Origin of the sequence: Arenibaculum sp. (assembly GCF_035998295.1) — a bacterium.
Lineage (GTDB): Bacteria > Pseudomonadota > Alphaproteobacteria > Azospirillales > Azospirillaceae > DASYHS01.
On record NZ_DASYHS010000261.1, the window covers coordinates 1 to 49,814 of the forward strand.

Consider the following 49,814-nt stretch of genomic DNA (forward strand, 5'->3'; position numbering starts at 1 on the left):
GCTCGCCCCGCAACGCCTCCAGCGCAACTTTCGCCTTGAACTCAGCCGTGTAATGCTTCCGCTTTCCCGTCATCGGGTCCGTCCTTTCCCCAGGGCGAACCAAGCTTAGCCGACTGCTCGGGTGATGGGGACCACCTCACAGCGACATGCCGAGCCCGTCACGCCACACGCACTTGATCAAGTCGCCGCGCCTCCCACGGAACACGTAGAGGTCGCCGGCATGGGGATCGCGGCCGAGGCCCTCCTGAACCTTGACTGCCAGCGAGTTCATGCCGCAGCGCATGTCGGTCACGCCGCCGGCCAGCCAGACCCGCACGCCCGAGGGCATCGGGATCATGCCGGGCGCCGCAACGTGGCGATCACCGCGGTGATCACGGCCGGATCGACCGTACCGGTGATGCGCAGGCGCGCGGTTGCGAACTCGACCTCGATGACGCCGGCCGGCGGAACCGAAGACGCCGCCATCGGCTCCGGTGCATCCTCCGCCAGCGGCTCGCCGGGAGCGACGGTGACCGGCACGAAGGCCGGCAGTTGCGGCTGCAGGCCGAAGAACCGCCGACGCCAGCGGTATAGCAGGCTGACGTCCACGCCCCGGCGCCGGGCAACCTCCGTCGCCGTGACGCCCGGCCGGAACGCTTCCTCGACCAGCTGAAGCTTTTCCGCGTCGGTGAACCGACGCCGACGCTCCACACCCGTAATCACCTCGACGCGCTGGATAGTCATAGGGACTGCCATAGGGATAGCCACAGGGACAGGCCCGATAATTCAGCTTCCCGCTCCGCTCACAAGGCGGTGCTCGGCGGAGGGATACGGACGTCGGCGGCCCCTGGGGATATGAGAGCTACCTCGAAGCCATCGCCGACCCCGAGCATGAGCGCCATGCCGAGATGATCGAATGGCGCGGCTCCGGCTTCGATCCGACCACCGTAGACGAACCCGCCATCCGCAAGGAACTCGCCCGCCTTGCCAAGCGCTTCGCCCGCCGCAAGCCGAAAGAGCCCTGACCGCAGCCCTCAGCCGACGCTTACTCACCTCTTCGTCGGAAATGGGCCCTGGCGGTCCCGTCAGAACCGGATCCCGGCCGCAGCGCCGACGATCCGACGGACCACCTGGACCAGCACCACCCCGAGGGCGAGCCCGGCCAGGTCGGCGGCCCAGTCCAGCAGGCTACCTTGCCGACCGGGCGTGGCGCTCTGGGCGATCTCGATCGCGGCCGCGAAACCGGCGAGCGCGAGCTGGGCCGCGGCCAGGTGGCGCGTCCCCCGGCAGGCCAGGGCGGCGAGAATGGAGACCGCGACGAACGCGCCGACATGGGCGAGCTTGTCCAGATGGAAGTGGCCGGGTGGCGCCAGCCCGGGCTGCAGGGATCCCCAGGCGACGGTGCACAGCAGCGCCAGCAGCGCCGCGCTGGCGAGGTGCCGCTGACCGGGGCGACGTGCGAGGCTCATCGTCCGGCCGCCGGCACTGCGGCCAGTTTCCGCTCCCAAGCCAGGGCAGTGCCGACGATCCGGCCCAGGTCGTCGTGGCGCGGCGTCCACCCGAGGACACGCCGAATGCGCCCGTTGGCGGCGACCAGAGCCGGAGGGTCGCCGGGACGGCGGTCGGCACGGCGAATGGCGAGCGGACGGCCCGCGGCGCGCTCGACGGCCGCAACCACCTGCCGGACCGAGAAGCCGCACCCGTAGCCGCAGTTGAGGGTAACGCTCTCCCCGCTCTGCCACAGATGCTGAAGCGCGAGGACATGCGCCTCTGCCAGGTCGCTGACATGGATGTAATCGCGGATGCAGGTCCCGTCCGGCGTCGGGTAGTCCTCGCCGAACAGGTCGAGGTGAGGACGCAGCCCCAACGCCGCCTGGCACGCCACCTTGAGGAGGTGGGTGGCACCCGGCGATGACTGGCCGGTGCGCAGGCCGGGATCGGCACCGGCGACATTGAAGTAGCGCAGGATGGCAAAGGGCAGACCATGGGCGGTGCCGGCATCGGCCAGCATGAGCTCGGTCATCAGCTTCGAGCGGCCGTAGGAGTTGATCGGCGCGACCGGCGCCGCCTCATCCACCGGCTCGCTCCCCGCGGCCCCGTACACGGCGGCGGTCGAGGAGAAGATGAACGCCCGCACGCCGGCTTCGACGCTTGCCGTGATCAGGCCGTGGCTGTTTACGGTGTTGTTGGCGTAGTAGTCCAGGGGCCGCCGCACCGACTCCGGCACGACGATGCTGCCGGCGAAATGCATCACGGCGCCGACGCCATGCTCGCGCAGGATCCTGCGGATCAGGCCGCCATCGGCGAGGCTGCCCTCGACCAGGGGAACGCCGGAGGGGAGCGCATCGACGCGCCCGGTCGACAGGTCGTCGATGACGACGGTAGGAACGCCGGCATCGTGCAGCGCCCACACAACATGGGAGCCGATGTAGCCGGCACCGCCGGTGACGAGAACGGTGCGATAGTCCTGGAGCATGGCTTCCAAACGAGAAGATGGTTTCACCTTCACCTGCCGGGCAGTGGCGCAGTGGTTCTTCTTTAGAGGAACCAGTTGTGCAAATCCCGCCAATCCACATGAGGCACCAGTTCAATGGACACGGCCAGACACAGCCAAACATCAAACTACAATTCTTCAAACCAAAACGAATTCTGCTAACTCGATGACGATCCATACGCAATGGTGCGCGCCCTCATATCTGCAAGCCGGCCCTCCGCATCCTTGATGATCAGCCATGTCTCGTTCGTGCGGAAACGCTGAAGAAATCGGAGATCACCGTAGGCGTAGAGATCTAGCGGGAAGCCGCGAAGGAAGGCCCAGGCGCGCAAATGAAGCAGCAGCAGATTCGCGTGGAACCATCCCGCGAGACCAGGTGGGCGGATCAGCCGGAGATCCATGTCAGATCGCTCCCGCAGTCTCAATCCATGGTCAGCAAAGGAGCCAATGACCAAGGCTTCCTGAACACGGCGAGCAGCCTCGACCTTGGCGATAACCGCCCGGCCCTTCGCATTAAGCAGGTCCGGATCGGCACGGTAACCCGGACAATACCTGAAACACACCCAGACATGACCGTTGAGAGTCCAATTCACCGTGTGCGCCAGGACCAGCCCTGCGAGCCCGTCGAGTACGGGCGGCCCATCCGATGTCAGCCGGAGCACGACGGCAAAGACGAGGGCGAGCAAGACTTCCAGCAACGCCCGAAACACCAACTCACCCCGGTCCATTCCCCTCGTGCCCTGCGCTACCCAGTTGATGAGCAGGATTCCGAGGCAGGACTGTGATGCGGCCCGAAGTAGCGGGATGTTGGGCAGCCAATCGAATTGCTTCTTCTTGAGCGGCATTATCGCTCCCCCTCCGCAATGATTCGCAGAACGCGCTGGAGGCCCGTATCGACATCGCCAGCGTTGACGAAAAGCGGAAGATCAAAGGCTACTGCCGCCCGTCGATAAAGTTCACGGCGGCGCTCCTGATGCCGCTCAAGGCACGCGTCAGGCCGATCCCGGGCGATCATCTCGCCTGGGCGCTCTACGATCACGATCGCGTTCGGCTTCGGCAGCAGTGCAAGAAGGGAGCGGCCGTAGCGGCCGAAAACGATGCCGTCGAGATTCGTGTCTACCGCCAGATCGACCAACGTGTCGAGGACGGAGCGGTCGCCCATGACCAGGGCCTTGCGGCCCGACAGGCGATAACGGATCAAGATGCCGAGGAAGTTGTCGATCCACTGGAGGGCCAGGAAAGACAATCCGATCAGCCTGTTGTGCTGGAAATCGTGATAGCCGATCAATATCCCCGCGACGCGGACTTTGTAATTGTGCCCCGTGAGCCGGGTGAGGGCCAGGAGCGGCTTGGACAGGTAGTTCTGAAAGCGCAACCAGACGTGCCGGTGAGCAATCTTCCGGGCATCCAACTTGCCGCAGATCGCCCTCAGCAAAGTCGTCTTGCCGGCTCCATCCACGCCGCAGAGGCAGATCAACCGCCAGTCTCGAAGACGCTCCACGATGTCCCGGTCCAGCGTCTGCGCCAGAGGCTTCACCGCCTCCGCCCAATCGTGCCAGACCGCCCCTCCGGGCGGCGGTGAAGAACCCGCGAGGGCCACCGCACGCGTCATCGCGGAGGCCAACTCCTCCGTAGAGTTGGCGACCTGCCCACCGAAATGATGGACGAATTCGCTGACGCCCGGCGTGTCGAACGTGATCAGCGGGCAGCCACTCAAGCCAGCCTCGATCGTCACCAGCGGCGGGTCCGAAAGCACGATCTTGAACGGTAGCAGAACGGCGTCCGCGACCTCTACCTCGGCCGCGATCTCCTCTGGGGAGAGATAGGAGGTGCAGATCTTGATGCGGGAGCGGAATGGGCTTCGTTCTACGAGCGTCTCGACACGGCGGAGCGACGGCAGCGAGTAGGGTTCCTGAGCGCGCAACAGCAGGACAAGGCGCCCGTTGAAGCCGGCGCGGCACCCCTGCTCGAACGCGCGGACCGCCGTGTCAGCTCCCCGCAGTAGGAGAGGAGGGCCGAAATAGAGGAGTGTGCCGTCGCCGCGCCCCTTCCACTGCCGCCGCGAAAACACCGAACCGACCTGTGGCAGGACAACAGGCCCGTCGGGCAGGCCGGCGGCCACATGGCGGCTGCGGCTTGCCTCGCTGAAATAAGCCGCACCCGCAAGGCCGCTCTTCGCCCAAAAATGCCCGAGGAACGGGCGGCCCAGGGTGGACGCCAGCAACGGGATCTTGACCAGGGACCACTCAAGCCAGATGCCTTGGATGCTCAGCCGACCCAACTCCCTTCCGCTGAAGAGCTGGTTGCCGATCAGGGCGAAGACCCGCCCAGGCAGCCGAAACCGCGACGGGCGGAACAACTCATGCGCACCGGTAAGCACGAGAGTGACGTCCGGGCCGAATTCTTCGATTGCCCGATACAGCTCGGGAGCCGGCCGCATCCGCTCGAAGAGGGCAGGCACGTGCTGCACAGGATAGCATAGAACGGCACCGGCCGGATCGCCGTCGGTCATCAGTCGAACCTCGGCGCCACGTGCCTGCAACCCGTGAGCGATGCCGTCGACCATGTACCAAGGCTGCTTCCGCAACTGGCCCGGTGCGAAGGAGCGGCAGACCAAGGCTACTTTCATTTCAAGCCGTTCGATCATCTCAAGCCGTTCGATCATCGCGCCGCATCGCCAAAGAACGCTAGGAGTGCTTCGGAATTGGCGGGCCCGTGCAGCCGCAGCACCTTCTCGCGATGACGTGGATATCGTAGCGAGGTCAGACGCGGGACACGGCCAGCCACCTCGCGCAGAGCTCCGGCCAGCGCTTCGGCGTCCGCCGCGCGCACGATCTCGGCGTCCACCAGCTCGCAGATCGAGCCGTCATCGGTGGCGACGATCGGGAGTTCCATCGCCATCGCTTCCATGAGGACCACGGGAATGCCCTCCGCCCCCTCGTCCTCGGTGAATTTCGAAGGCAGACAAAAGATGTCCGCAAAGCGCATCAGCTCACGGATCTGTGTCGGACCGAGCTTGGGGAAAACGACGAAGCGGTCGGCCACTCCCTTGTCTCGAGCCAGGGCCGCCACGTCGAGCGTCCCGAAGCCGACAGCCATGAAGCGGAAACCAGGCAGCCGGGCTGCGGCTTCGACCAGTTCATTCCATCCCTTGCGAGGCGTAAAGCGCGCCACCGTCAGGACGGTCGGCCCGTTCTGCGGTCGCCAGAATTCGGTGTCGATCGGTAGACGAACGAGATGGACCTTCTCCTCCGCGACGGCCCAGTCACGGACCAGGAGCCTCCTGTTCTTGGCGGAAATCGTCACCACCGACCGTGCATGCGCCATGGCGATCCGGAACAGCTTGGGATTGGGTTGGGCGTAGATCTCATGGGCGTGGATCGCCACAGTCAGCGGTGTGTCGGTCAGGCGGCTGAGAAAGTAGGCAACGAATAGCTTCCGGTCACCGAAGGACGCATGCAGCAGGCGGTAGCGCCCCCTTCGAATCTCATCGAACCAGCTTAGGGCGACGAGCCATTCCAGGATCGCACCGCAAGCCAAGGCCAAGCGTAGCGATTTGAGCGTCTCGCCCAAATGGGTGGCGAGCGCAAGAAGAACGCCTTTGAGCAGCGGTACGGGCCGGGGACTGTGGACAGGAATACCGGAACGTGGTTCGAATCCATGAGAGCGGATGTTCTTAATCGAGTACAGGTCGACCTGTACTCCTCGGTCGGCTAATGTCTCCACTTCGCGCTTCACAAATGTTTCCAGTCCGTCGACCATGGTGACGACGTAAGCGATCGGCCCCGCGAATGCCTGCATTCCCCGCCCCTAGAATGTCTGAAGGTAGCTGGCGACCAGCATGGGAACGTTGGTTTCTCGAAGCCTGTAGCGGATGTCGGCAGGATCGCGGCTCAGCACCTCGCCAATGGCCGAGCCAAGATTTTGCAAGTCCCAGACGACGGTCACGCCGAATTCGCGCGCGAGCACCTGTGCGAATTCGGCTTGGTTCCCCTGGTCACGCCAGCGGACTTGGTTGCCCGTGCGCGGCACGACGAGCATCGGACGCGCCGCGCGCATGACCTCGCCGACGATTCCGGCTCCGGCATGGCAAACGACCAGCCGCGCGGTCCGGATCGACCGCACCATGTCACCGGCTGCGAGGAAGCGCCGCCAATGCAGAACCTTCGGCTCGTAGCGCCCCAATCCGATCTGGGCGAAAGTCTCGTAATGATGCTTGCCACATACTGAATCGACCGCCGCGATCAGTGCATCGAAGGCAGAATTCCCCACCGTAGCAAAAATCACAGGAGTAACCCCTCCGCACAGATGGATTTCGGGTAATACGTCTGCTGCTCCTTCCACTGCACGATGAAAAGATCGGAGAAGGGATAGGCTATGCGTCCGGTCAAGGTTGGGCGAACTTGGCCACAGCTTTCGACGAAGATCACCTTCGCTCGAAACAGCAGCTTACCCAAAATGACGGTCGAGATGGCGACGTCCGCCCCGGTCGAGACGATGACCTTGGGTCGCTTACGCACCAGAATGAGGAAAGACTGGGCCGCATTCGCCAGGGTTCGCAGCACAGACTTTCGAGGATGCGTTACAAAGTACCTCTCCACGCCATCATCGAAGCGCGGAGACCACCAGGTTACATGATAGCTGTCGACGAATTCGATCCCCTGGATGGCGCGAGTCAGCTCCGCATAATGACCGCCCACGGAGTAGGTGAAGCAGGTCCGGCGCTCTTCTCTGTATATGGTTTTCTGCATTCTAAGGGAAAAGCCTAACTCTTCTCGAATATTGCGCAAGAAACTTTATACGGCGCAAACAGCCACCGCCAGTGATGCATGACGGACAGCCACCCCCCAAAGCGCGGAAGCGGAATGGCGGACCGGATCAGGCGACGTACAAATTCGCGCGGCCGTTCACGCAGCTCTTCCCCCAGCGTCGGCCCTATCACGAGACGGCTCTCGCGCAAGCTCAACTGCGGGAACAAGGCGGCCAGTTCGTCGACGCTCGGCCGGAACAGAGTGTCTATAGGATCGGGATGGTAGGGGAAGCTGTTGGGCACCGTGACGACGAGGGTTCCGCCAGAGGGCAAGAGGGCGGTCAGCCGCTCAGCGATCGCCAATGCGGACGGAACATGTTCCAGAATGTTGCAGCACAAGATGGTCTTCACCTCCAAGCGCCGCAGCTGCTCGAAGCCGTCATCATCCATGATGTCGACAGCGATGTCGACGCCGGTATCGGCCTTGAGATCCGCGTGAATGATGCGTATGCCACGGTGCCTCATAGGTCGGAAAATCAATCGGTCCAGGAAGGGCTGAACCCGCTCCCGAAAATGGAGGGTCGAGCTGCCGAGATTGAGCACCGGCATCAAGGTACTCTGATCTTGCCCGGCCAAAAAACCCGCCACCCATTCGGCTTCTTTCAGCAGCATCGCACCCTCAATATCCTGGTAGACATGAAAATGTCCTACCTTCAGGCTGCCTTGATGGCCACATGCATCTGGCAGCTAAGCAGGAAGCGGGAGAGCGCCAGACGACGAATACACCGCTCGACGGCGGCAAGCAGACGCGGCGATTCCTGCCAGCGCCTGAGCATGCCTGGTACAATTAGCGGTATGAATATGGCCAGTTTTGTCTGCACCACTTCAAAACCCGCCCTTTGAAGCTGGCTCTTGAGCGTGTTGACGGTCAATACGTTGAAGTGCCCAATCTGTTTAGCTTGCTCGGCGGCTTCCAAATTGACGAAGGTGTGACCTGTGACATTGAGATAACGACGCAACAAACGGCTTTTGGCATTTTCACGGGTCTTCAGATCGGCGTACCGTTCTCTCCGCAACAGCATCAGCAGCCTCAGCGCACCCTCCTGGATGCGCCGGCGGTATTCGCCGCGATTAGGCGTGGTAATCAGCAGGACACCACCTGGCTTCAGTACCCGGAAAAACTCGTTCAGCATCATCTACGATTGCTCAGGAAGAAGATGCTCGATCATCTCCGAGTTAAAAATGTTATCGGCTGTTTCATCGTGCATCGGAATATTCAGTGCGTCCGCCTGCACAAAGTAGTTCCGCGCCGAAGCAAGAGATGGCGCAACCGATGCCATCTGGCCAGCCGCCCAGTCCATCAAAATTAGCTTTTCCGGCACCAGACCGGCATGCACCAACAGAGAACGAAAGATCTCACCACCGCCACCTCCAACATCGAGCGTCACGCCGAGACTCTTTGGCACCAAGTCCAACAAGGATTCCTTCCTTGAATTACGATAATATTTTTCTGCATTATCGCCCTCAAAGGTGAACGCATCCCCCTGAATCGAATTCAGCGACGGCGCCGCCTTCCTAAGATTTACCTCTTCGTAGTATGCGTTCAGTGCACGATCGGATGGCATAGGATTGAGGCGTATTACCTGGTCTCTAACAGGGTAGGTATGTGAACCAGACACCAGAACGGCATCTGCATAGACCAGAGGCGTTTTCTCGACCGGACAACGCAGCAGAGGAAGGAGTTCGAGCAACGACGCATCGAAGGCGGCGTGCTCCAGATCACGAGCCGGAGCGTCAGCGCAGTCAGCCACGGAAGTCGATTGTCTCATCACGTCCTACTCCGGTTGGTCAGCGTACCACACGTGATCGCCACGCCCTTGGGCTTTCCCCACCGCAGGATGGCATCCAACCCGTTAACGAAGGTTTCAGCAGATACTTGAATTGGAAGATGATCGCGTCAATCAGATGCCTACGCAATGCCCTACTATAAAGAAGCGCCCAGAACCCACCGACGCTAGCCCGCCTTCCGTCGGGGTATACGGCTGCATCGGCGAAATAGTAAACGCCCTGCCCCGCCAACCACGATTTGTAGCAGATGTCAACGTCTGCCATAAAAGTTATGTAAGATTCATCGAAGCCCCCGATCCTATCCCACAAGCTTCGCCGAATCAGAATGCAAGAAGATTGCAACCATTCTGCCGGCTGCGTCGCCTCGTAGTCGGCATGCGAGACGCATTGCCCTGGAAACAAACGCCGCGCGGCCTGCTTGAAAATGTTCGGTATCGTCCGTATCGTTTCCGCCACCGAACCGTCCGGATTGATCTGCCGCGGACCGCAAATACCGATTTGCGGATGGCTGTCCAGAAATGCCACGAACTCGCGTAGGCTGCCCACGTCCCGCCACTCAACGTCAGGGTTGACCATGAGCAGGTAGTCACCCCCTCCCTGGCGGGCTCCCTGGTTACAAGCCCGCGTATAGCCTATGTTGCGGTCGTTAACCATAAGGCGCAGGTTCTCGACGGTTTCCAGCTGGCGGAGAATTTGGTGATTGCCGGGATCGGCCGAGTTGTCGACCACAATGATGCTCATACGGTCGGCTGGATACTGCCGGCACAAACTCTCCAGGTTGCGCACGAGCAGTGTCGCCTTATGAAAGTCGACGATCACGACATGGACATGGGGGAGCAAGCTTTCGGGGACTGCCTCAGTCATAAATCCCTTCCGATATCTGCGCAAAGCGGGTGGTACAGCGATCGTAGTAAGCCTCGGCTCGCGCCCGGCACGCCGAAGGCGCATAGGCCGTTCTCAGGAACCGAACAAGTTCCTGCACCCGCGTCTCAGGTTGGCCTACGGGAATGATGATCCCGGAATCCGGTGTGACAATGTCCGGGACGCTCCCAACGGCGGTCGAGAAGACTGGCTTGCCGCAGGCTAGCGCCTCGTAGACGACGTAGGGCCCGCCCCCCTCCTGCTCGGATGTCAGCAACAGCCCCTGACTCGCGGCATAGATCGCGGGCATCTGGTCCGATGCCTGTTGGCCGAGCGCCAGGACGCAATCCCCAAGTCCAAGGGATTGGATCTCTCTCGCCATCGCCGCTCCCAACTCTCCATCGCCGATGAACGCGAGGCAGTGCGTATTGCGCAGCGGAGGGTCGATTGCCATCGCCGCTGCCCAGAGTCGCAAGGCTGACAGGGGACGCTTCACGGGCGCCAAGCGCCCGCTGACCACAATGAACTTCCGTCCCCGGACCTCTGGGATGAGCATCGGCGGCGCCTCGGATACTCCATGCAGGCACATCAAGACGTCAAGATTCTTGCAAATGCCTCTATGGCGAGCCGCATAGAATTGGCCGAGTGCCTCACTGGCCACGGTCACGCGGTCGACGCAGGTCCGCAGTATCAGGCGCTCCAAACAAATGAAGAAGGATACGAGCCAGGCAAGCTCCGGGTGCTTGTCCGCGAACACGCTGAACGTGTGAGTGTGGATCGTCAGAACGATGCGGCTGGCAGGCAGAAGCAATCTAATAGCGGGCGCGAAATAGGGCCGGTGGATGTGAAATATCGCGGTCTTGTATTGCGACCGGTTGCGTGCGATGTGCTTGACCAACTGCCACATGAAGCGCGGCCAAGGGCAATCCCGGGAGATTGGCGCATAGCGGACCTTGGCCTCACCTATGGCGATCTCTGCCACCGGTCCGTCGCCGAACCCGAGCACCCGGACGTCAGCCCCGAGTCGCCCTTGCTCCTGCACGAGATTGCGCAAGTATCGGATGCCGCCACCCTGACCCGGGCGTTGAACATAACCGTTGTAAACATTAACTATAAACATAGAACGATGAAGCTCCCAGTGGCCACCATTGCCAACGCAGGTGGAACGAGACCTGCATTGCCAAGCACGAGCCATCGCATTTGTTTAGGCAAGAGACAAAACGAGCCCACGAGCCCTGCGGCTTCGCCAATGGCCCTCGCGTAAGGTAGGCTGTCGATAGAATGAAAAACGGCAAGCCCCGAAGTCGTGCCAGCGAGCGATACTAAGCTCAGAGCGAACACGCGCAGTCGACCGCCACCGACAACGATCACGGCTAGCAGCACGATGCCGACGTAACGCACTCCAACGTAGGGCGCGAAGGCCTCAACGACAGCGGCCGCGGGGGCGTAGGACGCACCGAACACCACTACTGTCAGCATCGGTCCCGCCAGCGCGAGAGCGAGCATGGTCGGCACGGCATAGAAGACGGCGACCCGAATGGAGGAACCGAGCTCTATTGCAAGATCGGGCCCCTTCCGGCCGGCAATTGAGGATTGGACCGTCCAGAGCAAGGCCATGGCGGGAATGACCGAAGCTGTCGCGGCTTGTGATGCGACCGCGTAGTAGCCGGCCTGGACCGGACCGAACGCCGCCCCGGCCCACAGAAGGTCCATGTTCAGCTGAGCCTGCTGAACCAGCGCAGCGAGCATCAGCCCAGCCCCGTCGCGGAGTTCAGCCTGTGCGGCCCCCAGGGATCCGACCGACCAGAACCGCACTCTGGCGCCGTCGAGGAAGGTCCAGGCCCAAACCAGCCCAAAGGTGAGCAGGAAGCTGATCGTGAAGCTCGTCACTGCCACCTCAAGGGACAGGACGCCGAACAGAGTGGCGAAAACCAGGATCACGCAATTGATTATCGGGCGGAGCGCCATCGCCATTGCGAAATGCCTGTCGCGGCCCGTTGCCACCAAAAGCCAATCGAACTGAAATGGTGCGACGAGAACGACGAACGAAACCAAGAGGGCCACGTCCCACTCTGCCGGGACAAAAAGGCTCAGGGCCGCTACGCTCACCAGAAACATCGGAACGGCCGCGGTCATGCGCGCCCGGAAATAGGCGGCAGCGATCGCCTGAAGTGCCGAAACCGGCTGCCGTTCATGGACGCTCGCGCTCGCCCTCGTCAGAGCGATCTGAAACTGACCGAACTCCGCAAAGACCAGTGCGTAAGCGTTGGCTCCGATCAGTACAGCGTGAAGGCCGAACTCTGCAGGAGCTAAGCCGTGCGCCAGCAACACCGATGCCAAAAGCCCGGCGGCAACGCCGACGATCCGGCCAGATGCCGATGTAAGCGTCCGGCGGAAGATGCTATCGGCCATGGGTGCGCAGCCGGTACGTATTCTCAACCAAAACAGCACCGAAGAACGCCCAAAAGCCTCTCGCCAGAACCACATTCACACTCGACTCCTAACCGGCCGCAGGGGCGCAGGAGAGCGCAGCGGAGATGCTTCATCCGGCCTGGCTTCGACGTGGCCGAACGCACGGTACCGTGCCTCAGCCAAACCGACCATGAACCAGTATAGCGTCATATGTAGGAGTGCCGTGGTTGCCATTGAGTAAAAGCCCCACACGAAAACACAGACTGTCAAAGACATTACCGAAGCAGATAGCATTGCGCCATAAGTATCTCTACAAAGAACCTGAAGGCGGGAAGCATGCCAATATCTCAAAAAAATCTTAGCCAGCATGGCAATGAAAACGATAATGCCAACAAAGCCAAGCTCACCCCATCGATGAAGATAGTGAACGTCGATCGAGCTGGTGCCGAATGTCCTTATGTTGTAGAGCCTATGGATAACACTTTCGCTTTCCACCGCAACCCAACCACCGAAATTACCTGGCCCCGTTCCCAGGAAGAAATGATCACGCAAAACCGGAATACTTTGGACATAGGCGAGTTGCCGGGACCATTCCGCCGGATCATAAGCGCTCAGGTAACTGATTGGAGACAGGAGTTCGGCAAATCTATCCGACAGCACCCCCTGGTAGAACATCAGCCCCCCGGCGATGACGGCGGCATAAGCTACAACAGCCCCTTTACGATTGATTGCGGAAAGTAGAATGGCAGAAACACCACACAACGCCGTCAGCATTGGCCCACGAGAATTTGCAAGCAACAGCCCAATCACCAGAAAAGACAGAAAAATCAAGAACTTTATTTTGTCTTTACCCTTGGTGTTTAGAGCCATAAAGGTTACCGGCATAAGCGCAAAAAGAAGAAAGTAACCAAAATCCGTTGGGTCCCCAATGAACGAATGTGCACGAAAAACCACCCCCCTCACCTGCCCGTATTTGTTGTATATATTCCAAAAATTTCCGCTGATTGTATATTCAAATACCGCGACCAAGGAAATCAGCATCGATGCGACTAAAAACATCCTGGAGATCTTTTTAGAATCTCGATCAAGGACCTGCAAACCAATACACAAACCGAGCATAGGAAAAAAAATATTTCTAAACTGCTGAAGTATCTGTCCACCATGGACATAGTAGTTGCTCAACGCACCAGAAAATGCGGACGCAAGGTAACTTGCAAGCAACAGACACAAATACCCCCAGAGGTACTTCGTCATACCGCCTATAGCTGCATTGCGCGCAACAAAAACCCCGCCAATCAGCAATATAATGTCGTCGACTATCTTGAGCTCGTCAGCCCCCGTAATGTAAACCAAGAAGTTGGTGAACAATAGCCCTATCAGCGCGGCATGTACGTAGAATACAAAAATTGACATAATACACCCTATCTCCTTATTCAGAAAACTTTATCGGATTTCTCCGCGCGCCAAATCTCTTCGAACAGATAGACTATACTTGAACGATTCAGCCGCCATCACCGAGAGGCTCAGGTCAACAGCTGGCTTCCGAAACGAGAGAGCGTTGTGCATAGCCGCTCCCAACTAAAAGCCGATGCCACCTGTCATAGCCGCAGGTTCTTACCGGATGAGCCGGTATGTGCATTTGCGGACGCGAGGTCTTTCAGGTATTGTCCGTAGCCGCTTTTTTGTAATGGCATTGCAAGCGTAAGGACTTGCTCGCGGTCGATGAAGCCCATACGGAACGCCACCTCTTCAATGCAGGCGATGCGCAATCCCTGGCGCTTCTCGATCGTGCGCACGAACTCCGATGCCTCTAGTAGAGATTCGTGCGTGCCTGTGTCAAACCAACAGAAGCCGCGGCCCAACACCTCTACCTGAAGGCGGTCGAGATTGAGATAGGCTGCGTTCACCCCAGTAATTTCCAGCTCCCCGCGCGCCGAAGGCTTGAGGGAGGCTGCGATATCGACGACATTATTGTCGTAGAAATAGAGTCCTGTAACTGCCCATTGCGAGCGCGGATGCAGAGGTTTTTCCTCAATAGATAGGGCCCGCCCCTGCGCATCGAACTCGACCACGCCATAGCGCTCGGGATCACTCACCGCATAGGCAAAGACGGTCGCCCCCGACTTGCGGCTGACAGCCCGACTCAGTTGAGCGGTCAGCTGATGACCGAAGAAGATATTGTCGCCCAAGACCAGCGCACAGCCGTCATCGCCGATGAAATCCCGTCCGATCAGGAAGGCCTGCGCCAGACCGCCGGGCACAACCTGGACGGCATAGGACAGCCTGAGACCCCATTGCGAGCCGTCCCCCATGAGACGCTGGAATAGCGCCTGATCGTGTGGAGTCGTGATAACCAGGATATCCCGGATCCCCGCCAGCATCAGGGTGCTCAGCGGGTAGTAGATCATCGGCTTGTCGTAGACCGGTAGCAGCTGCTTGCTGATGCACAACGTGATTGGATGCAGCCGCGTCCCAGAGCCGCCGGCGAGAATAATTCCCTTCACGCGGCGTGCTCCATCGTCCGGCCGGTCAACTCGGCCACGCAGGCGCGGAGACTGTCTCGCCATGGGGGCGCGGCAAGGTCGTAGACCCGGCCGATGCGACTGCAATCGAGGACGGAACGGGCGGGTCGAGCGGCCAATGTCGGGTACTGCGCAGTCGTAATGGGCCGTATGACGGGCGCCGCAAGGCCGAACCGGGCGCCCTCCTCGAAGATTGCACAGGCGAATTCGTACCACGAGGCATCGTTTCGACCGCAGAAATGGAAAGTGCCGAAGCCGTCCACCTTGCCCTGGTCAATGGCACCAACCATTGCCAACAGGGCCTTCGCGACATCGGCCGCAGCGGTCGGACAACCGCGCTGGTCATCGATGACAGCTCGCTCCGGCCATTCCCGACCCGGATGCAGCATGGTCGTCAGGAAATTGCGACCGAACGGGCTGTAGACCCAGGCGGTCCGAAGGATGACATGGCGCCCGCCGGCGGCGCGCACAGCGCGCTCGCCAGCCAGCTTGCTCTGGCCGTAGACATTGAGCGGCTGGACCGGTTCGTCCTCGGCATATGCCCCGTCCGTCTTCGAGCCGTCGAACACATAGTCGGTCGACAGATGGAAGAGGGGCAGGTCCCGCACTGTACAGGCACGCGCTATCAGGCCCGGCGCCCTGGCATTGGCCGCGAAAGCTGCGTCGCGCCGGCGCTCCGCTTCGTCGACGGCCGTGTAGGCGGCAGCGTTGACGACAGCTATCGCGTTCGGGCAAACAGTCAGCGCCCGTTCGATATCGCGCTCGGAGGTAATGTCGACGTCTTGGTGCGTGAAGCCTCGGACCACCCATCCAACCGGCAGCGGCAGGCGCAGCAGTTCGCGGCCGACCTGACCTGCGGCCCCGAAGACCACAACCTCCTTCACGGTACCACCTCCATCGCCGGAAGCCCCAGTCGCTCGCCAGCGTAGCGGCTACTCCATATCAACCGGCTCCAGTCGTGGTTGTCGAGAAACCATCGCACAGTCTGGTGCAAGCCGATCTCGAAGTCTGTCCGGGGCTGCCATCCCAGCTCGCACCGGATCTTCCTGCTGTCTACGGCGTAGCGGAGATCGTGACCGGGGCGGTCGGCGACAAAGCTGATGAGATTGCGGTGCGGCCGGTGCGGCGCGTCCGGCAGGAACTCGTCCAGGGCTGCGCAGATGGCCTCGACCACCTCGTTATTGGTACGTTCGGCGTTGCCGCCGATATTGTACTTCTCCCCGACCCGGCCCTTGCGCAGAATGGTGTACAGGGCCTCCACATGATCTTCAACGTAGAGCCAATCGCGAACGTTGCGGCCGTTGCCGTAAATCGGCAGAGGCTCGCCCCTGAGCCCCTTCATGATCATGGCGGGGATCAGTTTCTCTGGAAACTGGTAGGGGCCGTAGTTATTCGAGCAGTTGCTGACGAGGACCGGCAGCTTGTAGGTGTGATGCCACGCTCGCGCCAGATGGTCAGCTGAAGCCTTGCTCGCCGAATAGGGCGAACTAGGTGCGTAGGGCGTGTCCTCCGAGAAGCGGCCCTCTGCACCCAGTGAGCCATAAACCTCGTCCGTCGAGACGTGCAGAAAACGGAAACTGTCCCGATCCGCCCTATCGAGGCTAGTCCAATAATGGCGCGCTGCTTCTAGAAGCGTGTAGGTGCCAACGATGTTGGTCTGAATGAAGACGCCTGGAACGTCGATCGACCGGTCTACATGCGTCTGCGCCGCCAGATGAATGACGGCGTCGGGCCGGTGTTCGCGGAAAACCCGCTCCACTTCACCAGGATGGCAAACGTCGACCCTCTCGAACACGAATCGCTGACCATCGTTGACCTCAGCCAAGCAGTCGAGGCTTGACGCGTAGGTCAGGGCATCGAGACCCACGACTGAGCAGTTGGTCTTCCGAATCAGGAACCGGCATGCAGCCGATCCGATGAAGCCGGCCGCGCCGGTAACCAGAATCTTCACGGCAGTCTCCTGGGCCAATCGGACGCAAAGCTCAGAAAAGGCATCTTGTGACCTCCCGCAGCCGTGGCAGCCGCGTGCCTTTCGGTGGTAGGAAGGCCGCGTCGCCCGCAACCGGCCAATCGACCCCAATGTCAGGGCCGTCCCATCGCAAGTCAATTTCGTGCTCTGTAGAATAGAAGCCACTCATCTTGTAAGTAACCGACGTATCCGGCTCCAATGTGCGGAAGCCGTGAGCAGAACCGGTCGGAATATAGACTTGCTCGCCTCTGTCAGCGCTGAGGACCACCCCGACATGATGGCTGTAAGTCGGCGAACTCCTGCGCAGGTCGACGGCCACATCGAATATGCTGCCGTTGCCAACAAGCATCAACTTGGCTTGAAAGGAGGGCGCAAGCTGCAGATGCAATTCCCTCACGGTTCCGCGTCGAGCAGAGTAGGAGCGATTGTCCTGCACGAACTTGTCCGCGCCCCCAACCGGAGCAAGAGAACGTCGGTCGGAGACGTTGACAAAGAAGCCTCTCTTAACTCCTACCTTATTCATCTTTGCGCTCGCCCGGATGTCCTTTATATAGCTCGACGGGCAGGCTGGCGAACAAAGGCCCGATCTCCCCTCGCATTAACGCCGGCAGGCCAGGTACAGCTTGATGCCACCAGCCAGCAGACGATTGCCGATCCGACCGCGCCGCAACGCCCGGCCAACCGGATCCAACGCCCGATTAATTCGAAAGAAACCTTATCCCGGCCGGTCATGGGCACACCCGCACACCTGCGATGCAATGCCAAGCACCGCATATTCATAAACGCTTACGAACGCTAGCCGACAAACGGAAACAAACTCTTAACCAGCTGCTGAGGCATGGCGCTCGCATCCCGCACCTCGCCATCCATTTCAGTAGACGTTTCTGCCCATTAACACGAGAACCGTACGAATGAGGATCTTGAGGTCGAACCAGATCGACCAGTTGTCGACGTAGTGGAGATCGTGCCGGACCCGCCGCTCCATCTTCTCGACCGTGTCGGTCTCCCCGCGCAGGCCGTTCACCTGCGCCCAGCCGGTCATGCCGGGCTTCACCTTGTGGCGCTCGAAATACTCGGCTATCAGCCCGCCATACAGGATGTTGTGCGGCACGGCGTGCGGCCGCGGGCCGACCAGCGACATCTCGTTGCGCAGCACGTTGAACAGCTGCGGCAGTTCGTCGACGCTCGTCCGGCGCAACCAGGCTCCCACCCGCGTCACGCGCGGGTCGCCCCGCCTGGCCTGGGGAACGTCCGCCCGGTCGGCCCCGCCATGGCGCATGGAGCGGAACTTGTAGACCTCGATAATGCGGTTGTTGAAGCCATAGCGTTGCTGACGGAACAGGATGGGTCCCGGGCTGTCGAGCTTGATCGCGACTGCGGCGAGCAGCAGGACCGGCGAGCACACCGCCAGCATCAGGACGGCCAGGACGGCGTCCTCCGCCCGCTTGACGAAACGCTGAAGGTCCGACAGCGGCCGCTTGGTCAGGGTCGGCATCGCAACCCGGTCCATCACCGCCGTGCTGGGACCCGCCAGACCCCAGGCCAGGGGAGGCGGCAGGAGATGCACGTCCATGGGCAGCGCACGAAAGCGCCCGGCCAGGCGCTCCACGGTCGCGGCCTCGTCCCACGACACGGCGAGCAGCACAAGTTCCACCCCCGTCACCCGGGCGAACTCGATGGCGGCGTCGAGCGACGGCAGCATCGCCGTCCCCGGCAGGCCCCGATCCGCCGGGAGATCCCCGCCGGTGCAGCAGATGCCCGAGATCGCGACCGCCGAGGTCGGCAGAGCCTCGTGATGGCGCAGATACGCGGCGATCCTGTCGGGATCGCCGACGATCAGCGTCCGGTGGGCGAAGACGCCCCGGGCGCGGGCGCGCCGGAACAGGCAGTAGGCGGCGACCCGCACGCCGACAAGGCCGGCCGCCGTCACCGAGAACCAGATGCCGGCCCACAGACGGGAGAACTCGCTGCCGGTCTTCGTCATGAACGCGAGCAGGGCGATAATGGCGAAGGTGCATGCCCACACGGCGAGCAGGCGCCGGATCGAGCGCATGAGACGGCCGAGTTGCTCGAGGTCGTAGAGACCCTGATGGCTCGCCCCCTGCTGGCTCAGCAGCAGGGCGGTCAGGATGGCGAACCAGTACTCTCCAGGCAGCTCGTAATGATTGAAGCGGAACAGTGCCGCGGCCACGGCCCCCGCGAGCACGGCGGCCCCTTCTGCCAGCCGTACCGCCGCCGTGAACAGCGGCAGCGAGAGGCGCCTGGGCGCGGAGCGCGCGAACGCTCCACCGAACGTGACCTCGCCTGGAATGCTTACCAAGGGTTCACCTCGCCAATGAACCATCCGCCTCTTTCGGGCGTCTCGAAAGGGGTATACGCCAACCCGGCATCGATGCACAACAGATGGAATGCATATCGCTAAAATTCTCGGAAATGTCCGGTCGCGCGGCCGAAGTTCACCAAATTTTAAGCCTGCCCGCGAATCCTGCGTTCACACGACGCTCGCGGGATGGCCGATGGACGACTGGATCCAATACTCTTTGGCACTGGCCTACGGAATCGGCGCCATCTGGTTCGCGCTCGCGACGCTGTACAGCCTGAACGGCGCGACGCCGTCGCCCCACCCAGTCCTTGCCCTGCTCTCGGCCGTGTTCTGGCCGGTGGCGCTGCTGGCGGTGGCGGCCGTCCTGGCCTGGAACCGGGCGGGCCGGGCGCGGCCCGGCGGTCGATCACCGCTGCGGCGCTGAACCTCGCCGTCCGGACCAACACGATGCCTGCCGCGACTGTCGGACGTCCCGCCCCAGAAACCGAGGCGGGAGCCCGAATCTGGGCCCTGATCCTGCTGCTGGCCCTGCTGCCGCTGCCCTTCGGCGGCGCCCGGCCCTGGGCCGGGGCCGCCTTCGCCGTCGCCGTCGGGCTGATGCTGGCTGTCTGGTCGCTGCGGTGCGCGGTCGCCGGACGGCCCGGCGCGATCCCGCTGCGGCGACTCGCCGCCGAAGGCCTGCTCCTGGCCCTGCTCGCCGGCTGGATCGCCTTCCAGGGCCTGAGCTTGACGCCGGCCGCCTGGCATCATCCGATCTGGGACGAGGCGGCCACAGCGCTCAGCACCGAACCGGTCGGCGCGATCAGCGTCGATCCGGCGCGCAGCTTCACCGCGCTGGCCACGCTGCTCGGCCATGCCAGCCTGTTCTGGCTCGTGCTGCAGGCGGGACGGGAGCCGGGCCGGGCCCACCGACTGCTCGCCGCCCTGGTCGCGATCGGCACCGCCTACGCAGCCTACGGCCTCACGATGGAGTTGAGCGGCGCTGGGCTCGTCCTATGGTTCGAAAAATGGGCCTATCACGGCGACATCACGGCCACATTCGTCAACCGCAACTCCTTCGCCACATATGCCGGACTCTGCCTGCTGGCCGCGATCGGCCTCCTCGCGCGGCAGCTGCTCCGGCACGACGGCAAGCAGGCTCCCCGGCGAGAGCGGCTGCTGCGACGGATCCAGGCGCTGGCCGGACGCGGCAGCCTGCTGCTCGGCGCCGTGGCGATCCTGGCGACCGCCCTCCTCCTCTCCCATTCCCGTGCCGGCATGGTGAGCACGGGCATCGGAATCGCCGTGTTCCTGATCGTGTTCCTCCTCAATCCGGGGCAACGCCGCGGCCGCCGGCTGCCCGTCGCCGCGGCAGTCTTTCTGGCGCTGCTGGCGGTCACGAATTTCAGCGGCGAAGGCACGCTGCTGCGGCTGCGCGCCACCGAGTTCGAGACCGGTAACGGCCGCTTTCCCGTCTACGCGCTGATGCAGCGCGCGATCGCCGATTCCCCCCATCTCGGCTTCGGCTACGGCACCTTCGAGCGGACCTTCCCCCTCTATCGCACCGCCGACGTGGCGATTCGCTTCGACCGCGGCCACAACGACTGGCTGGAGAGCGCAATGGATCTCGGCCTGCCCGGCGCCGCCCTGCTGATCGGCCTCTTCGCCCTGCCCTTCCTGCGCTGCCTGCGCGCCGGGCTGACGCGCCGGCGCGACGGCCTTTATCCGGCACTCGCCTGCGGCGCTACCGCCCTGGTGGCGACCCATGCGCTTCTCGACTTCAGCCTGCAGATACCGGCTGTCGCCGCGACATTCACGGCGCTGCTGGCGCTCGGCGTGGCACAGAGCTGGAGCTCGCGTCTCGACGGCTGACCCCGCATGTCATCGCGAGGGAACGTCGGCACTGAACAGCCCGCGGCTTGGCGCCGGCGGGTGTGGCAGGGTCAAAGGCGGGAGGCATACGCCTCGAAGCGCGCGAGTGCCTTCAGGTCTTCGACCAGCACGCCGCGGGCCAGATCGGCATAGCCGTGCCGAATCGCCGACCGGGTCAGGCCTTGCGGGTGGGTGTGCCATGCCAGCCGGATCTGGTCCAGCATTTCGTCCGTCATCTCGGCATCCCATGCGTGTCGCACCTGATTACCGACCGCTAGGCGCGGCAAGGCGAGTTCACGCTCGTTGCGCCCGGTCATCAACGACATCCGCAGCGCCTTAACCACCTCGTCCGCGGGACGGCCGTTGACCAGCTGAACCTGTGCGAGACGCGCCCAGGCATGGGGGCTCGCCGGAGACCGCGCCAAGCCGGCGCGCAGATTCGCCTCCGCCCGCTCCCACAGCCGGGCATTGCCGGCATCCGGGGATGCGGGGGGGTCCGCCTGGAGCATCTGCGCCAGCGCGAGGTCGGTCAGCAGCCGGCCGTCCCCGGACCACCGACCGGCCCGCTCGCGCGTCTCGACGAGGCGGTCCAGGCCGTCGCCGTCCCAGGCGCCGCCGGTCCGGATCGCATGCAGCACCGGATCGCCCGGCAGCAAGGAAAGCTCCGCAACCAGCGATGGAACGCCGAGGGCCAGAAGCAGGGCCGACAGTCCCAGCCCGGCGACCGACCCGGCCCGGCCGCCCCGGGCCGGGTCAGTTCGCGTAGTATTCCTTGTACCGGCCATAATAGTAGCCGTAATCCCCGTAGCCGTATTTGGCGTGCTTCGTTACGTTCACCTGACTCAACACCACGCCGGAAACCCGGGCCCCGAACGTGTCGAGCTGCTTGAGCGCGCCCAGCACCACCTCGCGCGGCGTGTCGGCCCAGCGGACGACGAACAGCGAGGCGTCCGAGAGCTTGGCCAGCATCGCGGCGTCCGACACCGCCATGATCGGTGGCGTGTCGAGGACGATGAGGTCATAGACCTCGCGCAGGCTGCGCACCAGCTTCTCCATCTGGTGCGAGCCCAGGAGATCCTGCGGGTTCGGCGTGTCCGACCTCGCGACGAGATAATGAAGACCGCTCCCGGGATCGATCTGGACCGCATTCTCCGGCGTGCAGGCGCCGGTCAGGAGATCGGCGACGTTGCCGGTTTTGTCGGCGCCGAGCATCTTGCCGATGCGCGGACGTCTCAGGTCGCAGTCGATCAGGAGGACGCGGGCCCCCGACAGGGCGGCGACGCGCGCAAGCGAGGTGCAGAAGGTGCTCTTGCCCTCGCGCGGCACCGAGGAGGTCACCATCACCACCTTGGGCGGGTCGTCGACGTTGGAGAAGTGGATTGCCGTACGGATGGTGCGCAGCGCCTCGCAATACGAGGACAGCGGCTTGTTCAGCACGTAGTCCTCGGGCTGCCTCGCCGCCCGGCGGGACAGGCTGGGCACAAGGCCCAGCGCGGGCAGCCCCGTCAGCCGCTCGATGTGTTCGCCGCCGCGGAACCCGCGGTCGAGGCGTTCCAGCACGAAGGCGACGAGAACGCCCAGGAAGCCGCCCATGACGAAACCAAGCGCGAGGATCAGCTTCTTCTTCGGGAAGGACGGAACGGTCGGCGCCTCCGCGCTGGAGATGACGCGCGCATCGGCCTCCTGGAGATCCTGTTGGTCGTTGGTCTGCTTGAAGCGGCTGAGGAAGCTCTCGTAGAGGGTGCGGCTCGCCTCGGCTTCGCGTTCAAGTTCGTTGAGCTGCACCTGGGCGCGCAGGCCGACCCCGGCCTTGACTTCGAGTTCACCCAGCGTGGCCTGCAGGCTGCGCTCCTTGGCGCGCGCGACCTCGACCTCATTGGCCAGCGACTGGATGATCTTACGCACCTCCTCGCCGATCTTCTTCTGCAGATCGCCGAGCTCAGCCGCGACGTTGAGCCGGCTCGGATGGCGCGGGCCGTAGCGCGTGGCGAGCTCCGCCTCCTTGCGGCGCACCTCGCTCTCCTCCTCGCGCAGGCGCTGGATCAGCGGCGAGTTGAGCACGTCGCCGGCCGCCTCCACGCCGCCCGACGACTTCACCATGGTCTCGGCACTGCGCAGGCGTGCTTCGGCCTGGGACCGCTCGGCGCGCGCCAGGACGAGCTGCGTGTTCAGCTCGCCCAGCTGCTGTGTCGTGACCGTGGTGGCCCCGGTCTCGATGAGGCTGGACTGCTCGCGGAAGGCCTGCACCGCCTGCTCACCCTGGCGCACCTGGTCGCGCAGCTCCTCCAGGCGCACGCTGAGCCATTCGTTGGCGCGCCTGGTCGCCTCGAACTTCGCCTCGAGCTGGTCGACCAGGTACTGGTCGGCGAAGGTGTTCGCGATCAGCGCCGCCTTGTGCGGATCCTCCGACGTGAAGCTGATCCGAATGCTGTAGCTGCGCCCGTCGTTCGAGGCGCTCAAGCGGCGGGAGACGGCGTCGATCAGGGCCGAGCGATCGAGAATGCGCCGCCGCTCGGGCGCGAGCTCCTTCTCCACCGGGGCGACGGCCGCCCACAGCTCAGCCGGCAGCCAGTTGCGGGGATGGACCAGATCCAGCAGGCTGGCGTCCTTGCGCAGGTCGGCGTTGAACTCGGGATCGCCGTCGAGCTCCAGGCGGTCGACGACCCGGCCGACCATGGCGCGCGAGGTGAGGACGTCGACCTCGCTGCGGATGACGGAGGCTTCGGGCGACAGTCCCGACATGACCGATTCGAAATCGACGACCTTGGTCTGGCGCAGGTTGAGCATGACGATCGCCTCCGCGGTGTAGCGCGGGGTCAGCTGGAAGGCGATCAGCCCGGCCAGCGCGGTCGTCAGGGCGAGCAGGCCGAGGATTATCGCCTTGCGGCGATCGAGGATCCTCAGGACCTGCCGGAGATCGATGTCTTCGGCGATCGCGGTCAGCTGCCGCACTCGATCCGAACGTTCTTCGGCCGGAGTGATCGAAGCCATGTCGAGAATCCAATATCCATAGGCGCCGCCCCCCGCTGCGTCCGGTCGTGACGAACGTGCGGAATGACCGGGAAGGAGGATGACGACGCAGAGTTAAACATTTGCTAAAATCAGAAGAAACGCTCCGGGACGCGGATGATGTCTCCCGGCATCACGATGGACGTTTCCGACGCGTCCTTCTGCACCTCGCCGGCCTCGCCGCCGCGCACGATCTCGATCCGGTCGCGCCGTGCGCGATGGGTGTAGCCGCCGGCCAGGGCGATCGCGTTGAGCACGGTCATGCCGTTGACGTAGGGATAGCTGCCGGGGTCCTGCACCTCGCCCAGGATGAAGAAGGGCCTGTAGTTGAGGACCTCGATGCTGACGCGGGGACTGATCAGGTAGCCGTCCGCGAGCTTTTCGGCGATGGCGCGTTCCAGGTCGCGGATGCCGCGCCCCTTGGCGTGGACCGTGCCGATCAGCGGCAGCGAAACGCCGCCTCCGGTATCGACCTCGAACTCGCCCGACAGGTCGTTTTCGCCGAAGACGGTGACGCGCACCTTGTCGGAGGTGCCCAGCGTGTATTCGGGGGCCTCCTGGGCGCCGGGACGCGCCACGGGAACGACGGCGAGCGCAAGCGCCAGCAAGCAGAATGCGGCCAGGTGCCCAGGGAAGGAGAAACGAAGGAGTCGCGCGAGAATCCTGCGCATCGTCAGTCTGTTCATCGAGAACGCCTCGCCTCGTCCAGGAAATGTCGGTCCCGCCACGTCCCCGTCCGCGAGCCTGCTCTTGATTCGAGGGGCGGCCGGGGTGCATGGCGCATATCGATCGCGGCACACCTTAGACGTAGAGCGTCAAGATTGGGTTAACCCTGTTGCCCCGCGCGCCGCCGGCACCGACGGCGTGCGATGCGGACAAGAAAACGGCCGGCCCGATCGAGCCGGCCAGTATCGGTTCGCGAGGTCCGCTCGGACCCGCGTTCGAATGCTTACAGACGGCCGGTCACGGACAGCAGGATGACGTTCTGCGTGTAGTCGCCCGTCGCCCCGTTGGCGCCGTCGACGTTCTTGTCCTTGTAGGTGTAGCCGAGGCCGGCGGAGAGGTTGCGGTTGACCAGGTAACGCACACCGGCCCCGGCCTCCAGGACGTCGACCTCGCGGTCGATGCCCTGGTAGTCGTCCTGCCCGTAGCTCACGCGGCCGTTCAGCAGCACGTTGCGCCGCAGCTCGTGATCGACCCGCACCGAGCCGACGGTCGACAGGAAGCTGGAGGCGTTGGCGCTCGAGGTTTCCTCGACGGTGCGCGCGAGCGCGACCTGGACCGACGTCAGCGCGGTCAGGCTCCACAGGACCGAGCCGCCGAAGGAGATGCCGTCCACGCTCTCTAGCTGGGCGGCGTCGTAGTCCTGGCGCAGATAGCCCGCGAAGATTTCGCCCGTCGTCACCCCGCCGAAATCGAGGGTGGTGCCGATCTCGGCGCGGTAGCCGCTCGAATCGCGGTCGACGGCGCCGACGCGGTCGTAGCGCCGCCAGTTGTACGCGGCCTGCACAAAGGGGACGACGTCGGGCACCAGCTCGTAGCTGAAGCGCGCTCCCGCCTCGTACTCGTTGCGGTCGCGCAGGTCGTCGTTGCTGGTCCCGCCGCCCTGCAGCGGCACCGTATCGAAGTCGTAGCTGCGGAAGTTGCCGAACACCCGTGCCGAGGTCCGGCCGAGGCCGCGGAACCCGGTGATGTTGCCGGTGAGCAGCTCGTACTGCACCGGCTCCAGCGCCGCCGCCGTCGCGTTCGGATCGCCGCGGTCCTCGTGGAGGTGCTGATAGCGCAGTCCGCCGGTGACGAACGTCTCCCGCAGCACGTCGAGGCGGCCGTCCGCCCCGATGCCGTAGTCGACGTAGTTCTCGTCGGTGTTGTCCCAGTACCGCCCGACCTCCGCGCCGGCATCGAGGCTCAGGGCGTGCCTGCTCCAGTCGGACGACAGCTCGACCCTGGGCGCCACGACCGTGATCAGGTCGGCATCGGTGTCCGTGTCCTCGGCGAAGACGTTGTCGTTGTATTCCTGGATCAGCGACGCCTCGGGCGCCAGAAGGAAGGAGCCGACGCGGATGTTGATCGGATCGTAGTCCGGGCGCGCCCGCTCCTGAACCGGTACGCCCCGCTGGTCATCCTGTGCGACGGCCGGACCCGCGGCCGCCGTGGCGGCACTGCAGAGCAGGAGGGGGAGAACGCGTCTCATGATCCGTCGGTATCCACTTTTCTGGGCCGGGCAGCGCGTCCGGCTGGTTGCGGAGCGGCTCGCGCCTCGGGGGTTTGGCATTGCTCTCTCCGGTTCCGCAAAAACCGTCGCGGCGCCGCCGCGTCGGCCTCTCCGATCGAAGCGCCTGGACAACAACTCTGTCGTACCACTTTGGGCATAACGCTACTCCGCCATTTTGTCAATTAATGATGCACCCTGAAGTCGCATCGTTGCCCGTGCGCAACAGCCCTTGCACAGACGGCCGGCCGCCACCCCGGGGTCGACGGCGCACAAGAATGGGGTAGCGGGCCCGCAGCGTCGCGCCGGGCCTACCCCACCCTGGCGCGGTGTCCAACTCCCACCCGACCGGCAGCGGCCTTTGCGTACGGCGACAGAGCACGGAACCACGCCCGTTTGCCACCGCGCACCGGGCGGCCGCCGCGGCTAAGCTTGCAGCGTGGACACACCGGAACGCCTCGGATTTGCGATGAGACTTCCCTTTCGCCCTCCCATGGCGCTGTGCGCGACGCTGCTGACGGGGCTGGCCGGCTGCACGGGCGCCGGGCTGCCGGAGACGGCGCGCCTCGGCGGCACCCGCTCGCCCGTCCCGCCCCCTCCCGGCTATCACGTCTATTGCGACGAGTACGCCAGCCAGGACGAGGCCTGCCGCGCGATCCTGTCCGAGGAGGGCGCGCAGGAGCTGCAGCGGATCAACGCCGCAGTCAACGCCCGCATCCGCCCGGGCTCCGATACGGAGTTGTATGGTGCCGGCGACCGCTGGGTGATGCTGGACGGGGCCGGCCTCGGCGACTGCGACGACTACGCCGTGACCAAGCTGCACGAGCTGGTCCGCAGCGGCTGGCCGCGCGGCGCGCTGCGCCTCACGCTGGCGGAGATTCCCGGCGGCGGACCGCACTTGGTCCTGGTCGTCTCGACCGTCGCCGGGGACTACGTCCTCGACAACCGCTTCGACAGGGTCATGGCTGTCGGCGACCTCGATTATCGTTGGGTAAGCCAGGAAATGCCCGGACACCCGCACTGGGTCAGCCTGCTCGGGTAAGGGCGACCGCCGCGAGGCCATCCGCTTGCTTGCCGGCGCGATGCGCTCTATTGCTGTCCCGATGCCCCACCCCCGCAGGGGCATGCGATGCAACGAGGGCTGCGTGCTCGGATTTCCCAAGTGGCGACATCAAAGGACGGCGCGACGCGCGCCGCGGGTCCCGGCGGACCTGCGCGTCTATGTCGTGGGCGACATCCACGGCCGCGCCGACCTCCTGGCGCGGCTCCACGACCGGATCCTGGCGGACGCGGCGAAGGCAGCCGGGCGCAGGACCGCCGTCTATCTCGGCGACTACGTTGATCGCGGCCACGGCGCAAAGGCGGTTCTGGAGATCCTGTCGGGTCCTCCGCTGCCCGGCTTCGAGTCCGTGTTCCTGAAAGGCAATCACGAGGAGGCGATGCTCGACTTCCTCGACGGCAAGACGGACGGCGCGGACTGGCTGGGCCATGGCGGCCAGGCGACGCTGGCGAGCTACGGCGTGACGCTCGCGACAGGGGCGGGTCCGGCCGAGAAGCTCGCGGACGCCCGCGAGCGTCTGCGCTCCCGCCTGCCCCCGCATCACGAATCATTCCTGCGGCGGCTTCTCCCCCGTTTCGGGATCGGCGACTATCTCTGCGTCCACGCCGGGATTCGCCCCGGGATCGCCCTCGACCGCCAGCAGGAGCGCGACCTGCTGTGGATCCGGCGGGAGTTCCTGGACTCGCCGGCCGACCACGGCGCCGTTGTGGTCCACGGCCATTCCGTCAGCCCTGAACCCGAGCTGCGCGGCAACCGCATCGGCATCGATACCGGCGCCTTTGCCACCGGGCGCCTGACCTGCCTCGTTCTCGAGGACGACACGCAGCGCTTGCTCCAGGCCTGATCCGCCGGACGCCGGAAGGGAATGGGCGGCGGCACGGCCTGCCGCCGTTTGTTCCTCCGGTCTGGAGAGCCGGACAAGCCCCGGCCCTCCAGACCGGGAGACGAAAGCCATGCATCCGTCCACTCGACGCTCGGCCGCCGCCCTCGCGCTGGACCCTTCCAGCGTCCGGGCGCAGGGCTCCGAAGAGCGCATGGAAATCGACCTGATCTGATCGCCGGCCAGCTCCGACTCGGCGTGCCGGGAGACCGCAGCGGCCGGAATGAGCGGCGGCATCGGCCTCTCCGCGGGCCCGGGCAGCTCCGGCCTGGGCACGTTTCCCGGCGGAGTGGGCACGGCGGTCCCCGACCGGCCCACCGAGGCGGCGCCTGCGGCCCCCTCGCCGAGGAGAGCCGGGCTGCGGGCGAGTGACACGCCATCACCCAGGCACGTCGTCCACGCCCGGAAACGACGAGCCGGGGCACAGCCCCGGCTCCCCGCCCGTACTCGCGCGGCCCCCGAGTAGAAATCCGCTCCTCAGCTCGGGCTGGCCTGGTTGCGGCTTTCCGGCGCCGTCTGGACCGGCGGTATCATCTGGGGCGGCTGACGGGCGGGCTGCTGGGGGAGCTGCGCTACCTGCTGATTGATCTGCTGGGCCTGCTGAGCCACCGACTGGCTGGCCTGCGGAGCGGCCTGCTGGACCGTCGGGTTGCTGGTCACGGCCTGCGCCTGCTGCACAACCTGCTGGGCAGCCGCCGGCGCTGCCGCGATCACCGCCGGTGCCGAGACGACCTGGGTCGCCTGCACTGCCACCTGCGCCGCCGCCGCCGGCGCCGCCGCGATCACCGCTGGCGCCGAAACGATCCGGGTCGCGTGGGCCGCGATGCTCGCCGCCGCCGCCGGATTGGTCGCGACGAGGGACCGTGCGGCGTTGGTCGTCGCGGCCGCAACGCTGGCAGCCGCAGCCGGATTCGTCGCCACGAGGGCGTCGGCCGCCTGGAGCGCCGCCTCGGCGATCTGCGCCGCCGCCGCCGGGTTGGCCGCGATTAGTGCCTCGATGGCACCGCCATTGCCGCTGGCGACCGCCGCTTCCAGGGCCTGAGAGACGCTGGGCGGCAACACCTGCTGCGCCTGGGCATGTACCGCCGGAAGGCTGAGAGCACCGACCACGGCCCCGAGGAGAAGGAAATTGCGCAGGCTGGACTTCATCATGCACCTCGCTGGCATCGCACCCAACGGGGCTGCATTCCCGCACACCCACCCCGATCGGATTCCGTGTCGAAGCTATACGCCGCCTCCCGAACTAAGTCAACCGATAGAGGTATTTTGCCGCCGAACCCCCTCTTTCGAAACTTCCAGACGGAAGCCCGCCACGTGCGGCGACGGCCAATCGCCGTAGGGCATCCGGCACGCGCCCCTATTCCGCTCCCCGTTGTCAAGCGCACGGCTGCGCCCGCTCGGCCGGCAGTGTGCGCATCCGGCCGCGGAAGCCGTCGGCCCGGGATGCAGGAGCTGAGCGGAACGGCAGAGCCTGAACCGCCCGCCACTTCACGGATCTGCAACCCTCAGTTCTTGTGGCATCACCACTGGTTCACTTGTGACGGAATCGCAAGACAACAGGGAAAGTCGACCAATGCAGGGCGAACTGGAGTTGGAGTTGACCCGCCTCGATGAACACCCTGAAGCTTGCTTTGGAGGTGCAGATCGATGCCCAAGACACGCCCGCCCTATCCACCGGAATTCCGGCGCCAGATGGTCGAGCTGGTTCGCGCCGGACGGAATCCTGCGGATCTCGCCCGAGAGTTCGATGCGTCGTCGCAGACGATCCGGAACTGGGTCGCCCAGGCCGGTCTTAATGACGGCCACCGCAGCGACGGCCTGGCGACGGCCGAGCGCGACGAGTTGAACCGCCTGCGCCGGAAGAACCGGCAACTGCGCCAGGAGCGCGACATTCTGGCAAAGGCCACGGCCTGGTTCGCACGGGAGACCGGCACGATCCCGTCCGGGTCTTCCGGTTCATGAGCGCGAACTAGGCCAGCTTTCCCGTCCGCACCATGGCCCGGGTGCTCGGCGTCTCGACGGCCGGCTACTATGCTTGGCGGCAACGCCAGCCGTCCCGCCATGCCCGGATCGATGCCGACCTGCTGCATCGCATCCGCACGGCGCATCTCGCCTCCCAGGGCACCTATGGCGCCCCGCGCATCCATGCTGAGCTGCGGGACCAGTGTATCCGGGTCGGGCGCAAGCGCGTGGCCCGGCTGATGCGCACGGCGGGCTTGGCCGGCGTCACGCGGCGCCGCGGCATCCGCACCACGACCCGGGATTCCGGGACCAGGCCCTCGCTCGACCTGGTCGACCGGAACTTCCGGGCCGAGGCGGCGAACCGGCTCTGGGTGGCCGACATCACCTAGATTCTGTCGGCGAATTGCTCCATGCCTGAGAACGGTTCATCCTCCTGATCCGTGATTGAGCAGGAAGGGTCAGTCATGAGCCTTCATCTACAGTCGATCGGCGAAATCCCTGCCGAGACCGCCCGCATTGCTCGCGCCGTCTTTCCCAAGGGCACTGTCACCATGCGGCTGCGCGACGAGTTCAGCGCCTTGTACCAGGACGAGGACTTCCGGGCCTTCTATGCCGTTCACGGCCAACCGGGTCTGGCACCCTGGCGCTTGGCGCTGGTCACGGTCTGAACCGCCCCGGGTTTCCCGGAGGCCCCATTTCCTGAGAGGATGGGGTCATCATGAGGAAGCAGACATCACCCAGATACGCCCCTGAAGTCCGCGAGCGCGCGGTGCGGATGGTGTTTGACCACACCGGAGAGCACGCCTCGCAGTGGGCGGCGATCAGCTCGATCGCGGCGAAGATCGGCTGCACGGCGGAGACGCTGCGGGGTTGGGTCCGCCAAGCCGAACGCGATCAGGGCAAGCGGCCGGGGTCGACGACGGACGAGCGGGAGCGGATCAAGGCTCTGGAGCGGGAGAACCGGGAGCTGCGCCAGGCCAACGAGATCCTGCGCAAGGCCTCGGCTTATTTCGCTCAGGCGGAGCTCGACCGCCCGTTCAGGAAATGATCGCCTTCATCGACGCGCATCGCGCCGTCCACGGGGTCGAGCCGATCTGCAAGGTGCTGCCGATCGCCCCGTCGACCTACCACGCCCATGTCGCCCGCCGTGCCGATCCGTCCAAGGCGCCGGCCCGCTCGCAAAACGACGCTGGGCTGAGCGAGGCTGTCCGGCGGGTCTGGACCTCCAACTCCATCAGCCGCTGGGCGGCGAAGCCGATCATCTCGCGCAACACATCGGCATCCGTGCCCTTTTCCAGCATGCTGCGCAGTGCCATCATTTCGTCGGTCATCGTGGTCACCCTCGGTAGGGGTTTGTGTTGTGGTGACCAGACTTTACCGAAGAACCACGATGATCGCGCCGCATGGCGGCGGGCCGGCTCGGGCAAATGTCGCGCCCGCCTCGCCGTTCCAGGCGAGCCTGCCCGCCGCTTCGACGGTCGCGGCGCTTCTCGACGGATTTCAGGCCTATATCATCTCGTCGACGCGCCCACCCGAGGCCGAAGGTCGCCCGATAAAGGCCCTGTCGCCGCGGAGAGGACGCCGATCTGGCCGGGGCGACGTCCCGAACGGGGATGCACCAAAGATCGAAATGTCCTTGGGAGCGCCTCGCGCTCTTCCTGGGCAGGATGGTCTCGCGGACCTTCAGGCGCCAAGCCTCTCCCGTGCTCGCGTCCGTCATCTTCAGGCGTTCGTCGAACCCGCCTCGACGGCCGACAGGGCGTCCCCGTCCACGCCGCGCGCGGTCGGCCGCTGTCGGCATGCGGTCCGAACGTCGCCCGACCGCGCGCGGCCAACACCCACCGAAGGAGGCCAACGTTGAACGACCACCCACGCCATGCGCCGCCGGCGCGCGCGGCGCCCCCGAACCCGGGCCACGTCGTATGGCTGGTCAGCGGGGTGATCCTGCTGGCCGATCGCAATCTCGCCGCGGCGCTCCACAAGCTCGCCAACCAAGTCCATGCCTGCGCCGTCGGGCTCCACGTCGGTCACGTCTCTGGCATGATCCTCCACGGCGCGCTGCGGGTGTCCTGGAGCATCGCCGTGCCCGATCCTGCCGCCGTCGCCCGCCTGGTCGACCGGCCCGACCCCGAAACGGTCTACCGCCTGCTGACCCTGACCGCGACCCGGTATCCCGGCGGTCCTTGATGCGCCGTCGTGGGGCCGGCGCGGCGAGACGAACCTCCATATTCCCTCGCTTCCCGATCAACCCGACAAGGAGAACCACCATGACCACACGCGACGCGGGCATCTGCGCCGCCGCGCTCCTCCTCGCCACGGCGGTTGCCTGTGTGCTGCTGCGACTTGCGTCTCGACCGTCGAAGGCTCCCGATGCGGCCGACCCCGAAGGGCAATCGAACGTGGCCGTTTCCGTCGCCGCAACCACGCCTTGGCCGAGTTAAGTATCGGAATCCAGAACATCGGACTTTCATGGACCTGTCGTCGGCATTCCTCAGGGAGATCTGAACTCCCGAAGGGGTGCCGGCCTGGGTATATGGTAATATTATTGATAAGGCCCATCAATGACTATGATAACTGTAGAGTTTTTGCGCTAGTTGTTTAGTTTTCTATCGGTCAAGCAAATTAATATGAGAGAGGAAAACTGATGAGTACTGAAAATGAAGCCTCATTGTGACGGAATTGAGTGGGTTTGCCGGTCGATCAGGGAGCGCCTGGACGGGATGCTGGAACGTCACAACAAAGTCCTCGTCATCAGGTTCGACGTCCGATTCCCGAGCGGTTATGCGCACGACGGCAAGAACGCTGAGCTGTCCATCTTCATCAGGCGTCTGGGAGAAATCCTGCTCTACTGGGGCATTGACTCCCAGTACGTCTGGGTGCGCGAGCAGGTGAGCAGCGGCGTGCCGCACTATCACTTCGTCCTCATGGTCGATGGCTCGAAGGTCCAGAACCCGCGTGGCATACTCAACGATGCCGAGAGGATCTGGTCGGCGCTGACTGGTGTCGCGCCGGGCGGCCTGATCGACCATTGCCGCCACGTTTACTCCGGTACCCAGACCCCGGGGCACGTGATGGTCCGTCGCCCGCCGAAAGCAACGACGGGGGACCCGGAAGCCCACTGGCGCGAGTACGAGAGAAGCCGCTCGGACGCCTTGGCGCTCGGCTCCTATCTGGCCAAGCCGCAGGGCAAGGGCATGGCGCCGCCCAGGGTGCGGGAGTTCGGCGCGTCCCTGTTGTAGCCCCACGGAGAGCCCCGGAGGGGCGAAATTCCCGGTAGGTCGAATCGAGCGAACCCGCGAACGGCCACGAAGAAGGTGTGGAGCATCAAGGGGTTGAAGGGAAGAAAGCCATTCGGGCAACCCTCTCGGGACCCGAATGGCTCCACCTCGGCCGAACGCCCGCGGCTAGCTGGAGGACGAGCCGTCCGGCTCCACCCGCAGCCGTCGGCACTCGTCCTCCAAGGCCTCGCGCTCCGGTCCGGGGAGGTTTCGCGCCGCCTTCATGTGACCACAGGCGGTGGAGGCCGGTATGCCGAGCCGGTCTCGGATCTGGAGGAAGGTCAAGCCGCGCTCCCTGGCCACCACCACCCGCGCCATCTCGCAGAGCCGCTGGAGGGTTTGCGGCGACAGGGGGGGAAGTGAGGAGAGAGGATTGGCAAGGAGATGGAAGGCGAAGCTGTCGTCGGTGAAGACGCGCTGCATCCGGAACGGATCGGCGTCGGCTCCATGGAGCCGACGGGCGGCCGGAAACTCGATCGAGATGATGCCCGCGGCCTTGTCGGCATCGCTCGCGTGACGCATCGCAATGCTCAGGTCCGCGATGCGCGCCTTGCCGTAGCTGCCCTGGAGCTCCCCATCGCGGTTGGTGTGGTCCATGATGATTACCGCGATCCCGGCCCGGGTCAGGCGCCGCAGCCAGGGCAGGATCAGCTTGAGTGCTCCGGGCCCGTTGTCGGTCAGGGACTGAAAGTTGTCCAGGATCAGGACCTTCCGGCCTGAGAGCAGCTTCTCGACTTCGTGCTGCCAGACATCGTCGGTCAGATCGATGATGCCGTCGGGCTGGGACTTGGCGCACAGGACGGCGAAAGTGGGCGCCGATGGCCGATTGCCCGCCCCCGCCATCACCATGGTGATCGCGCGGTTCAGGTCCGGCGCCTGCATCTCCCCATCGACGTGGAGCACGCCGACCGGCTCCACGGCCGTCCACGGCCCCACCTGCCCCCCGCCGACGCTCGCGGCAAGGGATAGCGCCAACGCGAGCCACGTCTTGCCGATCTTCGGCTCGGCATAGATCCAGACGAGATCGCCCTCGCGCACGATCGGATCGAGAATCCATTGCCGCTCGACGTCACCGTCCGGAACCGGGCCGCCGGCCGCCCACACGACGACCGACTCGGATGGTGACGCGGCGGCCGGACACGGCAGCAGCTCTATTCCTTCTGCGGCCGCCACCTCGGCCATGTCGGCAAAGCGTCGGGCCGGCCCGTGATGGTCGAGGGAGAACCAGGGATCGTCCACGCCGGCCTGACGCAAGGCGTCATGGATCTGGAGGCCCGCACAAAGGTCATTCTGGCGAAGAACGATCCTGACACGGCGATTCCGCAACCCCCTCAAATCGGCCTGCGGCAGGTTTCGCAGGCCTCCGGGCACGGCGGAGAACACGTGAGTTGAGTGCCGGAATGCCAGATCGCGGGCCACGAACTCGTCCTCCACGAGAATCACGTCGCAATCCGCTCGTCGGAAGACGTCGTGAGCGTTGAAGATCGGATAGGGGCTTTGGGGAAAAGTCTCGATCCACTGGCTCTCCGCACCTTGGCAGTGGCGCCAGATTGAACGGTAGGCGTCGAGCACGCCACCGTCCATGCCGGGATAACGGATCACCTGCGCGACGGCATGGCCGGCAGTGTTGAAGTAGGTCAGATACTCGCTGCCGACGGGATAGCCCCAAGGCGGGAGGAACGCCGCGCCCTCCGGATGGAGCGGGTGCCGTTCCTGACGCCAGCGTCGCACTTCGACGAGCCGACTGACCTCTCGGCCGGGCCCGATCAGGCCGGCCTCGGCGCCGATGGCGAGGACCGCGTCACGGTAGGATCGCCTGTGCACCCGAGCGTACAGATCGAGCGGGTTGCTCCCGCATTCCCCGGTGCGCAGGTCGATCCAGGCCCCGCGCTCGAGGGGCAGGCCGATCTCACGGTGATCGCAACGCTTGAGCGCCACGGCGCACGAGCCCGCCCTATACAGCCGGCCGTGCCGTCGCCCATCCGGCAGGATCTTGCGGACGACGACCCCCAGCGCCACCATGCCGTACAGATGGACGTCCGACCAGAGAGCCACCTCGGGAGGCGACTGCGGCGGCATGTAGAGATTAACCGGTCGGGCCCAGGGTGGCTGAGGCCAGGGAGGGGCGACAAGCGGGAGCAGCCCGCTGTCCCAGACCGCAGGCGGCGAGTAAGAGGAGCCAACAACGAAGTTTCCGAGCGGATGGCCCATCACCGGCCTCCCACCTGCGGCAGGCTGGACAGGAAGGCAGAGATGTCCGTCGCCAGGAATAGGGTGCGCCGACCGCATTTGGTGGCCTTCAGCTGGCCGGTCCTCACTAGGTCGTAGAGCTTGGTTCGGCCGATCGGAATCCGCTCCAGCACCTCCGTGGTGCTGTAGGCCGGCTTGGTCAGATGGAACGTAGGTGTTTGCATCGGGGCATTGCTCCTTGTCGGGGATCCAAGACTCGGATCCAGTTTTAGGAGCCCCCTATTCATCACACATTTGGCGACGGGTCTTGAGGACGAATCGAAGTTTTTTCGATGCCGTTCGCTGCCGTTGTTCCGGTGTCGAATGGCGGGCCGGTCGACCCGTGCGGTATCGGACCAGCATGTCGCTGCAGGCGCTGGCGCCCCGGACAACTCCATGCGGAGCCGGGTGGTCAGAAGTCGTGCACGGGTGAGAGCGAATCATCTCGTGCTGCTGCACATGGCCCGCCCCGGACCGGAAGCCGCCTCCGAGACCTGGGACGTGGCGGTGGACAGCGTCTCTGTCAGAGCCAAGCGCGGACGAGATGACTGGCCCGAGCCCGCCCGACCACGCGGCGCCGGGCGCCAAGTGCCATGTGGCCGTCTCGACCGACGGCCTGCCACTCGCGGCGGTGTCTCGGCGGCCAATTCCTTCCGGAACTTCTACGGCTGAACTGGATCGCCTGCTCGGCCATCCCTCGGGTCTATGCTGATGTCCGCCGCTGCGCCAGTCGCGGAAACCGCGTGCACCGTCTCCACGAGTGCATCCAGCCGATGATCCGCAGGCATGACCGCAACCAAGGCTCGGACCTCATCTTGGTATCCGCAGTTGCGGCCGACCCTCACTGATGCCCCTGTATCTGCGGGGCGATGCCTCCGGCGTGAGGCCTTCCGGACGTCAGCCTGCGCCCGGAACGCCGGCGGACGGACAGTCGCCGTGCTCAGGCACTTGGCCGGACAGCCTGCTGCGCTACCTGATTGGCCACAACCGAGCCAAGAGAGGCGATCCTTCGTCGATCAAGTGGCTTCCGCCGCTGCCCGCCGGGATCGGGCCCGCACGCGCCGGGCCCGATCAAGCCATGCTGGAAGCTTATCGTTGTCGAGGCACGCTGCCAGGGCGAGGGACTTGGGAACGCTTTCGAAGACTCCGTGCCGTGTGGCCGGCACGATGGCATTGCGACCGGCCAGAAGCGAAAGAACATGGCTAACAAATTCATTTCGTCTGTTGGATGAATTGGATCTTCTGCCGCAGGCATAGAAGCCGTCCAGAAGGGCGTTCAGCAAATTGAAGATGTATGGGTCCCCCTCAGCTCCCGAGGCGCCGGCAAGATTGGCGCGGGCCAGCGAGCTGCGATGTGTCAGCACACAAATGCTAAGGTAGATCTCGAAGACGCCTTTCCAGCCTGAACCCTTGGCGTCCAGGGCCGTGAGCAACTCCAGCGTGCGCCTGTAAATTCGTTCTCGACTTTTGCGGAAATCCCCTGGATCCCAAGTCCGCTTGTACAGATAAGGGCGTCTTTGGCGTTCGGAGCTGTCGCATCCGGAAAGATTGACTTGGAGTTGTCTTTCAAAATCCCCTGGATCTACGATCGAGATATTCTTCAGAAATGTTTCGTCGGAGGCGTACAAATTTAAGACGTCTCCGAGTGCCGCCTGAAGCTTTTTCGCCCTATTCTCCAGTATTCTGAGAATCGGTCGAATCTCGGAACTCCTGGCGGCTCCGGCATAGGCGGCGATGTTCCCGACATAAAGGTTCACGGCAGCCTCGATGTCCAGCCGAATCGCGTGAGGGAGGGGAGCGGCCACGATCTCCTCCAGGGCGCTCCAATCCTCCACTTCAAAGGATATTGGGACATGAGGAACTGGGGACGTCGGCAAGATGGGGGCGGCCACGATAACCTCAAGGGTGAAGCATGCGCCTCGTCGAGCGCCATACGGATGATCCAGCCTCAGGAGCATGGTACGGAGAGGGCCTGTCGGACAAGAGCTACTTCATCTTGTTTGCCCACTTGCGAAAGCGTCGTTCACGCTGACTGCGGATACACCGCACCATTTTGGCCCATCGCTTCGAAAGTCAAATGTTCATCGCCTTTTATGCGCGGTTTTCAGAATGGGCTGATGCGGTTTGCAACGATGAAGATGCAGGCTGCGGTGAGGAGGGCGAGGACAATCCGCCCGAGCCTGTCGTGTCGCCGGTCGAGCCGTTTGTTGGCCAGTAGCCACGCGCAGCCGTGCTCGACGCTGCAGCGGATGGTGCCGAGACCGGAGCCGTGCGGCTCGCCGGTCTTCCGGATGTGGGGCTGGATGCCATCGCGCAGACAGAGCCAGCGGTTGTCGGTGCTGTCGTAGCCCGCGTCGGCATACAGCCTGCCGATGGCAGCGCAGACGACCTGGGCAAGGCGCAGAAGGTCGGGGAACAGCCGAGTGTCGTGGACGTTCGCAGCGGAAGGAACGACCGCCAGCGGGATCCCGTCGGTCGAGACCACGACGTGGTACTTGGTCCCGGGCTTGCCCCGGTCGGTCGGGTTCGGGCCGGTCAGCTCACCGCCTCGCTTGGCGCGCACCGAGCAGCTGTCGAGCGCCACGTCCCAGGCGGCGGCGTCGGGTCCGGAGCGCGCCATGCGGACCAGGACCGCATGGACGCGACGCAGCACGGCCATGGAATGCCACTCGTCGAGGCGGCGGCGCAAGGTGGAGCCGGAGGAACACCCGTCCGCCGCCCGAAGCTCTCGCCATTGGACGCCCTCGCGCACGAAGAAGTGGAGCGTTTCGACGACCTCCACGGTGGGCACCGGCGGGCGACCGGGGCCGTGACCCCGATCCTCGATCCGCTCGATGATGCCCGCCACCAACTCCGCCACCTTCGGTCCCATGTCCGCTCCCGTGCCAAAGGCACGGAAACCGGCGGGCGGTCACTCGATCGCGTGCAACGGGGAACGCCGAGGGTTCTGGAAACCGCCCCTTAAGGCGCCGTTCCATACGGACGGAGCACCAGATCGCTGCCGTGGATCGTCCTCATGCGCGGGCAATCGGGCGCGAACAATCAGAGAAGGCGACAGAACCATCGAGGCGCCGGCGAAGACGTTCAAGCGGGATGGGATTCGGCTGAACCGCGCCTTCCACAACGGGTGATGACCTGGTCCGGCAGGCGCCGCGCGGGCCGCCGGCCAGATTCTGGATGCGGCATGGTCGCAGCACGAGGGAACCATGGCGAGCGGCTCATGGCCAGGAGCGGAAGACGCTGGCGTAGCGGTGGCGAATGTCGTTATGCCATTCACCGAGGCTATGCCGGTGCGCGTCGAAGGCGCCGAAAAACTGGCCGGCGTTCCTCTTGACGAAGCATGTCGGCTCGGCCAGAAGGCCCGACCAGACCTCGAACACGCCCCTCTCGGGAAAGAGTCCGCGAAGGCTGGGCGACGTGTTCCTGTTCAGCGCGCGGTTCGCCTGCGGCGCGACATGCAGCACCCGTACCTGGTCCGCGCCTTCCTCACGGGCGCGCTGTAGCTGGAAGGCCAGCATCTGCTGGCGCGCTAGCTGGTAGAGCGGCTCACAAAGTAGATCGTCGAAGCCGAACGCGTCGGTCGGGGCCAGGGGACCGTCGGGCCAGAACAGCCTCCCGGCATAGCGTCGGCGGCGCTCGTCGTTGGCGGTTTCCTCGGCGCCGCCGGTGCCGATCCTGTTTGGGTTCCGCAGCGGAGATCCATATCTCTCGGTATACTTCCACTCGATCAGCAACATCTCGGTCCGGCCCCCGATGGCGAGAAGCACCATCGCATCGGCGCTGGTGCAGTTGGCGCCTCTCGTAAGCGACGTCCCGAGTGGCGCCTCGTCCAGATGATTCCCGCGGCCCACCCACTCGAAGGCGAGATGGCATGGCCTTCCGTTCACCCGCTCGCCGTGGATCGGGAGAGTCTCGATGTCCTCTCCGGGATAGAGCGGCTGCAGCAGCTGCACCAGAGCTTCCGGACGTGTCGCGAAGGGCATCAGGAAATTGACGCAGGCCACCTGCGAACTCAGCAGGTGCGCGCGCATGCGGTGCCAGGAGATCCCGCCATCGACGTCGGGATTCGGTCGCTGGAAATAGGCAATCGCCTCGTCACGGATGAGCGGGTGGAGGTTCTCTGCCCAGTGCGCCAGCGGCAGGGTCCGCAGGCCGTGCGGCCCCTCCGTCATCCCCGACCGCGGAAAGTCTCCGCCTCTGCGGCACCCGATCTGGTAGGCAAGTTCGGTCCCGAAGAAGTTCATCTCTTGCACATCCACGGCCGCCTGCAAGCGGGGGGCGCATTCCGATACCGCGCGCCGGACTTATAATTCCGCTGGACATCCGGCAGGCCGCGGTTTCGTGGGGCGCCTGGACGGCCCGGTGCTCCCGCTGCAGGGGCTGACCCGTCATGGCGGCAGCGGCGCCGGCGGGAACTTCGCTCCCGTCTGCGCCGTTCCTTTCCAGCGTCTCGGTCCCCTCATTGCCCCGCGGCGTTTCAAGGACGTCGGACGCGTGGCGCCCAGCGCGCCCGAGCCGGAACCCGCGATGGCCATCCTTGCCGTCGGCACGGGCATCGAAGATGCCGGCCATGCCGAGGAGGCGACAAGACGGTAGGCGAGGATGAGCATGGCTCGCTTCTATCGGCGCTCGACTTCGCCCGGAGCCGGGATCCCGGTCGTGTTGACCTTGGCCGGTTCGAGTGCCGGGATCATCCTCATTCGTCGATACGTGCTCCGTTGGGATGTCGCTGATCACTCCCCTCGAATAGCCTACGGCCGAACTGCATTTGAGGTAAATATCAGAAAATGATAAGCATCTCGTGTCCGAAGGTCTCCCATGAGGCTCCCGCGATAGCCGCCGGCCGTGAGGGGCGCTCGGCGGGCCTCCAGGTGAGATATCTGTCCAGGCGCCTCCTGCGCCAGCGGGCACCGCCCGGGTTCCTGCCTGCAGCGCCGGCCAATGCCTTCGTGCCGCGCGCCCGCGCCAAGGGCCGAGGAGAGCGCCGGAACGGCTCCAGACGACGGCCGTCGAAGGGCTCGCTCAACCGGGTCGGGCGAGACAGAGCAGCAAGTTCATGCCGGGAAGGCGCACATGTTGCGGGGCGTGCTCCGCGAGCACCTTCGCGGCAAGGTCCGCGACCTGCCGCGCGGGGAAGCCGTCTTCGAGCCATTCGGTGAGGCGGCGTGCCCGGCCCGACTTACGGTACGGCCGGAGTTCGTCGAGAACCGCCCTTTCGATCGCCCTCGGATTCAGCAGCGTGGCGATCGGATGGAAGACCACGTTTCGCTCCCTGAAGACCGAGCAATAGTCCCGGTAGCGTCTGGCAAGATCTTTCGCATGCCCGAACTTGCAGTTCTCCGGGTTCACGGTGATGCACAGGTGGGCTATGCGCCTGTCGTTCCGGTTGACGGATATCCTCTGTTTGTTCTTCAGGGTGACGATGTACAGTCCTGGTGTGGAGGGCACGTTCGGTCGCGTCATTGTTCCTCTCGGTTCGTCAAGGACGGCGCGGGGAATGTGGCGGAGGGCTGGTCGCGATCTCCTGGCGCCTCAGACGGGATGCGGAATCTCGGTTCGCCCGGCCCGGCAGTGGTCGGATGGAACAGCATCTCGGGCCAGGACACCGAACAATGCATGCTTGGCACGTATGCCGACAAGCGAGCATCGAATGCATGCTTTGGCCTCCCGACGGCGGTCAGGAGGTCGCTGCCGGGTGGCGCCTCGTGCGCGGCGCGTGCGGGAACCTTGGCGGAGTTCAGGAGGTGCAGGAGCGTCCGTCGAGGGTGAACTCGCTCAGGGTGCGATAGAAGTGGGCGTCCTCCGGGCTGTCGCCGTACTCGCGATTGTGGACATTGATCGGCTAGAATAGCCGGTTTCACTGCAGGTCCGTGACGGTGGCCTTGTTGTTCCGGATCGTCGCCTCCGGCAGCCGCGCCAGCTGCTCGAACCTGTCCCCGTCGGGATTGAAAAGATCCGGGCGCACGAGCTGCATGAGCACGCAGAACCCAAAGTCCTTTGGGATCGATGGCGCGGCTCAGTCCATAAGGGTGACGTCGTCCTTGAGGCGGTCGAAGTCCAGGCCGGATCCGCGATAGGTATGGCCGGCCAGGAAACGGCCGTGTTCCGCCTCGGCCGCCGGAATGGCGTGCACGGTCACCTGCCATCCGGCTCCGACGGCCGCAACCGCCCCCTCCGCAGGCGCGCGGTCGGACGGGTGGAATACTCGGACCTCGGTTCCAGGAGGCAAGGCCACTCCGCCGTGGAACAGCACGTCCAGGTCGCCGTCGCCGATACCGCGCAGCAGGTCGCGGCATTCGACACAATCGTGAGCCGCGGGAATGCGAAGCCCATCGCGAAGCCGACCGTCCAGAGGGCCCTCATCAGGTCCTGGCTTTCTTCATCGTATGCCCAAGTCGCCGACCCTATGAAGTGCTAGCCTGTCACTTCAATTCAGGATAAATGATTTATGATATTCATAGTAGATTCATTATAGATGCGGGATGTTCATGTTCCTAATTTGTCTGCCAACCGTTGCTTTCTTCCTGTTCTGTGTCGCGTTCCTAAAAAAAACGAGACAAGGACTTAGTACTACAGCTGGGGATCACAGGTCTGAGCTCGCCGTTTCCAATGGGATCGTCGGGCACGTTCTGATGGCGTCTTCGCCACCACGACCACGTGATAACGGCGGCGGGCGCGGGGTGTGCCGGAGCGACGAGGCCGACGAGCAGGCGGCGGATCTCCGGCACGGTGAGCGGCAGGAATTCGGCCCGCAGATCGGTCGGCTCCTCTCCCCCCGATGGCCGCCGCTCGCACGACGGTCAGGAAGGCCAGGGCAAACAGCGCGAGCGTGACGTGGCGGTGCCACGCCGTCCAGGTGCGCACCTCGTACTGGTCCAGCCCGACCTCGCCCTTGGCCGCCTCGAAGCAGGATTCGATGGTCCAGCGCGTGCCCGCAATCCGCACCAGTTCCGCCACCGGGGTCCCGTCCGGCGCGAAGGTGAGATAGTAGGTCAGCTTGTCCGGCTGGCTGATCGAGCGGCGGACCAGAAGACCCCGGCTCCAGCCCTCCCGCATCGACGGATAGGCCTTGTGGGCCCAGTCGTACAGGCGGGGTCCCTTGGCGCCGTCTCCGGCGCTCAGCCGCATCCAGTCCGTCGCCTGGATCCGCGCCGCCGTGCGGTCCTTGACGGTGTCGAAGCCCATCGGCGCGCGTTGCTTGCTGGTCACCGCCACGACGTAGCCGAGCGGCAGGCGCTCCAGCCACAGGCGCAGCAGGTAGTCCCCGCCGTACACGCTGTCGGCTGTCACCCAGGCACACGGCAGGCCCGCCGCGACGGCCCGCTCCAGCATGGCGCGCCCGAGCTTCGGCTTGGTCGCGAAGGTGATGTCCTCCGGGATCCCGGCCGCCCGCCGGCGCGCCTCGTCCGCCGTCCAGTCCTCGGGCAGGTAGAGCGCCCGGTCCACCAGCACCCGGCCATGGCGGCTGGCGTAGCCCAGGAACACGGCGACCTGGCAGTTCTCGATGCGGCCGGCGGTGCCGGAATACTGGCGCTTCACGCCGACCGAGCGGCAGCCCTTCTTGAGGAAGCCGGTCTCGTCGAGGACCAGGACGGCGCCTTGATCGCCGAGATGGTCCCCGACGTAGGCCAGCAGGTCGTCGCGTACGGCATCGGCGTCCCAGCGCATGCGCGTCAGGAAGTCGTGCACGGCGGCCGGCGAGCGGTCGCCCGCAGCCTCGGCGAGGTGCCAGCCGTTCTTGCGCTCGAGCGGCGCCAGCAGGCCACGCAGGTAGCTCCCCGCCCGGCGGCGCGCCTCGACACGCCGGAACCGCTGCGCGATCCCCTCGACCAGCGCGTCCAAGGCATCGCCCCAGCTTTGCGCCACGGCAATCGTTGTCATGCTCGGACCCTCTCATCGGATCCTAGCTCAACAACTCTCGCCGCCCGCATTCCCGCTCAAAAACCCAGCTGTAGTATTAGCAGCGGTCAAGAAGCCACATCCCATCTTTCGCCGAGGAGGGAAGCCAGCGATGCCAAGCCCTGAGGCAGGTCCGTACCTCCCGTAGTCAGGCCCAGGTACGTCGCAGCCCGGGTGGCCCCGACATAGAGATACTTGTCGAAAAGCTGCGGATGGTCCGCGGCGAGCGTGTCGACACCGACGAAGAACACGGCCTCGAACTCGAGGCCCTTGATATGCTGTACGTCGAACACCCGCACGTCGTTGTCCTGGCCGATCACCTGCCCGTTGGGACAGGCCACCGCGCGGATGTTCATGTCCGCCAGGGCCTCGTTAAGGCATTCGGCCATCTGGTGGACCTCGCCCTCGCCGTTGACGAGGACGGCGACCGACGGCAGCTGACGCACGGAGACCTCAATCTCGGCGATCCTCCGCGCGAGCCATGCGGCGACGGAGGGGTGGTCGGGCAGGTTCCTGCCGAGCACCGGCATGACGCCCTCGTTGTCGACGTGCTCGGGCAAGGTCGCCCCGCCATCCCCCGAGGTCGCGACGATCCGTCGCGCGAAGTCGTTCAGTTGTCGGCTCTGGCGATAGGCCACCGTGATGGCCTTCACGTCGATGCCTGGGCAAGCCCATCGCACTTGCTCGACGGACCGGCTTCCCCACGCCGTGACCCGCTGGTTGAAGTCGCCGCAGGCGAAGAACGAGTCGATCCCTGGGACAGACAGCCCCGCCATGCAGGCCAGCTGGACCGGCGAGAAGTCCGCCACCTCGTCCACCAGGATCTGGTTTTTGTACAACGTCCCCAGGGCTCGCAAGGCCTCATAGGCCGGCGCCTCGATGTCGCGGACGATGCGGCGTTCGCGGGCCAGCGCCTCCGCTGAGCTCAGGACCGACAGGATGATCACGTCCGCCTCCAGCGGGTCGAGGTCACCGGGGTTGAAGCCGTCCGCCTTGTACCAGCGGCCCTCGGACTGGCGGAGCCGCCGGTAACGGCGGTATCGGGCCGGGATACCGCCCAGGTACTTCTGCACGGGATTGGCGAAGCGCCGGGCGAGTCCCTGGACGACCAGGCTCTCCCCCATGTCGAGGAGCTCAAGCTCGGTCGGGACACAGTCGCCGAGCCACTCCAGGATCCGGCCATTGCGCGAGGCCTTTCCAACGGCCCTCTTCTGGACCTGCGCCCGCGCCAGGGCGCGGATAGCCTGGCCATAGGCGGCCATTGCGGCGCCGCGTCCGGCCTTGGGCTGGGGCGCGTCCTCCTCCTCGTCGATCTCCTCGTCCGCCTCCTCTCCCTCGCCGCTCAGGGTGTCGAGGACATCGGCAAGCCGGTCGACGAACGTCCTGTCTCGGTTGACCTGCAGGTTCAGCGACGCGCGGATGGCCTTGTCGGTGCCCGCCTTGAGGCCGCCGACGAAGGACTGGATCTCGCCGCCGGCCGCCACGAGTTCGGCCAGCGTCGCCGACCCTGATCCTCGGCCGACTCCCTCCAGGGCCGCGGACAGCTTGCGTCCCAGTGCCGCCGCGCCCTTGTCGGCGTTCTCGACCAAGGCTCGCGCCGTGGCGCGGCGCTCGTCCCAGAAGGCGGTGGCCTGCCACGAGTCGAAGTCGGAGAACCAGTTGATTTGGTCTTCGAGAGTGCCCGGCGAGAGATGGGAGGCCGACTCTCTAAAAACGAAGGGACCACCGCCGTTCGTGGTGCGCAGGACGCTCAGCGTATTGCGCGCGACCTCCCGGCGGTACTCCGCCCAGGTCCTGATGCGGTGGTCCGAGGCGGGGATGTCCTCGCGCGCGAAGGCTTCCTTCACGTACTGCTTGAGGAGTTCGGTGGGCGTGAACATGAGCCAGCTCTGGGCATGCTGGATGCCCCCGGGGCGTTCGGCGACCTCCACGGCGCCGGCCTCGGCCTCGTCCAGGGAAGTCCGGTCCAGCTTCTGGCCGAGGCGCCGGATGAGGGTCGTGGTCTTGCCGGTGCCGGGCGGTCCTAGGATCAGGAGCCGGCTCCCGAGCGGCAGCCTGAAGATTTCGTCCTGGTAGCGGTCGAGGATGGGCTGGTCGCGCAGTCCCATCTTCGTGATGAGCGCGCGGCGAATTCCCTCCCGGAGGTTGGAGGCTTCAGCCTCTTCAGCCAGCAGCTGCCCGACCAGGTCCAGCCCGGCCTCCCCGTCCAGGCCCAGCAGCTTCCGCAGGGAGTCCACCGTGAAGGGACCATCCCCGTCGGCCTCGAACACGGTCCCCACGGAGTCCCAGTCGGAGTCCGTCCTCCTCGGCCGAAGCCGCGTCCGCTCGACAACCTCGACCACCTCCTCGCCACCGGGCAGCCACACGGTGGTCTCGCACCCCACGGGCAACGCCGCCAACCGGCCGACGGGAGCGCGGTAGCTCGCGAGCAAGGCACCGTTGTGGCTGGACCCGACCGGCGTCCCGCGCGAAATGTAGTAGGTGCGCTTCTCCCCGTCCTCGTCCAAGACGACGACGCGCGCGATGGCCGGCTCCTCCCTGAGCTTGAGGAGGTCCCTCCTGGTCTCCTCCGACGTCCGATGCAGGTGCCGCATGGCATCGTTCGAGGTCAGGCTGCTCGGATTCGCGAGGACTACCTCGTCCACTCCTCTGTGGCCGTCGAGCCTCGCCCCGGCGGTCGCGGCCACCCGCTCGAACAGGCCCAGTGCGTCCTGGGCGACGGCTTCGATACGGTCCCGCGCATTCTGCGAAATCGTCATGTGTCCTCACTGCCAAGCCGGAGACGTGGGGCGGCGCACCGCCGCACGGCGCTCTTTAACACTTTAGATAGCCGATACCGGCGATCCGAAAGAAGCCTTCGAAGGCGCTGGTCGGGTCCCGACCAGCCCAGCCCACACATGCTCCAGCCAGAGCGGATCCTGGGCGTCGAGCGCGCGCCAGAAGAGGGCGCCGTCATCTCGCTGTAAGGTCACCAGTGCATGGTCGATGCGTCCGCGCGCCAGCACATCCTCACCGCCACCGGCGCACTCGGCCATGCGGCGCAGACGGTCCTGCAACGCCGCGACCATGATGGGGATCCATCGCCAAGCCTCCTCCGGCGCGGTGCGGAGGCCGCGCGGCGGGGCCAGGCTCGAGCCGAGGATCCAGTGCAGCAGCGGCAGGGGCAGCCGGTCCGGCTCCACCGTCACGATGCCCCAGACGAGCGCGAACCGGCGCGCCTCGTCGGAGAGCCTCGATCCGCTGACGAACACGCGGTGCAGCGGACGGCGGCAAAGTCGGGGATCCCCGCCCAGCAGGAAGTCCAGGCCCTTCTGGTTGAAGACCATCAGGTCCGTCTTGGAGACCGGGCTGGACAGGTGCTTCAACTCCACGTGGACCGTGACGTCGGGCGCGACGAACACGGCGTCGCTCTCATGGGAGAACCCTGACGCCGTGGCCGCCCCCCGGAGCGTCCTCGACCCTGCCCGCTCGTCCAGGGGCAGGCCCGACCGCTCACAGGCGCGATAGAAGGCGTTCTCGAACGCCCTGCCTCGAGTCGGACCGGTGAGGGTGCTCCCATCCCAGTACCTGGCGAGCGCGAAGCAGTTCAAGGGGAGCGCATAGAGCAGGGGGTGAAGCCGCCCGTCGCGCCGGACCGCGAAGTGGTCGATCATGACGCCTCCTGCTGCTTCTTGGTGATTCGGATGAGGCCGATCTGGCGGTCCCCCAGCACGAGTGGGTCCTCGTGCAGGGGCTTGTTGCGCGGGAAGTCCTTGGCGATCTCGTAGACGTCGGAGCCGTTGTAGTGTTCGGCGAACAGCCGGTCGAACACGCCCGGGGAGCACCGGTGCTCGAAGCAGAAGGAGGCGCGCAGCTCCCATGCCAGCACCACGCTGGGGCGCCCCAATTCCCTCATCTGCAAGTACACCCTATGGACTCGGTCCAGGAACCCATCCCTGAGCGTCGCCAGCCCGTTCTCGAAGCGCACGCCCTCGATCGCTCGCCCGTCGGTCGAGAGGACCAGGGTCGCGGTCTCGAAGGTCACCCATGCGTCGAAGCGCGGGTGCGCGGACGTGGCCCAGCAGATCTGAAACTCCCGGCCCATCGTCCAGAGCCGGCGAAGGGTGTTGTAGTCGAAGCCCAGACCGTGGGAGCGCAGGACGGCCGGCACGACGACCTCATTGAGTCGCGACAAGGCCTTCCGCGAGAACTCCGGGAAGGATTCCGTGGTCGCCGCGGTCCGGATCTGCTGGGCGAGAAGGGCCACGCCGGTCCTGATCTCGTCCTCCTCCGCCGACGTCAACGGCCGACCGAGGCGGCCGCTGACAGACGTGAGGAGTCCCTCGGGCTCGAAAGTGCCGCGCTCGATGTCCTCGGCGAAGAGACGGGTGGACTTGTACCTCGGGGAGAGGTGTTCCTCGATGCTCGAGATGATGGGCGTGAGGAAGGCACCGTCCTTGACCGCGGCCACGAAGCGGCGAAAGTAGGGATGGCTCGCGTGGAATGACCTGAGGAGGACCTCGTAGGCGCGGGCGCGATCGGAGCGGAGCAGGTCGGCGAGGTCCCTGCCACGTTCGGTGAGCGCGATCCGGGTGTGCATCTTGCTCTCGTAGGACTTGGCGTCTTTGGGAAGCGCGCCGACCTCGGCATAACCCTGCCGCCCGAGCTCGGCCGCCACGTCGCGGGCCACCGAGTAGTTGGCGAGCCGGGCCGTCACCCCGCGGCTCAGGTTGAGCTTCAGCCGTAGCTCCTCCAAGGTCGATGCCTGGCCGCGGCCCATTGCCTGGATGGAGAGCATCATGTCCTTGGCGCTGATGCGCGGGATGCTGTCGGTCTCCGGCATGGCCGCGGGATCACCGGACGGGATTGCTGACATCGTCTTCCTCCTCGTCGTCCACGACGCGGAACTGACCTGCCCCCGCGTCGATGAAGGGCTGGACGTAGGTGAGGTCGATGGTCTTGCGTCCATCCAGCTCCGCCTGGGTCAATATGGTGTTGAGCGTCTCGAGGAACCTGCGAGGGTTGCCGTCGACGCCGAGGCGCACCAACTCCAAGACGTCCTCGTTGAAGGGATGGAGCGGTGTCGGGGGTGACCGCCCCGCCGGCCGCTTCGCCGCCAGCAGCTCGGCGGTGAGATTGCGGGCGTGCGTCGGGGTGGACAGGCCCTTCAGGTCGACGATGCGGGGCTGGTTGATGGGCAAGGCATAGTCGAGGGAGGGAAGGTGCTCTGCCTGCCAGATCGGTTCCAGCTCTTGCTGGGCGTTGATGTGCATCTGGAACACGAAGGAGGCCATGTCCGCCGTCGGTGACGTCTGGCACATCGACTCCCGCAGGATGCGCACGTCCCGTCCCTGGCGGCGGGCCCACTTGGCGAAGTTCTCCACTTGATCCACGAAGTAGACCACGTGGGCGATGCCCGCCAAGCTGGCGAAGGCGTCGAAGACATGCACGAAGTGGAAGCCTAGAGACGCCTTGATCCGCGGCCCGATGCGCTCGCGCACGTAGTCCGCCAGCGCGTCGGTGTCGTCGTGGCAGAGCGCGTCGATGAACCCGGAGACCTGGCGCTGTGTGAGCTGGATGGGCAGGTTCCTGTAGCTCGACAGGGCTTGCACCAACGCCCTCTTGATGGTCTCGCCCTTGTAGGGGGCTGCCGCGCCCAGCCGGTCTGCGGCACGGCCGCGCAGCTCGCGGTGGACATTGTGCTCGCCATGCTCGCAGCGGAGGGCGAACACCACGCCTTCCAGCAAGGCGGCAGAGAAGGTCTTGATGTTCATGTTCTCCGCGAACCCGCAATAGCCCGCAATGAAGGGGTTCCCGGCGACGTCCTCGTCCTCGATGTCGAATCTCTTGAGCAGCGCCGCGCCGAAGTCCCTGTTCACCAGGCGACTCTCCTCGCACATCAGCATGGACTTCCCGAACCCACGCCCCTCACTGTCGCCCGTGTGGCTCGACCACACGGCCCCGATCGTCTGGCGCCTTTTGCGGTCGAGGGGCACGAGGAAGAACTTGCGATGGAATTCCTCGAGCTGCGCCCCGTACATCTCCCGCACGTACACGCCCGGGCTGTCGGGGTTGTAAATGTCGGCCACCCGGAACGGGGTGTCGGCCAAGCAGCAGTCGTCGAGCAGGAAATCTCTCTTGGTGCCTTTGCGGGCGAGCGCCATCGCGTGTCTCCATCCAGGGCGTGATCGGATCTGAGGTGATCATCCTCAAAGCAGGATGTAAATCCACGTTTTATTATGGCGAGAAGGAGTTTGTTCGGGCGAGAATCCATACGATCTAAGTCGTTGTGGGGGG

Annotated in this window: 50 protein-coding genes, 2 pseudogenes and 1 other annotated feature; of the genes and pseudogenes, 13 read left to right on the top strand and 39 right to left on the bottom strand. The window is 64.9% G+C overall.

Annotation, left to right across the window (positions count from 1 at the left end; all coding sequences use genetic code 11):
- Positions 1–136: 136 nt before the first annotated feature.
- Entirely contained in the window at positions 137–337 is a 201-nt protein-coding gene (tnpB, locus tag VGO20_RS24130) for an IS66 family insertion sequence element accessory protein TnpB (protein ID WP_327504950.1), read from the bottom strand.
- Positions 334–723, bottom strand: a complete 390-nt coding sequence (gene tnpA, locus VGO20_RS24135) for an IS66-like element accessory protein TnpA (RefSeq protein ID WP_327504951.1) — start codon at positions 721–723, stop codon at positions 334–336. The genes tnpB and tnpA overlap by 4 nt, the downstream gene beginning before the upstream one ends.
- Positions 724–800: 77 nt before the next feature.
- Here tnpA and VGO20_RS24140 point away from each other — a divergent pair.
- Positions 801–1,004 (top strand): annotated as a pseudogene (locus tag VGO20_RS24140) (IS1096 element passenger TnpR family protein); the annotation flags it as partial.
- Between the two features lie 60 nt (positions 1,005–1,064).
- Here VGO20_RS24140 and VGO20_RS24145 read toward each other — a convergent pair.
- The 19 genes from VGO20_RS24145 to VGO20_RS24235 all read right to left on the bottom strand — a co-directional run bounded on the left by VGO20_RS24145 (position 1,065) and on the right by VGO20_RS24235 (position 19,155).
- Entirely contained in the window at positions 1,065–1,448 is a 384-nt protein-coding gene (locus VGO20_RS24145) for a VanZ family protein (protein WP_327504952.1), read from the bottom strand.
- Entirely contained in the window at positions 1,445–2,455 is a 1,011-nt protein-coding gene (galE, locus tag VGO20_RS24150) for a UDP-glucose 4-epimerase GalE (RefSeq protein ID WP_327504953.1), read from the bottom strand. The genes VGO20_RS24145 and galE overlap by 4 nt, the downstream gene beginning before the upstream one ends.
- Positions 2,456–2,631: 176 nt before the next feature.
- A complete protein-coding gene (locus VGO20_RS24155) occupies positions 2,632–3,318 on the bottom strand; it encodes a hypothetical protein (RefSeq protein WP_327504954.1) in 687 nt (228 codons plus the stop codon).
- Positions 3,318–5,138, bottom strand: a complete 1,821-nt coding sequence (locus VGO20_RS24160) for a glycosyltransferase family protein (protein ID WP_327504955.1) — start codon at positions 5,136–5,138, stop codon at positions 3,318–3,320. Before VGO20_RS24160 ends, VGO20_RS24155 begins: the two co-directional genes overlap by 1 nt.
- Positions 5,135–6,274 (bottom strand): glycosyltransferase, encoded by a 1,140-nt coding sequence (locus VGO20_RS24165; RefSeq protein ID WP_327504956.1) that lies wholly within the window; start codon positions 6,272–6,274, stop codon positions 5,135–5,137. Before VGO20_RS24165 ends, VGO20_RS24160 begins: the two co-directional genes overlap by 4 nt.
- A 9-nt stretch (positions 6,275–6,283) precedes the next feature.
- The gene (locus tag VGO20_RS24170) at positions 6,284–6,760 is read right to left on the bottom strand and encodes a glycosyltransferase (RefSeq protein ID WP_327504957.1); all 477 of its coding nucleotides are present in this window, start codon (positions 6,758–6,760) and stop codon (positions 6,284–6,286) included.
- Positions 6,757–7,224 (bottom strand): hypothetical protein, encoded by a 468-nt coding sequence (locus VGO20_RS24175; RefSeq protein ID WP_327504958.1) that lies wholly within the window; start codon positions 7,222–7,224, stop codon positions 6,757–6,759. Before VGO20_RS24175 ends, VGO20_RS24170 begins: the two co-directional genes overlap by 4 nt.
- Positions 7,225–7,238: 14 nt before the next feature.
- Complete coding sequence (locus VGO20_RS24180) at positions 7,239–7,895, bottom strand: class I SAM-dependent methyltransferase (protein WP_327504959.1); 657 nt, start codon at positions 7,893–7,895, stop codon at positions 7,239–7,241.
- Between the two features lie 41 nt (positions 7,896–7,936).
- On the bottom strand, positions 7,937–8,419 hold the full coding sequence (locus tag VGO20_RS24185; protein WP_327504960.1) for a methyltransferase domain-containing protein: 483 nt from the start codon (positions 8,417–8,419) through the stop codon (positions 7,937–7,939).
- Positions 8,420–9,052 carry a class I SAM-dependent methyltransferase gene (locus VGO20_RS24190; RefSeq protein ID WP_327504961.1) on the bottom strand — a complete coding sequence of 211 codons (633 nt, stop codon included), beginning with the start codon at positions 9,050–9,052 and terminating at the stop codon, positions 8,420–8,422.
- 19 nt (positions 9,053–9,071) lie between these two features.
- The gene (locus VGO20_RS24195) at positions 9,072–9,935 is read right to left on the bottom strand and encodes a glycosyltransferase (RefSeq protein WP_327504962.1); all 864 of its coding nucleotides are present in this window, start codon (positions 9,933–9,935) and stop codon (positions 9,072–9,074) included.
- Complete coding sequence (locus VGO20_RS24200) at positions 9,928–11,127, bottom strand: glycosyltransferase family 4 protein (protein WP_327504963.1); 1,200 nt, start codon at positions 11,125–11,127, stop codon at positions 9,928–9,930. Before VGO20_RS24200 ends, VGO20_RS24195 begins: the two co-directional genes overlap by 8 nt.
- Positions 11,043–12,344, bottom strand: a complete 1,302-nt coding sequence (locus VGO20_RS24205) for an MATE family efflux transporter (RefSeq protein ID WP_327504964.1) — start codon at positions 12,342–12,344, stop codon at positions 11,043–11,045. The genes VGO20_RS24200 and VGO20_RS24205 overlap by 85 nt, the downstream gene beginning before the upstream one ends.
- A gap of 75 nt (positions 12,345–12,419) precedes the next feature.
- Entirely contained in the window at positions 12,420–13,757 is a 1,338-nt protein-coding gene (locus tag VGO20_RS24210; RefSeq protein ID WP_327504965.1) for an O-antigen ligase family protein, read from the bottom strand.
- Between the two features lie 185 nt (positions 13,758–13,942).
- Positions 13,943–14,848, bottom strand: a complete 906-nt coding sequence (rfbA, locus tag VGO20_RS24215; RefSeq protein ID WP_327504966.1) for a glucose-1-phosphate thymidylyltransferase RfbA — start codon at positions 14,846–14,848, stop codon at positions 13,943–13,945.
- Positions 14,845–15,750, bottom strand: coding sequence for a dTDP-4-dehydrorhamnose reductase (gene rfbD / locus VGO20_RS24220; protein WP_327504967.1), 906 nt, complete (start codon positions 15,748–15,750; stop codon positions 14,845–14,847). The genes rfbA and rfbD overlap by 4 nt, the downstream gene beginning before the upstream one ends.
- Positions 15,747–16,817 carry a dTDP-glucose 4,6-dehydratase gene (gene rfbB, locus VGO20_RS24225; RefSeq protein WP_327504968.1) on the bottom strand — a complete coding sequence of 357 codons (1,071 nt, stop codon included), beginning with the start codon at positions 16,815–16,817 and terminating at the stop codon, positions 15,747–15,749. Before rfbB ends, rfbD begins: the two co-directional genes overlap by 4 nt.
- Positions 16,818–16,848: 31 nt before the next feature.
- On the bottom strand, positions 16,849–17,358 hold the full coding sequence (locus VGO20_RS24230) for a dTDP-4-dehydrorhamnose 3,5-epimerase family protein (RefSeq protein ID WP_327504969.1): 510 nt from the start codon (positions 17,356–17,358) through the stop codon (positions 16,849–16,851).
- A gap of 348 nt (positions 17,359–17,706) precedes the next feature.
- Complete coding sequence (locus tag VGO20_RS24235; RefSeq protein ID WP_327504970.1) at positions 17,707–19,155, bottom strand: undecaprenyl-phosphate glucose phosphotransferase; 1,449 nt, start codon at positions 19,153–19,155, stop codon at positions 17,707–17,709.
- 196 nt (positions 19,156–19,351) lie between these two features.
- On the opposite strand from VGO20_RS24235, the gene VGO20_RS24240 reads away from it, so the two are divergent.
- Both VGO20_RS24240 and VGO20_RS24245 read left to right on the top strand, forming a co-directional pair.
- Positions 19,352–19,582: a hypothetical protein gene (locus VGO20_RS24240; protein ID WP_327504971.1), complete on the top strand. Its 231-nt coding sequence runs from the start codon at positions 19,352–19,354 to the stop codon at positions 19,580–19,582.
- A 23-nt stretch (positions 19,583–19,605) separates the two neighbouring features.
- On the top strand, positions 19,606–21,009 hold the full coding sequence (locus VGO20_RS24245) for an O-antigen ligase family protein (RefSeq protein WP_327504972.1): 1,404 nt from the start codon (positions 19,606–19,608) through the stop codon (positions 21,007–21,009).
- A 71-nt stretch (positions 21,010–21,080) separates the two neighbouring features.
- Here VGO20_RS24245 and VGO20_RS24250 read toward each other — a convergent pair whose 3' ends face one another.
- From VGO20_RS24250 to VGO20_RS24265, 4 genes are all read right to left on the bottom strand, one after another.
- Positions 21,081–21,665, bottom strand: coding sequence for a hypothetical protein (locus VGO20_RS24250; protein WP_327504973.1), 585 nt, complete (start codon positions 21,663–21,665; stop codon positions 21,081–21,083).
- Positions 21,666–21,762: 97 nt separating this feature from the next.
- Entirely contained in the window at positions 21,763–23,961 is a 2,199-nt protein-coding gene (locus tag VGO20_RS24255) for a GumC family protein (protein WP_327504974.1), read from the bottom strand.
- Between the two features lie 149 nt (positions 23,962–24,110).
- Positions 24,111–24,704: a polysaccharide biosynthesis/export family protein gene (locus VGO20_RS24260; protein ID WP_327504975.1), complete on the bottom strand. Its 594-nt coding sequence runs from the start codon at positions 24,702–24,704 to the stop codon at positions 24,111–24,113.
- 263 nt (positions 24,705–24,967) lie between these two features.
- A complete protein-coding gene (locus tag VGO20_RS24265; RefSeq protein WP_327504976.1) occupies positions 24,968–26,212 on the bottom strand; it encodes an outer membrane beta-barrel protein in 1,245 nt (414 codons plus the stop codon).
- Between the two features lie 487 nt (positions 26,213–26,699).
- On the opposite strand from VGO20_RS24265, the gene VGO20_RS24270 reads away from it, so the two are divergent.
- Positions 26,700–27,272: a transglutaminase-like cysteine peptidase gene (locus tag VGO20_RS24270; RefSeq protein WP_327504977.1), complete on the top strand. Its 573-nt coding sequence runs from the start codon at positions 26,700–26,702 to the stop codon at positions 27,270–27,272.
- A 103-nt stretch (positions 27,273–27,375) separates the two neighbouring features.
- Positions 27,376–28,134: a metallophosphoesterase family protein gene (locus VGO20_RS24275; RefSeq protein ID WP_327504978.1), complete on the top strand. Its 759-nt coding sequence runs from the start codon at positions 27,376–27,378 to the stop codon at positions 28,132–28,134.
- Between the two features lie 513 nt (positions 28,135–28,647).
- Here VGO20_RS24275 and VGO20_RS24280 read toward each other — a convergent pair.
- Positions 28,648–29,319 carry a hypothetical protein gene (locus tag VGO20_RS24280; protein WP_327504979.1) on the bottom strand — a complete coding sequence of 224 codons (672 nt, stop codon included), beginning with the start codon at positions 29,317–29,319 and terminating at the stop codon, positions 28,648–28,650.
- Positions 29,320–29,817: 498 nt separating this feature from the next.
- On the opposite strand from VGO20_RS24280, the gene VGO20_RS28670 reads away from it, so the two are divergent.
- From VGO20_RS28670 to VGO20_RS24315, 7 genes and pseudogenes are all read left to right on the top strand, one after another.
- Positions 29,818–30,132 (top strand): transposase, encoded by a 315-nt coding sequence (locus VGO20_RS28670; protein WP_414639891.1) that lies wholly within the window; start codon positions 29,818–29,820, stop codon positions 30,130–30,132.
- A 32-nt stretch (positions 30,133–30,164) separates the two neighbouring features.
- Positions 30,165–30,521, top strand: a complete 357-nt coding sequence (locus tag VGO20_RS28675; protein ID WP_414639892.1) for an IS3 family transposase — start codon at positions 30,165–30,167, stop codon at positions 30,519–30,521.
- 75 nt (positions 30,522–30,596) lie between these two features.
- A complete protein-coding gene (locus VGO20_RS24290; protein ID WP_327504980.1) occupies positions 30,597–30,800 on the top strand; it encodes a hypothetical protein in 204 nt (67 codons plus the stop codon).
- A 50-nt stretch (positions 30,801–30,850) separates the two neighbouring features.
- Positions 30,851–31,362, top strand: a pseudogene (locus tag VGO20_RS24295) (transposase); the annotation flags it as partial.
- Positions 31,135–31,251: a sequence feature (AL1L pseudoknot), on the top strand. Its footprint overlaps the pseudogene before it by 117 nt.
- A 627-nt stretch (positions 31,363–31,989) precedes the next feature.
- Complete coding sequence (locus VGO20_RS24305) at positions 31,990–32,319, top strand: hypothetical protein (protein ID WP_327504998.1); 330 nt, start codon at positions 31,990–31,992, stop codon at positions 32,317–32,319.
- An 80-nt stretch (positions 32,320–32,399) separates the two neighbouring features.
- Positions 32,400–32,573 (top strand): hypothetical protein, encoded by a 174-nt coding sequence (locus tag VGO20_RS24310; RefSeq protein WP_327504981.1) that lies wholly within the window; start codon positions 32,400–32,402, stop codon positions 32,571–32,573.
- A gap of 279 nt (positions 32,574–32,852) precedes the next feature.
- A complete protein-coding gene (locus VGO20_RS24315; protein ID WP_422652953.1) occupies positions 32,853–33,371 on the top strand; it encodes a YagK/YfjJ domain-containing protein in 519 nt (172 codons plus the stop codon).
- A gap of 165 nt (positions 33,372–33,536) precedes the next feature.
- On the opposite strand, the gene VGO20_RS24320 is transcribed toward VGO20_RS24315, so the two are convergent.
- From VGO20_RS24320 to VGO20_RS24345, 5 genes are all read right to left on the bottom strand, one after another.
- Complete coding sequence (locus tag VGO20_RS24320; RefSeq protein WP_327504983.1) at positions 33,537–35,621, bottom strand: AAA family ATPase; 2,085 nt, start codon at positions 35,619–35,621, stop codon at positions 33,537–33,539.
- Positions 35,621–35,824 (bottom strand): helix-turn-helix domain-containing protein, encoded by a 204-nt coding sequence (locus VGO20_RS24325; RefSeq protein ID WP_327504984.1) that lies wholly within the window; start codon positions 35,822–35,824, stop codon positions 35,621–35,623. The genes VGO20_RS24320 and VGO20_RS24325 overlap by 1 nt, the downstream gene beginning before the upstream one ends.
- 831 nt (positions 35,825–36,655) lie before the next feature.
- Entirely contained in the window at positions 36,656–37,444 is a 789-nt protein-coding gene (locus VGO20_RS24335; RefSeq protein WP_327504985.1) for a hypothetical protein, read from the bottom strand.
- Between the two features lie 299 nt (positions 37,445–37,743).
- Positions 37,744–38,511 carry an IS5 family transposase gene (locus VGO20_RS24340; protein ID WP_327504986.1) on the bottom strand — a complete coding sequence of 256 codons (768 nt, stop codon included), beginning with the start codon at positions 38,509–38,511 and terminating at the stop codon, positions 37,744–37,746.
- Between the two features lie 346 nt (positions 38,512–38,857).
- Entirely contained in the window at positions 38,858–39,883 is a 1,026-nt protein-coding gene (locus VGO20_RS24345) for a PGN_0703 family putative restriction endonuclease (protein WP_327504987.1), read from the bottom strand.
- Positions 39,884–40,001: 118 nt separating this feature from the next.
- Here VGO20_RS24345 and VGO20_RS24350 point away from each other — a divergent pair, with 118 nt between their 5' ends.
- Complete coding sequence (locus tag VGO20_RS24350; RefSeq protein WP_327504988.1) at positions 40,002–40,235, top strand: hypothetical protein; 234 nt, start codon at positions 40,002–40,004, stop codon at positions 40,233–40,235.
- A 426-nt stretch (positions 40,236–40,661) separates the two neighbouring features.
- On the opposite strand, the gene VGO20_RS24355 is transcribed toward VGO20_RS24350, so the two are convergent.
- The 8 genes from VGO20_RS24355 to VGO20_RS24390 form a co-directional block, all read right to left on the bottom strand.
- The gene (locus VGO20_RS24355; protein ID WP_327504989.1) at positions 40,662–41,102 is read right to left on the bottom strand and encodes a GIY-YIG nuclease family protein; all 441 of its coding nucleotides are present in this window, start codon (positions 41,100–41,102) and stop codon (positions 40,662–40,664) included.
- Positions 41,103–41,496: 394 nt separating this feature from the next.
- The gene (locus VGO20_RS24360) at positions 41,497–41,619 is read right to left on the bottom strand and encodes a hypothetical protein (RefSeq protein WP_327504990.1); all 123 of its coding nucleotides are present in this window, start codon (positions 41,617–41,619) and stop codon (positions 41,497–41,499) included.
- A 36-nt stretch (positions 41,620–41,655) separates the two neighbouring features.
- Complete coding sequence (locus VGO20_RS24365) at positions 41,656–41,778, bottom strand: hypothetical protein (RefSeq protein WP_327504991.1); 123 nt, start codon at positions 41,776–41,778, stop codon at positions 41,656–41,658.
- A 431-nt stretch (positions 41,779–42,209) separates the two neighbouring features.
- Complete coding sequence (locus VGO20_RS24370; protein ID WP_327504992.1) at positions 42,210–43,520, bottom strand: IS701 family transposase; 1,311 nt, start codon at positions 43,518–43,520, stop codon at positions 42,210–42,212.
- Positions 43,521–43,606: 86 nt separating this feature from the next.
- Positions 43,607–46,297: an ATP-binding domain-containing protein gene (locus tag VGO20_RS24375; RefSeq protein ID WP_327504993.1), complete on the bottom strand. Its 2,691-nt coding sequence runs from the start codon at positions 46,295–46,297 to the stop codon at positions 43,607–43,609.
- Positions 46,298–46,360: 63 nt separating this feature from the next.
- Complete coding sequence (locus tag VGO20_RS24380; RefSeq protein WP_327504994.1) at positions 46,361–47,191, bottom strand: hypothetical protein; 831 nt, start codon at positions 47,189–47,191, stop codon at positions 46,361–46,363.
- Positions 47,188–48,393, bottom strand: a complete 1,206-nt coding sequence (locus tag VGO20_RS24385) for a hypothetical protein (RefSeq protein WP_327504995.1) — start codon at positions 48,391–48,393, stop codon at positions 47,188–47,190. Before VGO20_RS24385 ends, VGO20_RS24380 begins: the two co-directional genes overlap by 4 nt.
- The gene (locus tag VGO20_RS24390) at positions 48,371–49,681 is read right to left on the bottom strand and encodes a hypothetical protein (RefSeq protein ID WP_327504996.1); all 1,311 of its coding nucleotides are present in this window, start codon (positions 49,679–49,681) and stop codon (positions 48,371–48,373) included. The genes VGO20_RS24385 and VGO20_RS24390 overlap by 23 nt, the downstream gene beginning before the upstream one ends.
- Positions 49,682–49,814 lie beyond the last annotated feature (133 nt).

Bases quoted from the DNA above. Each gene is read 5' to 3' on its own strand.
- tnpB (WP_327504950.1), bottom strand. From the start codon at position 337: ATGATCCCGATGCCCTCGGGCGTGCGGGTCTGGCTGGCCGGCGGCGTG.
- tnpA (WP_327504951.1), bottom strand. From the start codon at position 723: ATGACTATCCAGCGCGTCGAGGTGATTACGGGTGTGGAGCGTCGGCGT.
- VGO20_RS24145 (WP_327504952.1), bottom strand. From the start codon at position 1,448: ATGAGCCTCGCACGTCGCCCCGGTCAGCGGCACCTCGCCAGCGCGGCG.
- galE (WP_327504953.1), bottom strand. From the start codon at position 2,455: ATGCTCCAGGACTATCGCACCGTTCTCGTCACCGGCGGTGCCGGCTAC.
- VGO20_RS24155 (WP_327504954.1), bottom strand. From the start codon at position 3,318: ATGCCGCTCAAGAAGAAGCAATTCGATTGGCTGCCCAACATCCCGCTA.
- VGO20_RS24160 (WP_327504955.1), bottom strand. From the start codon at position 5,138: ATGATCGAACGGCTTGAGATGATCGAACGGCTTGAAATGAAAGTAGCC.
- VGO20_RS24165 (WP_327504956.1), bottom strand. From the start codon at position 6,274: ATGCAGGCATTCGCGGGGCCGATCGCTTACGTCGTCACCATGGTCGAC.
- VGO20_RS24175 (WP_327504958.1), bottom strand. From the start codon at position 7,224: ATGCAGAAAACCATATACAGAGAAGAGCGCCGGACCTGCTTCACCTAC.
- VGO20_RS24180 (WP_327504959.1), bottom strand. From the start codon at position 7,895: ATGCTGCTGAAAGAAGCCGAATGGGTGGCGGGTTTTTTGGCCGGGCAA.
- VGO20_RS24185 (WP_327504960.1), bottom strand. From the start codon at position 8,419: ATGATGCTGAACGAGTTTTTCCGGGTACTGAAGCCAGGTGGTGTCCTG.
- VGO20_RS24190 (WP_327504961.1), bottom strand. From the start codon at position 9,052: ATGAGACAATCGACTTCCGTGGCTGACTGCGCTGACGCTCCGGCTCGT.
- VGO20_RS24195 (WP_327504962.1), bottom strand. From the start codon at position 9,935: ATGACTGAGGCAGTCCCCGAAAGCTTGCTCCCCCATGTCCATGTCGTG.
- VGO20_RS24200 (WP_327504963.1), bottom strand. From the start codon at position 11,127: ATGGCTCGTGCTTGGCAATGCAGGTCTCGTTCCACCTGCGTTGGCAAT.
- VGO20_RS24205 (WP_327504964.1), bottom strand. From the start codon at position 12,344: ATGGCCGATAGCATCTTCCGCCGGACGCTTACATCGGCATCTGGCCGG.
- VGO20_RS24210 (WP_327504965.1), bottom strand. From the start codon at position 13,757: ATGTCAATTTTTGTATTCTACGTACATGCCGCGCTGATAGGGCTATTG.
- VGO20_RS24230 (WP_327504969.1), bottom strand. From the start codon at position 17,358: ATGAATAAGGTAGGAGTTAAGAGAGGCTTCTTTGTCAACGTCTCCGAC.
- VGO20_RS24240 (WP_327504971.1), top strand. From the start codon at position 19,352: ATGGACGACTGGATCCAATACTCTTTGGCACTGGCCTACGGAATCGGC.
- VGO20_RS24245 (WP_327504972.1), top strand. From the start codon at position 19,606: ATGCCTGCCGCGACTGTCGGACGTCCCGCCCCAGAAACCGAGGCGGGA.
- VGO20_RS24260 (WP_327504975.1), bottom strand. From the start codon at position 24,704: ATGAACAGACTGACGATGCGCAGGATTCTCGCGCGACTCCTTCGTTTC.
- VGO20_RS24265 (WP_327504976.1), bottom strand. From the start codon at position 26,212: ATGAGACGCGTTCTCCCCCTCCTGCTCTGCAGTGCCGCCACGGCGGCC.
- VGO20_RS24270 (WP_327504977.1), top strand. From the start codon at position 26,700: ATGAGACTTCCCTTTCGCCCTCCCATGGCGCTGTGCGCGACGCTGCTG.
- VGO20_RS24280 (WP_327504979.1), bottom strand. From the start codon at position 29,319: ATGAAGTCCAGCCTGCGCAATTTCCTTCTCCTCGGGGCCGTGGTCGGT.
- VGO20_RS28670 (WP_414639891.1), top strand. From the start codon at position 29,818: ATGCCCAAGACACGCCCGCCCTATCCACCGGAATTCCGGCGCCAGATG.
- VGO20_RS28675 (WP_414639892.1), top strand. From the start codon at position 30,165: ATGGCCCGGGTGCTCGGCGTCTCGACGGCCGGCTACTATGCTTGGCGG.
- VGO20_RS24290 (WP_327504980.1), top strand. From the start codon at position 30,597: ATGAGCCTTCATCTACAGTCGATCGGCGAAATCCCTGCCGAGACCGCC.
- VGO20_RS24310 (WP_327504981.1), top strand. From the start codon at position 32,400: ATGACCACACGCGACGCGGGCATCTGCGCCGCCGCGCTCCTCCTCGCC.
- VGO20_RS24315 (WP_422652953.1), top strand. From the start codon at position 32,853: ATGCTGGAACGTCACAACAAAGTCCTCGTCATCAGGTTCGACGTCCGA.
- VGO20_RS24320 (WP_327504983.1), bottom strand. From the start codon at position 35,621: ATGGGCCATCCGCTCGGAAACTTCGTTGTTGGCTCCTCTTACTCGCCG.
- VGO20_RS24325 (WP_327504984.1), bottom strand. From the start codon at position 35,824: ATGCAAACACCTACGTTCCATCTGACCAAGCCGGCCTACAGCACCACG.
- VGO20_RS24340 (WP_327504986.1), bottom strand. From the start codon at position 38,511: ATGGGACCGAAGGTGGCGGAGTTGGTGGCGGGCATCATCGAGCGGATC.
- VGO20_RS24345 (WP_327504987.1), bottom strand. From the start codon at position 39,883: ATGAACTTCTTCGGGACCGAACTTGCCTACCAGATCGGGTGCCGCAGA.
- VGO20_RS24355 (WP_327504989.1), bottom strand. From the start codon at position 41,102: ATGACGCGACCGAACGTGCCCTCCACACCAGGACTGTACATCGTCACC.
- VGO20_RS24370 (WP_327504992.1), bottom strand. From the start codon at position 43,520: ATGACAACGATTGCCGTGGCGCAAAGCTGGGGCGATGCCTTGGACGCG.
- VGO20_RS24375 (WP_327504993.1), bottom strand. From the start codon at position 46,297: ATGACGATTTCGCAGAATGCGCGGGACCGTATCGAAGCCGTCGCCCAG.
- VGO20_RS24380 (WP_327504994.1), bottom strand. From the start codon at position 47,191: ATGATCGACCACTTCGCGGTCCGGCGCGACGGGCGGCTTCACCCCCTG.
- VGO20_RS24385 (WP_327504995.1), bottom strand. From the start codon at position 48,393: ATGTCAGCAATCCCGTCCGGTGATCCCGCGGCCATGCCGGAGACCGAC.
- VGO20_RS24390 (WP_327504996.1), bottom strand. From the start codon at position 49,681: ATGGCGCTCGCCCGCAAAGGCACCAAGAGAGATTTCCTGCTCGACGAC.